Here is a 57,671-nt window from a genome sequence, read left to right as displayed (position 1 = left end):
GAGCGCGGAGCGGAGGCAGGGGCTTGGGCGCGCGGCTAGGCAGACGAGCGCGTGCGCGTCCGCATGCATCGCTCGGCCCAAGCCCAAGCAGTGGCCTCGTTGGCGGCGCTCGGCGCCAGCCCGAGCGTCACGAGCCGCTCGGCAGACTCGTGCAGGCCGTGACCCAGTGTCAGCATGCAGGTCGCCAGCAGTCGGGTCTCGCCGACGGAGAAGTCCGAGCGGTCGTCGGCTTGCCTCCAGTCACCGATTTCGTCCCGCAGCTGTTGAGGCATGCGCATGCGCAGCCTGCGGGGCACGGCCGGCATGAGACGGCGGACCATCAGCACAGCGTTCTCGTCGAAGTGCGCCAAGTCGAACATGCGGCAGCGGTCGATGGTCCGCATGAAGGTGCTCTGGCGGCCTCCTCGGTGCTGAAGCCCGAGTCGTCGAGCGGTCGAGTCGAGGTCCAAGTGGATCTCTTCTCCCGCTGAGATTTCGTCGAATTCCCGCGCCAGCAGTCTGAGCAGCCAAACGACGCTCGGGCCGAGCACAGCGATCCAGAATCGCTCCACGTATGCCGAGCGGGGATCGTGGCCGCGGCTGCCGACGGCGGGATCGTGCCAAGCACGGACCCGCAAGATGTGCAGCGGACCGGCCACGGCGCTCTGAGTCGCCGTGCAGTTCGGCGTCGGCGCTGTGTGCCCGGTCGGCTTCGGCTCAGCGTGGTGCAGCGCTCCGAGCGTCATCGGGGATGCAGGGGCCGCAGAGGTCTGGTCAGCTCGCACGGTGGTCTCCTTTGCTGTGTCGTCCCAAGAGATGGGTCCCTCGGGCTAGGTACCGGGCACGGAACGATCGACATGTGGCATGAAACTACATTGTACGGAGCTTTCTATATTGAAAATTATTGAAAAGTAACAATACGCCGCTCGAAGCGGAGGCGACCGGTGCGCTTGCGGCGCTGTCCGCCGGTGTCGCCGATCAGCCCATGGGTCAGACTGTGCGTCATGGGCGGTGAGACATGAGCTCACAGGTGCGCGCAGGCGCAGTGGCGGGCTGGGACGCAGACGATTCGCTGCGGACGGTTGCCGGGTGGATCGACGAGGCGAACGCCGTCACCGTGCTGACTGGCGCCGGAATCTCCACAGATTCAGGAATCCCGGACTTCCGCGGCCCCAACGGCGTGTGGACCAAGAACCCTGCCGCTGAGAAGCAGGCGACGCTCCAGAATTACCTCGCAGACCCCGAAGTGCGTGTGGCGGCCTGGCGTTCGCGCCTCGATCACCGGGTCCGGGGCGCGGTGCCCAACGCCGGGCATCGAGCTTTGGTGCAGCTCGAGCGCCGTCGCAAGCTGGTGTCCCTGCTGACCCAGAACGTGGACGGCCTCCACCACGACGCCGGGTCCGATCCCGACAAGATCGTGGAGGTACACGGCACCATGCGCGAAGCTGCCTGCTTGGAGTGCGACTACCGCACCGAGATGGGGGTGGTGCTCGACCGGGTACGCCTCGGCGAGGCGGACCCTCCGTGCCCCGAGTGCGGCGGGATTCTCAAGAGCGCGACGATCAGCTTTGGCCAGCAGCTGGTGGCGCGCGATCTCTTGCGCGCTCAAGCCGCGGCCGAGAACTGCGAGCTGATGCTGGCCGTGGGAACGACGCTGGCGGTGTACCCCATCGCAGCGGTGGTGCCGACTGCTCGCTCCGCAGGCGCCCGAGTCGTGATTGTCAACGCGGAGCCCACCGAGATGGACCATCTGGCGGACCAGGTTTTGCGCGGTTCGATCTCCGACATCCTTCCGTACATCTGCGGCCGCGGTCACGCCGGACCTGCGAAGCCGGGGTGACGCAGGAGGTGCAGCGCCGTGCAACCCGATCGCTCGCTGCATCACCAGCCGACACCTGACCGTCAATACCTGACCGATTTGGTAGGATTTCGGCACGCAGCGACGAATAGCGACGAACTCGGAGGCCCCGATGCCCTCGTTCCGCGAACTCTTGACAGCGACCAAGCGCGACATCATCGAGATCGATACGGCGACCGCAGCGGAGTGGATCTCCAGCCGGTCGCCGGCCGTGCTCGACGTGCGCGAGCCAGACGAGTACGAGCAGGGTGCGCTTGCCGGCGCCATCCACATTCCGCGTGGGCACCTCGAGGCGCAGATCGAGAACCGGCTGCCCGACCACGACGCGGAGATCGTCGTGTACTGCGCCGGCGGTGTCCGCTCGGCTTTCGCTGCGAAGACGCTCGGCGAGCTGGGATACACGAACGCCGTGTCCATGGACGGCGGCTTCGGCCGTTGGAAGGACGAGGGCCGTCCGTGGACAACGCCTGCCTCGCTCGGTGCCGAGCAGCGCAACAGGTACCAGCGACACCTGCTGTTGCCCGAGGTGGGCGAGGCTGGACAGCTCCGGCTGCTCGACGCCAAGGTGCTCCTGCTCGGAGCGGGAGGCCTCGGCTCGCCGGCTGCGCTCTATCTGGCTGCGGCAGGCGTCGGCACGCTGGGCATCATCGACATGGACGTGGTCGACGAGTCCAATCTGCAGCGCCAGATTCTCCACAACATGGACCGAATCGGGGACCGCAAGGTGGACTCGGCCAAGAAGACCCTGACCTCGCTCAATCCCGACGTCAACGTCGTCACCTACGACACCCGACTCGGCGCAGACAACGTGCTGGACATCCTCTCGGGCTGGGACGTCATCGTGGACGGCGCCGACAACTTCCCGAGCCGGTACCTGCTCAATGACGCCTCGGTGAAGCTGGGCATACCCGTCGTACACGGCTCGATTTACCGCTTCGAGGGCCAGGTCACCGTGTTCGACCCGACGCGGGGCCCGACCTATCGCGACTACCTGCCCGAACCCCCTCCGGCGGAGCTTGCTCCGTCGTGCGCAGAGGCCGGTGTGCTGGGCGTGCTGCCAGGAATCGTGGGTTCCATCCAGGCGCTCGAGACCATCAAGCTGATCCTCGGCGTCGGCGAATCGCTGTGCGGCCGCATCGTCGCCTTCGACTCGCTGGAGATGACGTTCCGCGAGTTTCGGCTGCGTCCTGACCCCGCCAACGAGGTCACCTTCGCCAATCGCGAGCGCATCACTGTCGGCGAACTGGACGGTCTCTGCAGCCCGACGCTGAGCGGCTGACGGGCTGAGCCGCAGGCAGGCGGCGGTGTCCGCCATGAGCCCAGCAGAGTCTGCGCCGGCAAAGCGCGGAGTGGGGTCCGTGCCGAGGCCGGGCCGTGACCACAGATGCAGTTGGGGGCACAGGTACGCTGCCTCGCCATGGCCCCGAAGCGCTTCGTCGTCATCGGCGGCGGACCGGCCGGCCACTCGGCGGCTACCTACGCAGCGCGCTACGGCGCCGAGGTAACGCTCATCGAGCGCGACATCGTGGGCGGCTCAGCCCATCTGCGCGACTGCGTGCCGTCCAAGTCCATGATCGCCACCGGCTCGGCGCTGAGCTTCGCCGGCCACCTCGATGACCTGGGCCTCGCCAACGTCTCCACGTCGGTGGACACACCGCAGCTCCGACAGCGCATCGGCGACATCGAGACCCGTCTGGCGGAGGTGGCCAAGCAGATGCTGGTCAGCCAAGGCGTGCGGATCTTGGCGGGCTCAGGCCGCCTGCTCGGACCCAGCGACGTCCGCGCCGAAACCGTAGACGGAACCGTGGACCTGTCGGCTGATGTCGTCGTGCTCGCGACCGGCAGCCGGCCGCGCATCCCTGAGTGGGCGCCCATCGACAAGGAGCGGGTGCTGACCACCCGCGACGCGTACCCGCCCGCAGAGCTGCCCGAGCATCTGGTCGTCGTGGGCTCAGGCGTGACCGGCGTGGAGTTCGTACATATGTTCACGTCGCTGGGTTCGCGGGTCACGCTGATCGTCAGCCGACAGCAGGTGCTGCCTCACAAGGATCCCGAAGCGGCAGCGGCGTTGGAGCAGACCTTCAGCGACCTCGGCGTGTCCATGCTCAAAGGTGCGCGTGCGGTGGGCATCGTGCGAGACGGCGATGCGGTCGATGTCACCTGCAGCGACGGACGCGTGGTGCGAGCGACACACGCGCTGCTGGCCATCGGCTCGGTGCCCAACAGCGACGGCCTGGGGCTGGAGAACACCGAGGTGTGCGTGGACAGCGGAGGCTACGTGGAGGTGGATCACAACCTGCGTTCGTCGGTGCCGAGCATCTACGCTGCCGGCGACCTGTCCGGCAAGCTGCCGCTCTCGTCGGTCGCTGCGATGCAGGGGCGCAAGCTGGTGGAGCACGCGATGGGTCTGCACGACTCGCGCCCGCACCGCCATCTCGACTACGACAAGGCCGCATCGGCCATCTTCACCGAGCCCGAGATCGCAGATGTGGGACTCGCCGAAGCCGAGGCGTTCGCCACGGGACGCAAGATTCGGGTGACGAAGGTGCCCTTCGGCGCCAATGCCAAGGCGCTGATCGAGGAGAATCCCCGCGGATTCGTCAAGATCGTGTCCGATCCGCTGACGGGCCAGGTGCTGGGCGGCTCGATTGTCGGACGCCATGCGTGCGAACTGATCTCCGTGGTGGCACTGGCCGTCAGCGCCAACCTGCGTGTGCAGGACATCGCCGAGAGCCTGTTCGTCTATCCGTCGTTGAGCGAGGCCATCTGCGAGGCAGCTGAGTGAGGCAGCGGGCGACGGTTCCGTCGCTGGCCATGGCATCTGGGGCCGTTCGATGAGCCGACGCAGCTGGCGCGCCCGCGCCGTGCTGTTCTCGCTGGCTGCGTTGACCCTGGTCGGGGCAGCGGCAACCGGAGTGTCGGCCTACGTGCTGGTGCAGCTCGGGCGAATCGAGCGCCATGAGCTGGCCGACGTGCTGACATCGGCTCCGCGTCAGCCGGTGACCGCGGCAGATGTCCTCGTCAGGCACTCAACCACCACGACGCAGCCTCCGCAGACTGCTGCTGAGGGACTGGCTGCGAGCGGCGAGACGGCGTCCGACGGCGCTGGACCCGCTGCGGGCAGCGACACGGCGCCTGCTGATCGAGCCTCGCCATCCGACGACGCGGTCTCGCCCGAAGGCACGCCGGTGCGGCCCAGCAGCCCGGCGGGAGAGAACTACCTGCTCGTCGGCACGGACAACACGCTGGGGCTCGAGCGTGACGATCCGCTGCGAGACGGCCATTCGGATCACACCCGCTTGGCGGACGTCATCATGGTGGTGCGCCTGCGGGACGACGGCACCGTCGCCATGATGTCCATTCCCCGGGATCTGGCTGTGGAGATTGCCGGCACCGGCGCCGTTGCCAAGATCAACAGCGCGTACAACCGCGACGACACGACCGCGGAACGCGCCGCCCGTCTCATCGAGACCGTCGAAGCGAGTCTCGACATCACGCTGCAGCACTTCGTCGAGGCAGACTTTCTGGCATTCATGCGGCTGGTGGACGCCGTCGGCGGTGTCACGATGTCGTTCGACCGACCGCACCGAGATCAGCCGAAGGCAGATGCCGCCGACGCGACGCAGAGCCGAAGCGGCTTCTACACCGAGGCGGGAACCCATCGATTCGACGGCAGGCAGGCGATGGCCTACGTCCGCAGTAGACACCTCCAAGTGCAGCTGCCGGACGGGACATGGCGTCGGTCCGGGACTTGGAACGATCTCGACCGCAACGACCGTCAGCGTGAGTTCATGCGCACCGCAGCAGCGCAGATCGCGCCGTCGTTGCTCGCCAATCCCATGAGGCTGCTGAGCGTGCTGAGCATTGCAGCCGATCATCTGTCCACCTCCGACACGCTCAGCGTCGTGAGCGACGGACGCCGTCTTGCGGACCAATTCGCCGGCATCGATGTGGCCGCCGCCGTCGAGGACTACGAGCTGAAGGTCGTCGACGTTCACGACCCGGTGAGGTGGTCGCTGGGGCTCGACCCGCGCCAGACCGAGCACAACCAGCGCGTGCTCGACGTGTTCCGGGGGATCGGCTGGGAAGACATCGTGGAGTCGCGTGTGCACGTGCTGGTGACGGGTGCAGCGCGCAACCAAGCCGCGGCCGAGCTGGCAGCGCTCGGATTCGACGCGCAAGCAGCTGGTCCGGCGCCGGAGGGCATCGCGGATCCCCCCGAAGGCGCCGTCATCTACTTGTCGCCGCACGGGCGTCTTGCCGCGGGACTGGTGGCCAGTCGTCTGCTGCCTGTGCCAGACTTCGCCGGCTATGCCGAGCTTGACGCCACCACGGTCATCCTGCATGTCGGCGACGAAGCGCCTCGCATCGATGTCGGTTACCGGACCGTGGACGTGCCCCCACCGGATCAGCTGGCCATGGACGAGCTGAACTCGGACCAGCCGGCCGCAGACCATCTGACCGTGGACGAGCAGACGCCATGAGCGACACACAGCCCAGCGGACGCATCTTGGTGGTCGGTGCCGGCTACGTCGGCCTCACTACCGCCGCGTGCTTGGCACATCTCGGCCACGACGTCATCTGCGCAGACATCGATCAGGCCAAAGTGGCCTCCCTCTCCGCCGGGGTCGTGCCGATTCGCGAAGCCGATCTCGACCGGCTCGTCGCCGAGGGCATCGCTCGCCGCCGTCTCAGATTCGTGACGTCCGCCGAAGCAGTCGCGGCTGCCTGCGAGTTCGTCTTCGTCTGCGTGCCCACGCCCTTGCGCGCCGACGGCGAAACCGAACTCGGCTACTTGTTTGCCGCACTCGAATCGGTGGCATCTCGCTTGCGGCCAGGTTCGGTCGTCGTGACCAAGTCGACGGTGCCGGTGGGCACTTCGCCGAAGATTGCCGCAGCGCTCGGCCGGACCGATGTAGCGCTGGCGTCGAATCCGGAGTTCTTGCGGGAAGGCTCGGCGGTGGCCGACTTCCTGGCGCCCGACCGGATCGTCATCGGCGCCGAGGATGGCGCGGCGACCCGCCGGGTCGCGGCACTGTACGCGAACGTGGAGGCGCCGATGATCCTGTGCGATCCCACGTCGGCGGAGACCGTCAAGTACGCGGCCAACGCATTCCTTGCCGCAAAGGTCTCGTTCGTCAACGCGCTCGCTGCGGTGTGCGAAGCCGTCGATGCCGATGTCGACACGGTGCTCGCGGGAGTAGGCACCGATCACCGGATCGGCACGGCGTACCTGCAACCGGGTCCCGGCTGGGGAGGTTCCTGTCTGCCGAAGGACACCCGAGCCCTCGTGTCGGTCGCCAACGACGCCGGCTACGTGTTCGACCTGCTCGAAGGAGTCATCGCGGTCAACGAGCAGCAGCTCGACCGCGTGGTCGCGAAGGTCGCCGGCATGGCTGCGGGGAGAAACAGCGATCTCGCCGCGGAGCGCGCGGACGGGCGGTCCTCGGATGTTGCTGATGCTCTTCATTCCGTGGGTCTCGATGGCGTCACGGTCGCCCTGCTGGGGCTCACCTTCAAGGCCGGGACCGACGACCTCCGCGGATCTCCTGCGCTGCGGATCGCTGAGCTGCTGAGGACCCGAGGTGCGCGCTTGGCGGCCTACGACCCGGCGATGCGCAGTCTCGAGGATCGTCCCGACATCGCCTCGCAGCTCCCGGCGGACATGGAACTGCGCAGCTCGGCGTATGGAGCTCTGCAGGGTGCCGATGTAGCAGTCGTGCTGACGGAGTGGCCTGAGTTTGCGGCCCTCGATTGGAAGCGTGCAGCATCGGAGATGGCGACGGCTCGCGTCGTGGATGCGCGCAATCTCCTCGATGCACGCCAGCTGCGCTCAGCAGGCTTCGTCTACGAGGGGCTCGGCCGACGCTGAGCGTCGGCGTGGTGGGCACAGTCGACGCTGAGCGTCGGTAGCTTGTCGGCCCGTATGGCGAGAACAGCCGCTGCCAAGAAGATCGCGAAAGCCGCAAGCGCCGGCGGAAGCGGCCGGAAGTTCCGGCCTCGACGCGACCTGCTGTTCCCGGCGGCGATGTTGCTCGTCGTGCTGGTGGGCGTCGCGCTGATTCTCGTGGCACGCGACGAGCGGGCCGACAACGCGCCGGCAGGTCCGCCACGCCTCGGCGATCACTGGCACTCGCTCTACGCGATCTACAACTGCGACGAATTCGTCCTCGACGTGTATCCCAACGACGTCGAGGATCAGTCCGGCATCCACACGCACGGCGACGGTCTCATCCACATTCATCCGTTCCATACCGGCGTCACGGGACAGTTCGCCACTGTCGGCGCGTTCATGGACGAGATCGAGGTCGAGATGACCGACGCGACCATCGAGCTGCCCGATGGGACGTTGCTCGACGAGTCCGGCGATGGCTGCGAATCGCCGGATCCCAGCAGCGACGACGCGGACGTAGCCGAGCCGGGCGCAGAATTGCGCATCCTGCGTTGGGAGACGCTGCAGGCGGAGAAAGCACTGACCTTCGCTGAGGACCTGCGAGGTGTGCGGTTCTTGGACGACGGTCAGATCTTCGTGTTCGCATTCGTCCACCCGAGCGTGGCCGATTCCGACATACCGCGGCCCGACGACGCGTTCTTGCGGCAGTACCTGAATCTGCCTTTGGAGGATCAACCGCTGGGCGACCCCGGAGTCGGTCCGATGCCGCTGCCCGATGCGGATGGCGCCGGCGAGTCGGACGATGGCGGCCTTTTGGAGACATCCGAGCCTGCTGAGTCCGAGGAATCCGATGAGTCCCCCGACCCGCCGGAATCCCCGGACCCAGCATCCGAATCCGACGAGGACAGTTCCGGCGAAGACGGTTCCGACGACGGAGGCAGCCCGCCGGCGACTACTCCGGCGACATCCTGAGGCCCAGCGACATCGATTCCGCGAGCATCGGAACCGCGCCATGAAGGCAATCCTGCTGCTTGGCGGCTACGGCACTCGGCTGCGTCCGCTGACCGACAGCACTCCCAAGCAGATGCTCCCTATCTGCGGCCGGCCCATGATCGAGTGGGTTTGCGAGCATTTGCACCGGCACGGAATCGACCACGTCGTGCTTGCGTTGGGCTACCGGTCCGAGGCATTCACCACGGCTTACCCTCGGGGGCGCATCGGACGGCTGTCCTACGACGTGGCGGTCGAGCCTGAGGCCCGCGGCACGGCAGGTGCGGTGCGGTTCGCCGCTGAGGCAGCCGGTGTGGCGGGCACGTTCCTGGTGCTCAACGGCGACGTGCTGACCGATCTCGACATCGGCGACCTCGTCGCGCAACACGAGCGTTCGGGTGCCGAGGCCACCATCGCGCTGCAACCGGTCGCCGACCCCACGCCGTACGGTCTGGTGACGACCGATCCGTCGGGCCGCGTGCTGTCCTTCTCGGAGAAACCGCAACCCGGTTCGGTCACCGCTTCGTCGGCGGAAGGCGGCCGACCGACGATCAGCGCGGGCACCTATGTGCTGACCTCGGCGACGCTGGATCGTGTCGTGCCGGATCGGCCCGTCTCGATTGAGCGGGAGATCTTCCCTCGCATCGTCGAGGATCGGGCGCTGGCAGCGCTGGTCGCCGATGTCTATTGGCTGGACACAGGCACACCGCGGCAGTACTTGGCGGCGAATCTGGACGTTCTGGAGGGTCGGCGTGCCAACGCCCAGGTGGTCGACGGCTTGGCTGCTGCGAGCGCGGACATCCATCCCGAGGCGCACGTGCGCACCTCGGTCATCGGCGAGGGGTGCGAGATCGGACCCGGAGTCGTGGTGCAGCGTTCCGTCCTCGGCCCGCGGTGCCGACTCGCGGCAGGTGTCACCGTGATCGACTCGTTGCTCGGCGCAGACGCGGTCGTGGGCCCCGAAGCAGTGCTCCGCGAGTACACGGTGGTCGGCCACGGTGAGCACATCGGCGCCGGCGCAGTGCTGCGCCAACAGCGCCGACCGCATCCGGAGCGCTAGCGGAACAGGTCCTCGGCGGGTTCCCTGACGATCTCCGTGCGCACCGAGGAGCGTCGCAGCCAGCTCTGGTCGATTCCGCGTGCAATGGCGACCGGCACGCCACGCGCTTTGCCGCAGACCAGATCGGCGGCGGCGGCGATCTCGTCGGCCACGCAGACCTCGGTGACCATCAGCTCGCGGCCCAGCGCATCCGCTGTGCCTTTCAGGTCCACTACCGCAGCGATGCCCGCGCAGCCGATAGCGACGTCGGTGACGCCGCGCCGCCACGGGCGTCCGAAGGTGTCGGAGATGATGACCCCGACGGTGAAGCCCGACAGCGCAGCGATGCGGGCTCGGATCCTGTATGCGGAGCGGTCGCTGTCATCGGGCAGCAGCGCGGCGTATCCCCGTTCGACGTTGGACAGATCGATTCCGGCGTTGGCGCAGACGAACCCATGCTTGGTCTCGCTGATGATGAGATCGCCGCGGCGGCGAAGAATGCGGCGTGACTCCCGCTCGACGAGCGGCTTGTGCGACAGGGGGTCGTCAGGGTCGATCAGCTCCAGGGCGCCTTCGGCCTTCGAGACAATCTTCTGCGTCACGACGAGCACGTCGCCCTCGCGCAGGCCCATGGGCGACGCCGCGCAGGCTTGCGCGATGACGGCGCCCAGATCCGCGCCTCGGGTGATCTCGCCGATGCCTTCGACGGGATGCAATTCGACGGTCACGTGCCGGTGCCTGTGCTGTTGGCTGCTGGGCGAGTGGTATCTGTGTCGCGGATGTCTGCATCGACCGCATGGAGCGTTGCGGTCGCCAGCGTTGCTGCGCGGTCCACGTCAGCCATGATGGTGTCGGTGACGACCGGGGACATGCCGGCTCGCGCAACTGCCGGGGCGAGTTCGGCGTCGGCATGATCGATCACCAACGTGGCAGCGCAGGAGGCGTAGAGCCGTGCGATGCCGACGACGCTGGGTTCGTGGCCCAAGTAGTGCATCATGTCGGCGGCCGGTCCCTTGACGGACTGGCCGCCCACGATGGGCGACACTGCTACTACGCGCTCGCGGCGACGAGCCAGGATCTCGCGGATTCCCGGCACGTCCACCACGGGGCCGATGGAGACGAATGGGTTGGAGGGCGCCAGCACCACGGCGTCGGCGCTCGTGAGCGCCTCGGCGACGCCAGGAGCAGGCCGGGCGGCTTCGATGCCGGCGAATCGCACAGATCGGATGGCAATGCCGTGCCGTCGGGCCACGAAGTACTCCTGAAAGTCGATCTCTGCTGCTTCGGCGGGCGCTGCCGGGGTGATGCGAGTTCGGATCGGGTCGTCGCTGACCGGCAGCAGCGTCAACTCGAGGCCGAAGCGACCCGCCAGCTCGCGTGTGATCTGCGACAGCGAGGCACCCTCGTTTCTGCGTTGGGTGCGGAAGAGGTGGAGCGCCACGTCGAGGTCGCCGAGCGCGAACCAGTCCTGGCCGCCGAGGCGACCGAGTTCGGTCCGTACGTGCCACGTTTCGCCCCTGCGACCCCACCCGGTCTCGGCGTTGACCTGTTCAGCCAGCGTGTAGGTGACCGTGTCGAGGTCGGGACTGATGCTGAGCCCATGCAAGACGAAGTCGTCGCCGACGTTGACGACAGCGGTGACATCGGCCTGTCGGCGCACGCGCAGCAGTCCGCGAAGAAAGCGTGCGGCGCCGACGCCTCCGGCCAGCACCGCCACCGTCTGCGATGTCGAGTTGCTGTTCGCCGAGGGGCTCATCTGATTGCGGGCGGGCACTTCGCTGCTGCCGAGTACGCCACCTGCCTGACGGCGCCGGTTGCGGTTGCGCCGGCGAGTCCGCCCGATCTCGACGACACGGTGGCTGTCGCTGCCTCCGAGGGAGTGGCGTAGCTGCTCGGACTCCATGCCTCGTAGCCGCTGCCGGTCGCCGCCACCTGCACCTCGTACAACACGACGTTGCGCAGCCCTGCAATCGTCGAAGGTGAGTTCACGTTGTCCACGGTGGTCCACTGCCCCCCGGCAGGCCGGTACCTGAGCCGATAGCCCGTCGGCGGCGCGCTGCCGACGGTGGCAGGCGCCTTCCAGCGCACCACCAGGCTGCCGTCGAGCGGTTGCACGGTCACCTCACGCGGCACACCGGCCGCATCGGTGCGGGGGTCGCATGTGCGCTTGACGCCCAGCAGCGCGTCGGCTGCTGTCGCGGCCGCGGCGTCGGAGACGGCCTGGCGCCCCCCGAAGATGGTGAGCCCGACGACGCCTGCATCGGGAACGGGACCGGCCAGCGTCCGGCGTGTCGCGTCCGGCAGGCTGGGTCCGGACAGCAGCAGCGGCGCACGTCGCAGTCCCAGCAATGGGCCGCCGACCAGTGCGTCGGGGAAGTTGCGGCCGTCCGCCAGGCCGAACTCGTCTGACTCGAAGCAACCCTCGGCGAGCGCCTCGGCGAGCACTGCAGCGGTCTCAAAGCGATCTTGTCCCCACAGGCGCTGGACCTTGATGCCGAGAGCGGACAGTTCCGTCTCGACTGCAGGGGTGACTGCGGCCGGCCCTCCCGCGATCAGCACCTGCTCGATGCGGTAGTCAGCGAGGAACTCCTTGAGCGCTGCGGGCAGTTGGTCGGGCCTGGTGAGCAGCACCGGATGCGGCCCGGCGAAGGCGAGCGGTGACAGCGCCAAGGCATCGGCGAACTGCTCGCCCGTCGCCACCAGCACAGTGCGACGGCCGTCGCTGCAGTAGTCGCTTACCTTGGCGGCCTCGATCTGGCGCGCGATGTTCACCACCGTCCCGTAGCGGTCGGCGCCGTCGATGCGCTCTGGCTCGCCGACGATCAGTCCAGCCAGCGTGGCCTCCACCCCGCTGGACACGGCCTTGGTGCCGCCGGCGATGATGATGTCGGTGACCGGGTGGCGCTTGATGAAGTCGCGGGTGGCGTCGGGCAGCACGTCGGGCGAAGACAGCAGGATCGGCGCATTGCGCACGCGGGACAGCGGGGTGGCTGCCAGCGCATCGGCAAATGCGGTGCCCGAGGCCACGATGACCGTTTCGATCGGTCCGGCCGAGGCGGCGTATCGCTCGGCTGTGGCCGCTGCGGTTTTGTAGCGGTCTGCACCCCACAGACGATTCGAATCGACGCGAGATGCAGCGCCGGAGGTGCTCGAGGTCGCGACGACTGCGGTGCTGACAATTGCTGTGCCGGCCAGCAACGCTGCCGCTGCCGCGGCGAGCGGGCGAACCCGGCCGTGATGCGGGCACCGTGCCATCCGCGGCACGGTACCCGAAGGCGCCGCTTCACAGTCTCGACGATGCCCCGTACCCTGACTCGTTGCCTCTCAGCCTCCTCTGCCATCTGCGAACCGGAGCCGCGTCGTGCCGACGGCATTCATCACCGGAATCACCGGTCAGGACGGTCAGTATCTTGCCGAGCACTTGCACGGCGAGGGATATCGGGTCGTCGGGCTGATCACTGGCCAGCACAATCCGCGCTCGGAGACCGTGGCCGCCGACCTGCCGTACGTCGAGCTGGTGCCGGGCGATCTCGCCGACATGGCGTCGCTCATTGCGGCACTCGAGTACACCCAGCCCGACGAGGTGTACAACCTCGGGGCCATCAGCTTCGTGGCGCTGTCGTTCAAGCAGCCCGAGCTGACCGCCAACATCACGGGACTGGGCGTGCTCCGGTTGCTCGAAGCGATCCGGCTGGTGGGGGGCGTCGACAACCCAATTCGCTTCTACCAGGCCTCTTCGAGCGAGATGTTCGGCAAGGTTCGTGAGACACCGCAGCATGAGCTGACCCCGCTGCACCCGCGCAGCCCCTACGGCTCGGCCAAGGTGTTCGGACATCACACCACGGTGAACTACCGCGAGAGCTACGGGCTCTACGCCTGCAGCGGCATCCTGTTCAATCACGAGTCACCCCGGCGGGGCATGGAATTCGTGACACGCAAGGTCACCAATGCCGTCGCGCGCATCGTCCTCGGCCTGCAGGAGGAAGTGTCGCTCGGAAACCTCGACGCCAAGCGCGACTGGGGCTTCGCAGGGGATTACGTGCGCGCCATGCATCTGATGCTGCGTCAGCCCGAACCCGACGATTACGTGATCGCCACTGGCACGACCCACGCGGTGCGCGATTTCGTGCGGCTCGCCTTCGCTGCTGCGGGCATCGACGATTGGGAACGCCACGTTCGGATCGATGCGAGGTTCCTTCGGCCGGCCGAAGTGGACCTGCTGGTCGGCGACGCGTCCAAGGCCGCACGTGTGCTCGGGTGGACGCCTCAGATGTCGTTCGAAGAACTGGTGAAGTCGATGGTCGCGAGCGACATCGAGATCGAACGACGCAAGCTGAAATGACGGGTCCGGCGCAGGTGCTTGGGCCTCTCGTCGGCGTGCAAGGCCGTCGCCGGCGAGTTCGGCGCGCCGTTGTGGCTTGGCGGCGAGTTGCCGGCGCCGCTGCAGCCTGCCTGACAGCAGTGGGCACTCTGGCGCTGGCAGCGTCGCCCGTTGCGGCTCAACAGTCCCCACTGGCCCCCGATGTGATCACGGTGCAAGGCCGCGGCTTCGGCCACGGCAATGGGCTCAGCCAGTGGGGCGCGTTGGGCTACGCCGTGGATCACCGATGGACCAGCGAGCGCATCGTTCAGCACTACTACGGCAACACCTCGCAGTCCAGCGTGGACGACCCCGATGTGTGGGTGCATCTGACGCGCAACGACCGCAGCGATCTGCTGGTGACCTCCGCGTCAGCGTTCAGCGTGTCGGGACATCGCTTCGACGGCGGAGCGGTGGTGCGGATCGGCATCAGCTCCGGCGCCTTCTGGCTGCGCTCGAACAGCGGCTGCGGGAGGCGCGGCGACCTGGTGGACGACGCGCTGTCTGCTGCGAGCCGTCGTGGCGACCGATACGTCGAAGCTGTTCCGTCCCACAGCGACCACGCCGTGGACGACCGGTCGCAGATGTTGGTGATGATCTACTGCGACGGGCGCGACACCGCAGTGGAATCCATGCGGATCGCCTATCGAGGTGCGCTCGGCGTGGTGAATCAGAACGGTCCCTACGCGTTCAATCGTGTCCCGCTGGAGCAGTATCTGCGCGGCGTCGTGCCTCGTGAGAGCATTCCTGAGTGGGGCGCTCGGGGGGACGGTCGTGGCATTGCCGCGCTCGAGGCGCAGGCCATCGCTGCGCGCTCGTACGTGCTGTCGCTGGCAGCGGCGCGTGAGCGCATCGGGCGCTTCACCGACACCTGCGACTACTGGAACTGTCAGGTGTACGGCGGCGCGGCGCGCGACGGGCAGCCGCTCGATCACGGCACCCGGTACATCCACACCAACACCGCGATCAGAAACACCGCAGGTCACATCCGCGTGCATGACGACGGCTCGATCGCCTTTGCGGAGTACCACTCCTCCAGCGGCGGGTGGACGGCCGGCCTCGACGAGGGCGCCCGGTTCCCCGGGGTCCAGGACTTGGGCGACTCGACAGAAGGAAATCCGAACCACGCCTGGCAGTCGCGCATCAGCAGGTCGGACATCGAAGCGGCCTTTGCGAGCATCGGCAGCCTCGTGTGCATCCAGGTCACCCACCGCAATGGCAACGGCGCGTGGGGCGGGCGGACCCGCGGCTTGCGCATCGTGGGGACCGACGGCGTAGAGAACTTCGACGGGTACTCCGGCGTGGAGGACGGCCGGTGGAATCGCTGGGCCCGCGATCCGTTCCGCAAGCAGTTCTCCTTGCGTTCCGACTGGTATCGCTTTCCTCAGTTTCCCGACGGCCAGTCCTGCGAGCGTCCGCCCTCGGACAGGCCGGCTTCGACGTCCGCGACGAAGCGGCCCGGCCTGTGGCTGCTGAAGTCCGACGGCACCGTGAGCGCGTACGGATCCGCGCAGCATCATGGCAACGGAACCCTGCCGTCGTCTGGGCGTTTCACGGCGATGGCCGCGCACCCGGGCGGCGACGGCTACTGGCTCGCGACCTCCCGCGGAGACGTCCAGTCCTTCGGCGCCGCCCGTGCGCACGGCGACGCGATCGACACAGGACTCGCCGACACTGTCGCAGCGATGGCCGCGCACCCGGGCGGCGACGGCTACTGGCTGGCAACTGGTGACGGCAGCGTGTTCTCGTTCGGCGCAGCCGCGCACTGGGGGGCGATCGCGCATCTCGGTCTGGAGAGCGAGGTGGTTGACATCGAGTCCTCGCCGACCGGTGCCGGCTATTGGCTGGCGCTCGACGACGGCCGCGTGCTGGCGTTCGGCGACGCGCGGGATCTCGGCTGCGGGCCGCTGCTGCGCGCCGGCGCCTCGGGGATCGGTCTCGCAGCTGTGCCGACCGGCGGCGGTTACTGGATCGCTGGCGCCGACACCGCCGTGCATGCGGTCGGCTCGTCGGATCACCTTGGCGATCGTCGTGATCGCCAGAATCGGCTGCGCACGGTCGGCGTCGCTTCCACGGCCAGCGGCGGCGGCTATTGGCTGGTGTGGAGCGACGGCACCAGCTTCAGCTACGGCGACGCACCGGACTACCGCACGTCCGCAGCAGGAGACGGCGTCGTCGCTGTCGCCGCGGTGCGGTAGGCACCTGTGCCGGCTGTGTCGGCCGAGAGCCGGCGGTGAGCTCGCCTATGCCCGAGGAGCGGTCGCCGGCAGGTGCGACCGAGGCATCGGCCGAGGCTGCGGCGCCGGCGGTTGCTGTCATCGTGGTGGCGAGTTCGCCGTCGTCCGACACGGAATTCGCACTGCAGGCGCTGTCTGCCCAGGAGTACCCGCGTCTCGCCGTGCTGGTGTTGTGCGACGCGCAGGGCGAGCAGGGCCGGCGGGTCATGCGGCAGCTGCCCGATGCCGAAGTCGCTGATCCGGTGTCGTCTCGGGCGAGCCGCGACCGTGAGGCACAGCGTCGGCACATGGGGGCAATCTTCAACCGGGGTGCGTCGCTGGTCCAAGGAGCGGACTATCTCCTCTTCTTGACCGACCGCATCGCCTTAGCGCCCGACGCGATCGGTCTCCTCGTCGGCGAAGCCGAGAACGCGAGTGACGGCGTGATCGGCGTCGCCGGCCCCAAGCTGCGCGATGCCGACGACGGCCTGACGCTGCGCGATCTCGGCGGCAGCGTGGATCGCCTCGCAGTGCGCATTCCCGTCGTCGGTCGCGACGAGCTGGACCAGGGCCAGCACGACGAAGCCAGAGATCGCTTCGTGGCGCCGACCGAGGCGATGCTGGTACGCCGCGAGCTGTTCGAAAGCACCGGCGGCTTCGATCCCGAGCTCGAAGGCGACGGCGCCGCCGTCGACCTGTGCTGGCGGATACAGCTGCGGGGAGCGCGGGTCCGAGTGGTGCCGGCGGCCATCGGAGCCATGCGAAGCGACACGGCGAAGGCGGGGCACGAGCCGTCCGCTCGCCGGCACGAGCATCGAGCGCGGTTGCGCACCATGGCGAAGTGCTACGGATGGGTGTACCTGTTGCCGGCTGTGGTGCTCGGCGCCGTGCTCGCCGGGGGCGAGGTGCTGTTCGCGGCCCTGCGCGGGCGGTTTGCCCAAGCCGCTGACGTGTGCAGGGCATGGGCGTGGAATGCACGGCACATCGCCGGCACCGTGGCGTTGCGAAGCGCTGCCAAGCGCTACCGGCGCGTGCGCGATGCCGATCTGCGGCGACTGCAGCAGGGCGGTTCGGTGCGCGTCGCCGACTGGCTCCGCTACCGCCTGAGTCCCGAGAGCGGGCGGGCCGCGCGCACCAGGATCGACGAGAGCATTCTGGGCAACTGGCGCCGAAATGCGCACCGATCGGTGTGGGCGGTGTGGCTGGGCGTCGTGGGGTTGATCGCATTCGGCTCGCGTCACCTGCTGACGGGCGGCATAGCGGCGTACGGGCAGTTCGCGTACTTCCCTGACGTCGCCACGATGGTCAGCTCGTACTTGGACGGCTGGCGCGACGGCGGCGTCGGCGCAGCGGGGATCGGCCCCGCTGCAATGGGTCTGCTGGGCCTCGGCGGCACTGTGCTGCTCGGCGCCAGCGGACTGCTGCGGAGCCTCGCGGTCTGGGGTTTGGTGCTCGCCGCACTGTGGGGCATGTGGCGCCTGTGCGCATCGGTGCGGCACCGCAACGGCCGCTTGGTAGCTCTGGTGCTGTACGCCGCATGTCCGCTGCCGTACAACGCGTTGGCGCACGGCCGCTGGGACGTGCTGCTCGCCTACGGGACGGCGCCGGCGATCGTGCTGCTCGTGAGCGGGCTGGTGGGCACGTCGCCGGCGCTGCCTGCGGGTGACCTAGGCCGACGCGGCACGGCGGCCAGGGTGGCAACGCTTGGCTTGCTCCTCGCCGCAGTGGCAGCCTTCGAGCCCTTCGTCGTCGTGCCGGCGCTGGCAGGCGCAGTGATGCTCGCCATGGTCGAACTGATGCGGCGAGCGTCAAGCGGCGAGTCGCTCGGCGCGCCGATCGCCGGACTGGGGCGGGTGATGGTGGCGGCGGTGCTGGCGGGCATCGCACATCTGCCGTGGCTGCTCGAATTCGCTTCATGGCGGACGTACGTCGATGTCTCGCTCGGCGGCAGCGTTCCGTGGACGCCGTCCTCGCTGGCAGAGCTCCTGGCGTTTCGGACCGGTCCGCTCGGCGAGCTGCCGATGAGCTGGGGGCTGCTGGTCGTGGCCGCTGTGCCGCTGCTGGTCGGCAGTGGCGGCCGGCTTCGGCAGGCGGTGCGCGGCTGGCTGGTCGGGCTCGTCGGCATTGCGACTGCGTGGCTCGTCGTGACCGGATGGACCGATGACCTGCTGGGCAGCGCGGGCTTGGGCCCTTCGCTGGCTGCGGTGTCCTTGGTCTTCGGCGCTGTCGGCCTGTGCTGGGCTGCTGCCTCCGCCCCTGGCGCGCTCGCGCAGACCGACGGCGACGTGTCGCCGCGGCTGCGCGGCATCATGGTCCTGGTGAGCGCCGTCGCCGTGGGCGCCATGGTGTTGCCGACGGCATGGGCGGCAATTGACGGCGACTGGTCGGCACCGCGCTTCGACCACCGAGTTCCGCTGAGACTCGTCGATGACCGCGATGTCGGACCCGACTACCGGGTGCTCTGGATCGGCGCGCCAGAGGTCCTGCCGCTGCGCGGCACCGACCTCGGCGTCGAGGGACTCGCTGCAGGGACGTCGGTGCGCGGGTACCCCGACATCCGACACTCCTGGGCGATACCTGCCGCGCCCGGCGATGAGCGCTTGGCGGAGGCCATTCGGGCTGGGCTGGCAGGCGACACGCTGCGACTGGGACGGCTGCTGGGGGCGTTCGGGATCCGGTTCGTGGTGGTGGTGGAGCGGTCGGGGCCGTCCTACGCCGAGGGCTGGGAGCGTCCGGTGTCGCCGGCAGTCTCGGAGGCACTCGCTTCCCAGCTCGATCTGCTGCCGCTGGCGGCGGATCCGTCGGTGCAGGTGTTCCGCAACGAGGCGTGGTGGTCCTCGCGGTCGCAATTCGAGCGGCCGATTCCGGACGATTTCGCTCTCAACCCCGTAGATCTCGTCGTGCTCGACATGTCCGACGACGGTTTCGGCGTGCTCACCGACTACCGGTCGGCGACGAGCCAGCTCGGACCGGTGGACGCGGCTGTCGTGCTGGTTGCCGAGTCCTACGATCCCGGCTGGCGCCTCGACGTCGAGGAGGCGGTCGTTGAGCCGACCCCCGCGTTGGGCTGGGCGATGCGCTTCGATCCGCCCCGAGCAGGCCTTGCCGAACTGAGCTTCGAGCGTTCAGCCGCGGTGACGAGCCGCATCGCAGCCCAAGTGCTGATCTGGCTGGCATTGGCCTGGGTGGCGATCGGTCAGCCCACGCCGTTCGCGGATCGTTTGTCCGGTCGACTCGGGGCGACACGCGCATCGGCGAGGCGTGAGGTTGCCGACTGCGAGGCGGGCCAGTGAACGGCCTGGCACCGTGAAGCGCTTCGCTCGCTGGATGGCTCGGCTGCTGATTCCGCTGGGGTTGGCGGCGGCGCTTGGAGTCGACGCAGCAGTCGACCGCACACAGGCTGCGGTAGCCGCAGCGGCGCCGCCGATGCCGGCGCGCGAGATCGTGCCGCCGCCTGATGCGCTGACGTCCACGTGGTTCTGCCCCTTGGTCGGCCTGCGGCCGATTGCCGAGAGTCTTGGCGACATCACCACCATGGTGCTGCTCACGAACATGACCGATGAGCCGTCGCAGGCGTCGGTCGAGTTCCGAGGACGCACGCTAGGCAACGTGGTCGCGAATATCGAGATTGCGCCGCGCCGCACCATGGCGGTGCGCACTGCGGATTACGTGAGCGACGAGGTGGTGGGAGCACTGGTGGAGTCCTCAGCGGGCGGGCTCGCCGTCACGCGGCGTTTCGTCTCGTCGCTGGGCGTGGACGAAACTCGCTGCTCCAGCCTGCTGGCCGCAGATTGGCACATGCCGACCGGCGACACTCAAGTGGACGCACTGACCGCAGTGGCTGTCATGAATCCGTTGCCACGCGACGCGATCGTCGACATCACGTTCGTCTCCGAGGCAGAGTCCGGGCCCGTCGTGGCACCAGAGCTCACCGGAGTTGTCGTGCCGAAGTCGAGCACCGCGGTCATCGACTTGGGCGAGCATGCACGTCGCCGTGACATCGTTGCCACCTCGGTGCGGGCACGCACCGGACGCATCGCTGTGGACGCCGTCGCGGCCTACGACGGCAGCTTCGGCAGGCGGGGCTTCGCTGTGGAGCTGGCATCGGCAGCCGTCGGCGGGCGCTGGCTCGTGCCTGCGGCCGGCTTCGACGATCACACCACGCTGAGCGTGCGAGTCTTCAACCCCTCCGACGACATCGCCGCCGTGACCGTCTCGGTCGACGCCGCCGGGTCGTCTGACGGCAGCCTGTTGTATGCCTTCGGTCCGCAGAAGTCGCTCGCTGTCGGCCCTCGTGCCGTGGAGGAGCTGGCAGTAGAGGCACCCAGCGAACAGCCGCCCGACAACGTGCTTGTTGCAGACCCCGGTGTCCCGTTGGGGCTGTCCATCGTGTCGCAGAACGGGGTGCCGCTGGTGGTGTGGGCCGAAGCACTGGTCGGTGATTCGACGAGCCCGCGCACCGGCATCCGGATCGAGGAGGACGCGGCCTCGGCTGCCGGCGAAGAAGCGGCGCCAGAGGCAGCAGCGCAAGCAGGGACTGAAGAACAGACTGCAGACCGAGAGGCAGCACAAAACGAAGCAGCACAGGACGAGGCTGCAGCAGGCGACGGCGTCGATCCGCCAGACGGCCGAAGCGCTGCGCACGTGCGTTCGCCGGTGCTGGCGTCGCAGTCGGGCTTGTCTGTCGTGCCCGGCATCGCACAGACGAGCGATCGATGGCTGGTCGTCGTGGCGCGACAGCCCCGCAGCGAGGTGTTCCTCACCGTCATGGCCGATCCGCTTGCGTCCGCAGCAGGCGGCACCCAGAGCGAAAATCGTGGCGCGTCCTCGGCCGCCGCGGATCGCCGCGTGGTGGTTCAGGACTTGAGCGGTCGAGCGCTCGCAGTGATCGAAGTGCCGCAATCGGGCGTGGTCACGCACAGCTTGGCGAGCGGCACGGCTCGACTCCTCGTGTCCGACGCACCGTTCGCGGCGCTGGTGTGGCAAGCACGAATCGACGGTGCAGGCCTGAGCGTGGCGCTCCCGACGCCGTGGTAGGCCGGGCGCTCCGAGGCGCGCGATTGGCTCGCAGAGCGACGGGCTGACCGGGTGAGCAGCTGATGGAACGCCTCGCGGTCGCCGCGGGACTGGTCGTGGCTGCCATTGCGGTCGCCTCGCTGGTACAGCGCCGCCGTGGTGCCCCGGCGATGACCGTGCCGCGGTCCGAACTGCCCACGGCGGTCGATCTTGCAGCGGTGGGCGTGAGACACGGTCCGGCGGTGGTGGTCTTCACCGAGGAGACCTGCCGAACCTGCGCCGGCGCACTCGCCGTGGTCCGAGGCACCGCCGCTGGAGTGCCCGTCGTCGAGGTGCCTTTCGGCGCCCAGCGCGAGACACACCGCGACCACGGCATCGACACCGTGCCCACGACCGTCGTCACCGATGCAAACGGCGGCGTGGTCGACGGCTGGGTCGGCGCGGTCGACCCAGCCGGCCTCGCAGCGGCGCTGGCCGAGGCCTGACAGCTACTCGGCCACGAGTGCCGTGATCTGCTCGCCCGTGATGGTCTCGTGCTCGAGCAATGCGGCAGCGATGCGATCCAACGCCGCGCGGTGCTCGACGAGCGCGCTGCGTGCCCGATCCTGCTGGGTTCGCAGTATCCGCTCGACTTCCTCGTCGATCACCCGGGCAGTCTCGTCGGAGTACTCGCGCCCGGAAACGAGGTCTTCGCCCAAGAAGACCTGCGAGTGCGATCCCCACGCCATCGGCCCCACCCGGTCGCTCATGCCCCACTCCGATACCATCTTGCGAGCCAGTTCGGTGCCTTGCACGAGATCGTTCGCCGCCCCGGTGGAGGTCACGCCGAACACGGTTTCCTCCGCCATTCGGCCGCCGAACAGCACCGCCAGCCGATCCTCGATGTACTCCTGGCTGTACGCGTGACGCTCCTCGGGCAGCTGCATCGTGACGCCGAGTGCCTGGCCCGTCGGCAGGATCGTCACCTTGTGTACCGGGTCGGCGTGAGGGAACAGTGTGGCGATCAGCGCGTGCCCGCCCTCGTGGTAGGCGGTGACCTCACGTTCTCGTTCTGTCAGCGCTACCGACTCGCGGCGCTGACCCATGAGCACGCGGTCTCTCGCCGCTTCGAAGTCCGCTTGCGCGATGGACTCCGAGTCGCGTCGAACGGCGTGGAGTGCCGCTTCGTTGACCAAATTGGCCAAGTCGGCGCCGCTCATGCCCGGTGTGCCCTTCGCCAAGGTCTCCAATGCCACGTCTTCGTCGGTCTTCTTGTCCTTGGAATGCACCTGCAAGATGGCCAGCCGCTCGGAGAATTCCGGCAGCGGCACGACGACCTGGCGGTCGAACCGTCCGGGCCGCAGCAGCGCCGGATCCAAGATGTCGGGCCGATTGGTGGCCGCCATCATGACGATGCCGCCGCTCTCCTCGAACCCGTCCATCTCGGCCAGCATCTGGTTGAGGGTCTGCTCGCGTTCGTCGTGTCCGCCGCCGAGCCCCGCGCCTCGCTTGCGGCCGATCGAGTCGATCTCGTCGACGAAGATGATCGCCCGCCCCAGCTTGCGAGCAGACTGAAAGAGGTCGCGCACGCGGCTGGCGCCGACGCCGACGAACATCTCCATGAAGTCCGAGCCGGTGACCGACAAGAACGGCACGCCCGCCTCGCCGGCCACTGCTCTGGCGATCAGCGTCTTGCCGGTGCCCGGCGGCCCTACCAGCAGCACGCCCTTGGGGACCTTGGCGCCGATCGCCGCGAAGCGCTCGGGTGTCTTGAGGAAATCGACGATCTCGGTGATCTCCTGCTTGACACCGTCGTACCCCGCAATGTCGTCGAATTTGGTAGCGGGTCGCTCGGTGGTGTAGGTCTTGGCTTTGCTGCGGCCGATCGACATGATGCCCGACATCTGTCCCTGGGCTCGCCGCTGCATCCACCAGAACAGCAGGAAGATCAAGCCGAACGGCAGCAAGAACGGCAGCAGGCTGATGAGCAAGTTCGGCCGGTCGGTGTGGAACTCGATCGACACGCCGCGTTCTCGCAGCAGGGCCAGGTCGGGCTCGGGCAGCTCGACAGGTCCCTCTGAGGAGAACTTGGTGCCGTTGGCGTACTCGCCGGCGATCGCGCCCGTGCCGTTGGTGACCGTGACGCTGTCGACGTTGCCGGCAGACACTTCGGCGATGAGTGCGCTGTAGTCGATCGGTTCGCCGTTGCCGCCGCGCAGGAGTCCGGGCAAGAACATCACCGACAACAGCACCAAGGCGAGCAGCCAAATCGACCAGCGGGGCCAGCGATCGCGGTGTCGTCGCCCTCCGCGTTCTGCGGCACGGTCGGCCGCAGGCGGCTGCCCGCTGCGCTGGGCGCCGCCGTCGGAGCTGTCTTCGGCAATGGCATCGGGTGGCTCGCTGGCGCGCGGCCTGCGTGCGCGTGTGTGACGCTCGCCCGAGGGCACCTCAGATGCCATGAGTTCATGCTACGGCGGAGGTGTCGCTGCCCGGAGTCGGTAGTCGGCCCGATGCACGCTCGGGTGGCGTGAGCTGCGACCTTGGCCATTAGTCTGCGCCGGTGGACGACGGGCGCACGAGCACTTCCCGCAAGGCACCGGCTCTGCGCAAGTGGATCGAAGCAGCGGTCGTGGTAGCGAGCAGCTTGGCGGTCGTGGCGTGGCTCGACCCTGGCGGCATCGTCTCCGCCTCCATCCCCACCGGCGGGGACATGGGCGCTCATGTCTGGGGTCCTGCGTACCTGCGGGACGAGCTGCTGTCTGCGGGCTCGCTGCGAGGCTGGACCCAGGAGTGGTACGCGGGCATGCCGGCCATGCACTTCTACATGGTGGTGCCGTACCTGATGATCGTCGTGGCCGACGTGGTGCTGCCCTACGGCGTGGCCTTCAAGCTGGTGGCGATCAGCGGCTTGGTGACGATGCCGGCGGCGGCGTGGCTGATGTGCCGTCTGGCGGGCTGGGCACGTCCGCTGCGGATGCTGGCGCCGGCGGCAGCGCTGCTGTTCGTCTTCGACGTCAACTTCACGATCTACGGCGGCAACGCAGCCTCGACGCTGGCAGGGGAGTTCGCCTATTCGGTAGCGCTTTCGGCAGCGCTCGTGTACCTGGGCATGTTCTGGCGTTCGCTGGAACGGGGGACCGGTCGAGCGCGGACCAGCCTGCTGCTGGCATTCGTTGCGCTGTGCCATCCGATCCCGCTGGCCTTCGCCGTAGCGGCCAGCGTGATGATCGTCGCCGTGCGTGGGCTGCACGACCTGCCCGCACGCATCGGCCGGGTGCCGACACTGGCCGCCTCGGCCGCGGCGATTGCGCTCTGGGCGGCGATCTGGAACATCACTGAGCATCCGGTCGCGCGTCTGGCCGTGCCGACCGCGGCTGTGGTGGCGTTGCTGGCGACGCAGTGGCGCCGATCGGCGCATGCGCTGGTGATCGGCCTCGTCGGCGGCGCTGTATCGGCGTTCTGGACGCTGCCGTTCGTGGCTCGTCGGGCCTACCTCAACGACATGGGCTGGGAGCGGACCAGCACCATACGGGAACATCTGTTCTTTCCAGATGAGCTTGGCGGCGGCGACGGCACCTATCACAGCATCACCTGGGTGTTGTTGCTGGCAGGCGTCGGTGCCGTGGTCGGGCTGGCGCGCTGGCACCGTCCGGCGCTCACCTGGACTGCGGTGGCCTTAGCGATGGGGATGGGCTTCGTCCACTGGCCTCAGCACCGGCTGTGGAACGCGCGCATCCTGCCCTTCTGGTACTTGGCGCTGTACCTGCTGGCGGCGATCGGCGTGTGGCTCTTGATCGACGCGCTGACCCGAAGCGGACCCGGCCGCGGCGACGCCTCCGCCGACACAGGTGCGGCGGCTGCACGCTGGGTGCGCACGCTGAGTCCCGTCATCGCGCTGCTGGCGGTCCTCGGCTTGTTGGCGATGCGCTTCGGCAATGCTCCGTTCGGCACCTTCGATGACGCCGGCGACTACCGCTGGGGGCCTTTTGCCCTGTCTCCGCAGGACCGCAACTTCGTGTCCGGCTGGGCACGCTGGAACTTCCGCGGCTACGAGAGTCTCGGGTCCTATCCCGAGTACCACGACTTCGTCGCCACCATGAGCGATGTCGGCGACACCCACGGCTGCGGGCGCCTGCTGTGGGAGTACGACCGCGACATCGTGGGCGCGTACGGCACGCCGATGGCACCGATGCTGCTGCCGCACTGGACCGACGGCTGCATCGCATCGATGGAAGGTCTCTACTTCGAGTCGTCCCCCACGGTGGCGTTCCACTTCCTCATGCAGTCGGAGCTGTCAGCGGCGCCGTCGCGTCCGATGCGCGACCTTCCCTACGTCGATTTCGACATCGACTTGGGAGTCACGCATCTGCAGATGTCGGGCGTGCGCTACTACGCTTCGGTCAGCGACGAAGCGACCACCGCAGCTCACGCATCGGCCGACCTGAGCCACCTCGCCTCGAGCGGGCCATGGTCGATCTTCCTCGTCGCTGACAGTGAGGTGGTATCGCCGCTGGCGTTCGAGCCGGCTGTGGCGCATGAAGCGCCCCAAGCCGGCCGGGCGTGGACCGATCCGGCCGCAATATGGTGGAACGACCCGCAGGCGTGGGATGTGCCGATCGCAGCCGATGGGCCGCCGCACTGGGCCCGGGTGTCGCTGCTGCCGCCGCTGGACCCTGACGGTCCGCCCTCCGAATCGTTGCCGCGGTTCAGTCCGGCGTTGCGACAGGCACTGCCGTCGGTCCGCGTCGACAACATCGACATGGGGCGCGATTGGTTGTCGTTCTCGGTGGATCAGACCGGCGTTCCGGTGCTGGTGAAGATGTCCTACTTCCCGAACTGGTCGGCGCACGGCGCGGACGGGCCCTATCGAGTGACGCCCAATTGGATGGTGGTGATACCCACCGACGAGCGCGTCGAGCTCACCTACGGGAACACGGCGGTCGAGTACTTGGCGTGGGCCACGACGCTGCTGGGCGCGGTCGCGCTGGTCTTCATGGCCGTGCGCCCGCCGGGGCAGTTCAGACGTCGGCGAGCAATCCGACCGCCCACCAGAGCCGTAGCCGCTGCGGCAGCTTCCCAAGACCGGCTCGGCGGCGATGGGGACCACGACGACGATGCCGCGCCGCGACCCGCGGTGTCTGTTGTGCTGCCCGCCTACCAAGCCGAACACCTCGTCGGAGAGGCCGTCACGCAAGTCACTGTCGCGTTAGCCGGCAGCAAGGCCCTCCAGGGTGGACGGGTCGAGATCGTGGTGGTCGATGACGGCTCTGCCGACGGCACGGCGCGAGCAGCTCGCAGCGCCGGCGCCGACGTCGTGGTGTCGTTGGAGGAGAATCGGGGCAAGGGTGCCGCTGTCCGCGCGGGAATGCTCGCAGCGAGCGGCCGCTTGCGCTTGTTCACCGATGTCGACTTGGCATATCCGCCCGGCCAGCTCACGTCGCTCATCGAAGCCCTCGACGCCGGCTTCGACGTCGCGCTGGGCAATCGGCGTCACCCCCAGGCAGACACGATCAATCCCGCCCCTCCTGCCAGGGCATTCGCGAGCCGAATGTTCAACGTCTTCACCCGTTTGGTGCTCCTGCGTCGCTACCGAGACACACAGTGCGGCTTCAAGGGCTTCACCGCTGAGGCTGCCCAGGAAGTCTTCGGTCGTTCGGTGATCGACGGGTTCGCCTTCGACGTGGAAGTGCTGTACCTGGTGGAGCATCTCGAACTGCAGGCTGTCGAGGTGCCCGTCGTCGTCGACCATTCGACGGACACCACCGTCCGCATCGCTGCGCAGTCGCTCAGCGTGCTGGCGGACATCTGGCGCATCCGCCACCGCGCCGCCGCCGGCGCCTACGACACGCCGAGCAGCGAGGCTGCCGAAGCCGTGCCGGCGCCATGACCGGACGCCGAACGCGGATGACCAGCTGCCTTCCCCTCGTGCTGCCGCTCCCGTCCATTCGGTGCCCGGTGGTGCGGCGAGCGGGATCGCGGCAGCGAGATGCCGCTGGGGCGCTGGGAGGCAAACAGACCGGCTTCGTCAAGCAGCACGCGGTCCGCGTAGTCGTCAAACCACAGCGCTTCGGGGTTGCGCCCCACGATGGTCACTTTGCCCCGGTCGCGCGCGTCTGCTGGACTGCGCAGAAGCTTGAAGATGACCACGCCGTTTTCGCTGCCCCGCAGGCCGGCAATGGGCGCATCCGTCACTGCGGAGACCTCGATCTTTCCCTTGTAATGAACGACGGCAAGACGAGCGTGTGACTCGACGCCGGACAAGCCGCGCTGCGAATCGTTGACCAGTTGCCATGCGGTTTCGATCGGCACATTGAACGCCCTGTAGGCAACGATGTTGCGCCCACCGAAGAAGTAATGGTTCTCGACGCCAACGCTCTTCAACGTGCGCTGCAGTATTCTCAACGCGTCGGCGTCATCGTTCACTCCCGCGATGATCGGAGTCTGATTCTCGACGCTGAGCCAGCCGCGCTGTACGAGTGAATCGACTGCTCGCCGAGTGTTCGATCGCCACCGAAGCAGTCCGCCACTGCTGATCTGGTAGTGTCCGTCGGCATCCATGAGCAAGAACTCATCGGGGTGATTGAAATGCACCATGAATCGCAGCGCAACGTCAGGGTAGACCTCATGGAAGCAGTCGATCATGTCGAAGAAAGCCGTGTCAAATCGATCCGGGAAGAATGCCAGCTCCTTCGTGCCGATCCGAATGATCTCGGTGCCGGCTTCCGCCAGCGCAGTGAACCACCCGGCCAGCTTGGAGTTTGGCAGCGCCAGAGGATCGCCGCCTGAGAGCAAGACCTCGCGCAGTTTGGGCCGGCCTGTGTCCGGGTGCCTGCCGCCATTTGCTGTCACGGCGGCATTGTGTTGTCGCAAGTACTCGGTTGTCAGGTCAATGCGGGCAAGACCTTTCTTCTTTACCGTGCCGTCAGAACGAGCAATTTCCTTGCGGCCGATCAGCTCTTCGCGGTAGCAGAACCGGCAGTGAGCAGAGCAGGTAGAGATGACATACAGCAGTGCCATCTCGTACTTGTGGAGCAAACCTTCTGTGGGACTGTAGTCCAGCTGATTCGCAGGGTCAGGATCGCCTTCTAGATCAACGGTCTCATCAGGTGATGCCTTCACTATTCGCTGCAATGCCGCGCTCGACTTGGCCATCTCGAAGTAGTGACGTGTCAGCTTGACCGGCATTCTGGCTTCGATGTCGCGCTCGGTCGCGCGCAGCTCTTCCAGCTCACGCAGTTCTTCGCTCGAGTAGAAATTCGCGAGGTCCGCTGGGGCGCTGCCTTGCATGAATGGCTTGAGACCGTTGACGATTTGGCGGTCGTACCTCGGATTCTCGACCTCATCAAGGACACTCAGCTCGCGTTTGGAAGGCTGATATTTGCTGTTCGTCATCGAATCTCTCGCTTGTCTCTTTGGCCGTGCTGCATCTCGCCCGCTGCTCCCACCATAGGGAAATGACGGCACAGCTCGCAACTTCGATCGCAACTTCGACGGCCGGCATCGCCGCGCACCGCTGCGCGGAATGACGGTGAAATCGCGCGCCGCGGCGGCCGTCGGAATCAGCACGGCATCGCTGCGAGCGAGCCCGGAACGGCGTTCTGCGCACGAAGCCCGAGGCATCGCCGAGGTCATACCACGCTGGCCGCTTAGGCTCAGAGGGCGTCATGGCTGAGCGCGTCGATCCCGTGCCTGCCGACGTCTTGGCGTGCATCGTCAAGGCGTACGACATACGTGGCAGATGTCCGGATGAGCTGAATCCCGCTGCGGCGCGGGGCATCGGCTACGCCTTCGCAGTGTGGGCGGGGACCGCTCAGCTCGTCATGGCCCGGGACATGCGCCAGAGCGGTGTCGGGTTGGCCGAGGCCTTCGCGGCCGGCGTCCAAGCCGCAGGAACCGACGTCATCGACATCGGGCTGGCGTCTACCGACCTGCTGTACTTCGCGTCCGGTCAGCTCCAGGTGCCCGGGGCGATGCTCACGGCGTCGCACAACCCGGCGGCCTACAACGGCATCAAGCTCTGCGGGCCGGGTGCCGCGCCGGTGGGTGTCGGCAGCGGACTCGACGAGATCGCGAAACGGGCTGCGCAGGGAGACTCGTCGCCGCGGGGCGGCGGCCGCCGCAGCGCGCGGGATCTGCTGGATGCCTTCGCAGCCCACGTCCGCTCCTTTGTGGACGTGTCGGCTCTTGCGCCCTTGCGTGTGGTGGCGGACACAGCGAACGGCATGGGCGGGTTGGTGGTGCCTGCGGTGTTCGGCCCGCTGCCGTTCGAGTGGGAGCTGCTGTACGGCGAGCTTGACGGCACGTTCCCCAACCATCCAGCCGACCCGATCCAGCTCGAGAACCTGGCCGACGCGCGCCAACGCGTGGTGCGCACGGGTGCAGACGTGGGGCTCGCATTCGACGGGGACGCGGACCGGGTGTTCCTCATCGACGAACGAGGAGAGGCGGTCAGCGGCTCGCTGCTCACGTCGCTGGTGGCGCAGGCCATGCTGGCACGCCACGGTCCGGGTCCGGTCCTGTACAACGCGATCTGCTCCCGCGCAGTGCCCGAGGCGATTGCCGAAGCCGGAGGCCAACCGCTTCGCACCCGGGTGGGTCACAGCTTCATCAAGGCCGAGATGGCCCGCACCGGGGCGGTCTTCGGCGGCGAGCACAGCGGCCACTACTACTTCGCCGACAACTACCGAGCAGACTCCGGGCTCATCGCTGCGCTGATCGCGCTGGAGCGGCTGAGCGCGGCGCAGGTGCCGCTGTCTGAACTGCTCGCCCCGCTCGACCGGTACGCCTCCTCTGGCGAGATCAACACCCGCGTCGCTGACGCTGCGGCGGTGCTGCGGCGCGTCAGCGAGCACTTCGCGAACTGTCCCCAGGATCGCCTCGACGGACTGACGGTTGACGGAGGCGACTGGTGGTTCAACCTGCGGCCGTCGAACACCGAGCCGTTGCTACGGCTCAATCTCGAAGCGCCCACTGCCGAGGCCGTGGCCGAGCACACCGATGACATCGTTGCGTTGCTGGCGTGATCGGCTGGCATCATCGGGTGGCATGTTCGCTGAGAGGCTTCGCAGACTCCGCCACGCCACAGCCCGCAGGCGTGGCGGAAGGGATGGTGGGTCGCAGGCCGGCGCGACCGGGGCCTCGGCAGAGGTGACGCAGGCACAGGAGCAGCAGGTGGCAGTTGCACGCGTCGGCCTGGACCCGGTCTTGGCCGCAGTGCTGGCGTGCCCTCAGGACAAAGGCCCGCTGTACTTCGTGCCCGAGGACGACCTGCTGTACAACCCGCGTCTGCGAAGGACCTATGCCGTCGAGAACGGCATCCCCGTGCTGCTGATTGACGAAGCGGCCGATGTGGACCCGGCGGCGGCCGAAGCGTTCGACGAGCGCATCGAACGCGGCGATCTCCGTCCGACGTGCCAGCCGTGACTGTGACACGCAGCACGGACAGCCTGGGCATGGCAGCAGCCGTCCAAGCCTTGCCGACCCAGCTCGAAGTTGGGCTTGGCGCGGCCGCGCACGCGTACGGTCGTGGGCGCTGCGAGGGGGTGCCGATCTCCAGTGTGGTGATGATGGGCATGGGCGGCTCCGGCATTGCCGGCGATATCGTCTCGGCGCTCGCAGCGCCCGTGATGCAGGTGCCGGTGACGGTTGTCAAGGGCTACGAGTGTCCAGCGTTCGTCGGACCTTCGACACTGGCGATAGCCCTGTCATTCAGCGGCAACACCGAAGAGACGCTCGAGGCTTCCACCGCAGCCCATGTTGCGGGCGCTTCGATGATCGCGGTGACCTCGGGCGGACGGCTCGCCGAACTGGCTCGCGAGTGGGAGGCGCCGCTCTATGCGGTGGACCGTGCCATCCCGATGCCGCGTGCGGCCGTTGGTGCCCTGTCGGTCGCGCCCCTGATGGCGCTGGAGGGAGCGGGCCTGCTGCACGGGGTTGCGGGCTGGGTGCGCTCGGCGGTGACGCAGCTGCGGGCCCGTCAGGCTCACGCACCAGTGTCCGATGCCGCCGGTGCGCTCGACGACATCGTGAACGCCATCGGCCAAGGTGCGCTGCTGCCCGTCTTCTACGGCGGGGGTGCCGTGGGGGCAGTGGCGGCGGGACGAGCGAAAGCGCAGGTCAACGAGAACGCGAAGATCCCCGCGTACGCCGGCACGATGCCCGAGCTGTGCCACAACGAGTTGGCCGGCTGGGACCAGCTGGGCGCCGACGACGAGGGCTCGCCGATGGCGGTCGTCGCACTGCGGCACGACTACGAGCATCCGCAGCTGCGTCGTCGCTACGACTTCACACGGACGGTGCTCGGCGGTGGTCGCATCGCGGTGCCCTACGCCGAACTGCGAGCCGCCGGCGACAGCCCCATGGCGCAGCTGTTCGATCTCATCTGCCAAGTCGACACGCTGAGCCTGCGCATTGCAGCAGCAGCCCAGCGCGACCCCGGACCCATCCCGCTGCTCACCGAGCTCAAGACGTACCTTGCCTCCATCGCTGGCTAACGGAAGCTGCCAGCAGCAGAACGACCGCCCAGGTAGGCGCATAGGTCCAGCAGGAGGGTCGATGCTCGATCTCGCTGACCAGCTCGACTGGGTCGTCTACGGCGACAACGCAGACGTACTGCCCAAGCTGCCCGACGCGTCGTTTCCGCTCATCTACATCGATCCGCCGTTCAACACCGGCCGCGCGCAGCGCCGAACGCCTATCTCGGTGGTCCGCGATGAAACAGGTGACCGCACTGGATTCGGCGGTAATCGCTATGCATCACAACCGCAACGTGCTTCGTCGTTTGCCGACAGTTTCGACGACTACATGAACTTCGTCGGCGAACGAGTCGCGCATGCACATCGACTGCTCACACCGCAGGGAACGATGTATTTCCACATCGACTATCGCGAAGCGCACTACTGCAAGGTCTTGCTCGATGGGATTTTCGGCCGAGACTGCTTCTTGAATGAAATCATCTGGGCGTATGACTACGGCGGCCGATCCAAGCGTCGATGGGCTGCCAAGCATGACACGATACTGGTGTACACCCGCGATCCTCACAATTGGTATTTCGACCAAGACGCTGTCGAGCGCATCCCGTACATGGCACCAGGCTTGGTCACACCAGAGAAAGCGGCTAGGGGCAAGCTGCCTACCGATGTGTGGTGGCACACCATCGTTCCTACCCGCAGCGCCGAACGCACTGGCTACGCCACACAAAAGCCCGAGGGTATCCTGCGGCGAGTGCTGTGTGCATCGTCGCGCCCAGGCGACCGAGTGCTCGACTTCTTCGCCGGCTCAGGTACGACCGGCGCAGTGGCTCAGCAACTGGACCGTCGCTTCGTGCTGATCGACAACAACTCTGAGGCAATACGTGTCATGCAGCAACGCCTCGCCGCAGCCGACACTCGCTGGGTGGATTCGCGCGGTCGGCTGTGTGTGCATCGGGCTGATGGAGGTGCGTGAGTGACGCAGGACTTTGACGTAGCTGATCTGAGCTTGGCGGAGGCGGGACGGCGCCAGATCGAGTTGGCCGAAGCCGAGATGCCTGGGCTCATGGCCTTGCGCGCCCAGCACATCGATGCACAGCCGTTGGCCGGAGCGCGCATCACCGGTTCGCTGCACATGACCGTGCAGACGGCGGTGCTCGTCGAGACGCTGACCGATCTGGGCGCGCGGGTGCGCTGGGCGTCCTGCAATATCTTCTCGACCCAGGACGAGGCTGCTGCTGCTGTGGTCGTCGGCCGCGACGGTTCGGCGGACCGGCCCCGAGGCGTGCCGGTGTTCGCCTGGAAGGGCGAGACGCTTGCGGAGTACTGGCGTTGCAACGCTCGGGCACTCCGCTGGCCCGGGGGACTGGGCCCCACGCTGATCGTGGACGACGGCGGGGACGCCACGCTGATGGTCCACCTCGGCGCCCGCTACGAAGCGTCGGGCTCGGTGCCGCAGCTGCCGGCCGACGGCCCGGGTGCGGCGTCGCCCGACGAGCTGGCGATGCACGAACTGCTCGCCGAGCTGCAGCGCACGGAACACGGCTGTTGGACCGCGATTGCGTCGGGTCTTCGCGGCATCTCCGAGGAGACCACCACCGGCGTGAGCCGGCTTCGCGAGATGCATGCGCGCGGCGAGCTTGCCGTCCCCGCCTACAGCGTCAACGACTCGGTCACGAAGTCCAAATTCGACAATCTGTACGGCTGCCGGCACTCGCTGATCGACGGCATCAACCGTGCGACCGACGTGATGCTCGGCGGGAAAGTGGCGTTCGTGGCCGGCTACGGCGACGTGGGCAAGGGTTGTGCCCAGGCACTGCGCGGCCAAGGCTGCCGGGTCATCGTCTCCGAGATCGACCCCATCAACGCCTTGCAGGCGGCCATGGAGGGGTTTGAGGTGAACCGGCTCGAGAACGTGCTCGCCATCGCCGACATCTACGTGACCGCAACAGGCAACCGCGACGTCATCTCAGCCGAGCACATGGCGGCCATGAAGCACCAGGCGGTCGTTGCCAACATCGGGCACTTCGACAACGAGATCGACATGGCCGGCTTGGCTGCGATGTCCGACGTCCAACGCCGCTCGATCAAGCCGCAGGTGGACGAGTTCGTGTTCCCCGACGGGCACTCGGTGATCGTGCTCGCCGAAGGTCGCTTGGTGAATCTGGGCTGTGCCACTGGGCATCCGAGCTTCGTGATGTCGATGAGCTTCACCAACCAGGTGCTCGCCCAGCTCGAACTGCACCGCCGCGCTGAGGAGCTTCCGGCGGGCGTTCACGTGCTTCCCAAGCGACTCGACGAGCAGGTAGCCCGCCTGCATCTCGACCATCTCGGCGCGAGGCTCACCCGCCTCACCCCACGACAGGCCTCGTACCTCGGTCTCGACGTCGAAGGTCCGTACAAGGCCGACAGCTACCGCTACTGAACGCGCGTACTGAACACGCCTGCGGACCACACGCCGACGCGCGTGGTCGCCTCCGCTCGGGCATACCCACTGGCACCGACCCCGGCACCCGGCCGCGCCTCGGCCGACAAGGCGCCAAATCGTCTTGGTGGCGAGCACCGGCCCATCTACGGTCGCTTCGGTGCTCTTCGAGGTTCGCTGTCCTGGTTGCAACGCGCTGGGCTGGTGCCCCTGTCCACGGTGCATCGACGAACTCGCCGATCCGGCGCCGGCGACGGTGAGCGGAGCGGCGTCGGTGACGCTGTTGTTCGCGCATGCCGACACGGGACGTGAGTTCATTCATGCGCTCAAGTACCGGGGCGAGCGAGCCATCGCAGGCTGGTTGGGCAACTCGCTGGCGCTGGGGCACCTCGCGGCGCGGCGCTGCAGCACCGCCTCGGGTCTCATGGGTGCAGTTGCGGTCGACGCGGTCACCTGGGCACCCACGACGGCTGCGCACCGCCGCGCCCGTGGCTTCGACCAAGCCGAGACGCTGGCGAGGGCAACCGCCAAGGCCCTGCGTGTGCGCCCCTTGCGGCTGCTGACGCGTGTCGGCGGGAGGGCTCAATCGGGTGCCAGCCGAACCGCGCGCCTGTCGACTCCACGCTTCGGGGCCAGCGCCCGTGCCGACGGCCGCACGGTCCTCCTCGTCGACGATGTGCTCACCACCGGCGCCACGCTGCACGCGGCAACCAGCGCGTTGCTGGAAGCAGGCGCAGCTGCGGTGCATGTCGCGGCGTGCGCTCGACGTGGCCACAGTGGCCACTCGCCAGATGCCTAACATGGCGTTCCCTGCCGTGTGAGTTCCCTATCGTGCGGGCGCGCATACCGACAGCCGCATACCAGCAGCACAGCCGCTGCTTCGCACCTGCCCAGAAAGCCGAGGCCATGCAGATCACCATCACGGGTCGCAAGGTTCATGTGCCCGACGACGTGCGCGCCGCTGTGGAGCGCAAGATCGGGGCGCTGGATCGGTTTGTCAGCGGTCTTGAACGCGCGGAGGTCGTGTTTCGCGGAGAGAAGAACCCGCGCATCGCTGAACGTGACCAAGTCGAGGTGACGCTGCTCGGTCACGGCCATCATGTGCGCGCCTCGGTTTCGGGCATCGACCAGCATCAGGCCGTCGACCTCGCCGTCGGCAAACTCGGCAAGCAGCTGCGCAAGCTCAAGACCCGCGTGGTGCGGCGGCACCGCCCCAACGCGCATCGAGACGAGGGGCGTCATCTGCTCTCACGCCTCGACAACGACCTCGTCGACGGCGCTGCGGTAGCCGAGGCGGAGGCGGGGCCCGACGATCCCGAGTGGGTTCCCCGCATCGTGCGTCGAAAGTCGTTCGACCTCGAGCTGATGGAGCCGAGCGAAGCAGTCACGCGCATGCAGCTGCTCGATCATGAGTTCTTCCTCTTCGTCAACTCGGACAGCAGCAAGCCCAGCGTCGTGTACCTGCGCTCCGACGGCGACGCCGGCCTCATCGAGATCGGCACCTAAGCGGTGCCGCGAGGCGTCGGAGCAGGTTAGAGCGCAGAAAATCCTCGGCTCTGGGGTCGCGGTGCAGCGGTAGCCTGCCCACGTGGCCCTGTTTCAGCGTGTGCTCCGTGCCGGCGAAGGCAAGAAGCTGCGCTTGCTCACCGAACTCGTGCCCGAGATCAACCATGTCGAGCCCGAGGTGGAGCGCCTCACCGACGACGAGCTGCGGGCTCGCACCGGCGAGTTCCGGGCGGAGCTCGAACGGGGGGCTGACCTCAACGACCTGCTCGTCGATGCCTTCGCAGTCACCCGCGAGGCGGCCCGCCGTGTCATCGGCCAGCGCCACTACGACGTGCAGCTCATCGGCGGGGCAGCGCTGCACTTCGGCTGGGTGGCCGAGATGCGCACCGGTGAAGGCAAGACGCTCGTCTCGACCCTGCCCGTCTACCTCAACGCGCTGGGCGGAGCAGGCGTCCATGTCGTCACGGTCAACGACTACTTGGCAGCCCGCGACGCGGAATGGATGGGTCGCATCTACCGGTTCCTGGGTCTCGAGGTGGGACTCGTGGTGCCCGGCCCCTACGAAGCGCAGCACAAGCGCCGCCAGTACGGCGCGGACATCACCTACGGCACCAACAACGAGTTCGGATTCGACTACCTGCGAGACAACATGGCGCCGTCTCGCGGAGATCAAGTCCAGCGGGGCCACAGCTACTGCATCGTGGACGAGGTCGACTCGATTCTGATCGACGAGGCCCGCACGCCGCTCATCATCAGCGGCCGGGTCGCAGATGCCGCCAAGCTCTACCAGCAGTTCGCCCGCATCGCTGCGACCATGACCCGCGACGTCGATTACGAAGTCGAGGAAGACAAGCGCAACGTGGCCGTGCTCGAGCCGGGCATCTCCAAGGTCGAGCGAGCGCTCCATGTGGACAACCTGTACGACCAGGTCTCGGCCAATCTCGTCCATCAGATGAATGCCGCGCTGAGAGCCAAGGAGCTGTTCCGGCGGGACCGCGACTACGTCGTGTCTCACGGCGAAGTCAAGATCGTCGACGAGTTCACCGGCCGCATCCTCGAGGGACGGCGCTGGAGCGAGGGCCTGCATCAAGCGGTGGAAGCCAAGGAGGGGGTGGCGATCAAGGAGGAGAACCAGACGCTCGCCACCATCACGCTCCAGAACTACTTCCGCCTCTACGACAAGCTCGCCGGCATGACCGGCACCGCCACCACCGAAGCAGCGGAGTTCAACAGCACCTACGGGCTGGATGTGGTCCCGGTGCCGACGCACCTGCCGGTCGCTCGCGACGACCAAGGCGACCTCATCTACAAGACCGAGGAAGCCAAGCTGTCCGCTGCGGTGGACGACATCGCCGAGCGCATCGCTGCCGGTCAGCCCACGCTGGTCGGCACGGTCAGCGTCGAGAACTCCGAGAAATTGTCGTCGGCGCTTGCACGCCGGGGCATCGATCACCACGTGCTCAATGCCAAAGAGCACGGGCGTGAAGCCGAGATCATCGCCCAGGCCGGCCGGCTGGGGTCGGTGACGGTGGCGACCAACATGGCGGGACGAGGCGTCGACATCCTGCTGGGGGGCAACCCCGAGGGTTTGGCGCGCCGAGACCTGCTTCGCGAGAAGCTGGATCCGGACGACCCGGCCAACGCGGAAGAACTGGCGGCCCTGATTCGGCGGTACGAGCCCGAGTGTCGTGCCGAAGGCGACGAAGTGCGCCGCCTCGGCGGGCTGTACGTGCTGGGAACCGAGCGCCACGAGTCGCGGCGCATCGACAATCAGCTGCGAGGCCGTTCGGGCCGGCAGGGCGATCCGGGCGAGAGCCGCTTCTACCTGTCGCTGGAGGACGACCTGATGCGCCTGTTCGCCACCGGAGCGGTGAACTGGGTGATGGGCCGTGCCCTGCCCGATGACGTGCCGCTCGAGGCGAAGATGGTGACCAAGGCCATCGAACGGGCGCAGAACACCGTCGAGCAGAAGAACGCCGAGGTTCGCAAGAACGTCCTCAAGTACGACGAGGTGATGAACGAGCAGCGCAAAGTGATCTACGCCCGCCGCGAGCAGATCCTCAGCGGCGACGATCTGCGCGCCGAGTCATTGGGCTACGTGCGTGATGCTGCCGAAGCCGCCGTCGACGATCATTGCGCCGTCGACCTGCCCGAGGACTGGGACGTCGAAGGCTTGCTTGCCACCATCGGCACCTACTGGCCGTCGGAGCTCACCGCCTCGGAGCTGTCGGGCGAGGGCCGGCGTGACTGGTCGGTCAGCGATGTCGTCGAGGCGGTGTGTGCCGACGGCGAGCAGCGTTACGAGGCGCGCGAGGCCGACATCGGTCCCGAGGCGATGCGGGAAGTGGAGCGCCAGGTGATGCTCCGCCTCATCGACCAGCGCTGGCGCGAGCATCTTGCCGACATGGACCATCTGCGCGAAGGCATCCATCTGCGGGGGATCGGCCAGAAGGACCCGGTGGCGGAATGGCAGCGAGAGGGCTTCGACATGTTCGGGGCGATGCTCCAGCGGGTCTACCGCGATTTCGTGAGCTACGTGATGCACGTGCAGGTCGTGCCCGCAGAAGCTGCCCGCGATGCCTCCTCGCCGCCGGCCGGACCTTCGCCGGACGGGTCCTCGCCTGGCGAAGCTGCAGATCGCAGAGCTCAGACCCAGGCGTCCGATGTGCGGTACTCCGCGCCCGATCTCGCGCCGGCTGTGGTCGGTGCGTCCAACGGCGCAACTGCGGCTGCGGGGTCATCGTCGGCTCGAGGCCCCAGCGGCGCGTCGCAGGCCCGTTCGAGGGTCGCGGCCTCGGCCGGCACTGTGGTCAAGTCGGCTGCGGAGAAGCTGGGACGCAACGATCCCTGCCATTGCGGATCGGGTCGCAAGTTCAAGCACTGCTGCGGCCGCTGAGGCGTCGCGGTGAGCCGATCCTTGAGTGATCTCTCCGATGCGTTGGACGCGTTGGATCGCAGGGTGCGCGAGGCACATCAGTATCTCGGGGTCGAAGAGGCGCGCGCGACGGCGAACAGTCTCGAGGCCGAGGCTTCCGAGCCTTCGCTGTGGGACGAGCCCGACCGTGCGCGAACGGTGACCACGCGGCTGTCGCATGTGCGTGACGACATCGGGCGCTGGGAGCGAGCACGAGCCGAAGTCGACGATGCCAAGGCGATGGCAGAACTGGCTGCCGAGGCGGACGACGCGGAACTGCTCGGCGAACTCGACGACATCGTCACCGCCGCCGACGGCTTGCTCACCGACATCGAGCTGCTGGCGCTGTTCGGCGGCGAGCACGACGAGAACGACGCCGTCTGCGAGATCAACTCGGGTGCCGGCGGGACCGACGCCTGCGACTGGGCCGAGATGCTGCTGCGCATGTACCAGCGATGGGCGGAGCGCAACGACTTCGCTGTCGAGCTGACCGAAGCCACCGACGGCGGCGAAGCGGGCATCAGCTCAGCGACATTTCTCGTCAAGGGACGGCACGCCTTCGGCTTCCTTGCTGCGGAACGCGGCGTGCATCGATTGGTGCGCATCTCGCCGTTCGACTCCCAGTCGCGTCGCCATACCGCATTCGCGTCGCTGTCGGTGGTGCCGTTCTTCGACCACGTGTCCGACGAAGTGCCCATCGACGAGGGCGATCTGCGCATCGACACCTACCGTTCGTCGGGCGCCGGCGGCCAGCACGTCAATGTCACCGATTCGGCGGTGCGCATCACCCACCTGCCTACGGGCATCGTCGTCGCTTGTCAGAACGAGCGAAGTCAGCACCAGAACAAGGACCGAGCCATGCAGATGCTGGCGTCCAAGCTCGCCGACCGGCAGCGACAAGAGCGTGAGGCCGAGGTGGCGGCGCTCGCCGGAGAGCAGCGCGACGTGGCATGGGGAAGCCAGATCCGCTCCTACGTCCTGCATCCCTACCAGCAGGTCAAGGATCTGCGGACCGGCATGGAGGTCGGCAACGTCGATGCAGTGCTCGACGGCGACCTGAGCGGACTGATGGAGGCGTACCTGCGATGGCATCGCCGCCGGCAGGCGGCGAACAGTCCGGCGTGACGGTGTTGCGGCGCGACGCTGGCCTACCGTGGTACGCGAGCCGGCAGGTCGGGCCGGCGACCCGCCGGTGCCACGAGTTGTCCCACGAATGCCGGTGCGAAGAATTCATGCGCCGAGAACTGCTCCGAGACCCGCTTCACGAACCAGGGCGCGCATGATTCGCTTTGACGATGTCACCAAGATCTACTCTGGAGAGACGCGGGCAGTCGACGGCGTGACGCTCAACATCGACAAAGGCGAGTTCGTCTTCCTGGTGGGTCCGTCGGGCTCGGGCAAGTCCACCATGCTGCGGCTCATGACCTGCGAGGAGAAGGTCACCGCCGGCAGCGTCCATGTGGCCGGCAAGGATCTCTCCACGCTGAACAGCTGGCGCGTGCCGTACCTGCGCAGGAACATCGGCTCGGTGTTCCAGGACTTCAAGCTGCTGCCGAACAAGACCGTCCATCAAAACGTCGCCTTCGCGCTGGAAGTCATCGGCCGCCCCGAGAGCGTCATCCGCACTCAGGTGCCGGCGATCTTGGAGCTGGTCGGCCTGGCGGACAAGCATCGGCGCTTCCCCGACGAGCTCTCGGGCGGTGAGCAGCAACGTGTGAGCATCGCCCGGGCGTTCGTCAACCGGCCGCTCATCCTGCTGGCCGACGAGCCCACCGGCAACCTCGACCCCGACACCTCTCAAGAGCTCACTTCTTTGCTGGACCGGATCAACCGCATGGGCACGACCGTGGTGATGGCCACTCATGATCGGACGATCGTGGACAGCATGAGGCGGCGGGTGGTTGCGCTGCGCGACGGCATGCTGGTACGTGACGAGCAACGCGGCGCCTACGGGAGCGAGCCCGAGGAGTCATCGTCCGCGGTGCCTACGCCGGGCCCGGATCAGCCCGTCGACGGGGCGGGTCAGTGAGCCGCATCCTCTACTTCGCACGCGAGACCTCCACGAACATCCGGCGCAATCTCACGCTGACCTTCGCGGCGATTCTCACCGTGGCGGTCGGCGTGATGCTGGTCGGCATGGGGCTCATGGCGGGCTATGCCAGCGGGAACGCGCTCGATCGCTGGGAGGGTGGCGTCCAGTTCGAGGTGTTCTTGACTCCTCAGATCAAGCCCAGCCAGCTCGATGCGCTGGGCATCGAGCTGCTGAGCCACCCGGACATCGACCGGATCGAATTCTTCAGTGCAGAGGAGGCCTACGCGCTGGTATCGCAGCAGATGGCCGACCAGCCCGAGCTGCTCACCGAGGTCTCCCCAGACGCGCTACCGGCCTCGTACCGCGTGGTGCCGCGGTCAGTCGAATCGGAGCTGATCGAGTCGCTGGCAGCGCAGTTCCGCCAGCGGCCCGGCGTGTTGTCGGTCCAGACAGGCAGGGAAGAGGTAGACGCCATCCGGACGTGGTTCACGTCGTTCCAAGGCATCGTGCTGCTGCTCTCCGTAGTGCTGTCGGGCACCAGCGTCATGCTCATCTTCAATTCGATTCGGGTGGCGATGTTCGCCCGCCGGCGCGAAATCGAGGTCATGAAGCTGGTCGGTGCCACCAACAGCTTCATCCGGTTTCCGTTCATGCTCGAAGGCATGCTGCACGGCCTTGTCGGCGGCATCATCGGGGCGATAGCCGCCGGAGCACTGCGAGGCCACGTCGAAGGGCTGTTCTCCCGCTCGGAGATTCTGGCGTTCTTCCGGTCGTTCGTCGTCACTTCCGGTCAGTTCACGACGGTGGCGTTCGTCACCGTGATCGCCGGAGTGCTGGTCGGCATGATCGGCTCAGCATTCGCCGCCAGCCGTTTCCTCGACGTCTAGGTTTCCTCGACGTCCAGCTGATCACGCAGCTGCTTGACTGATGCCGACGCACGGGAGGCCCAATGCCGGAGTTCGAGACGATCCTGTACGACGTGGACGACCGCATTGCGACGATCACGCTCAACCGGCCGGAACGGCTGAACGCCTTCAACGGCCAGATGCTGCGCGACGTTCTGGACGCCATCGACTTGGTGGATGCCGATGACGGCGTCCGGGCGGTGATCTTCACCGGCGCGGGCCGCGGCTACTGCGCCGGCGCAGACCTCAGCGCAGGCGCGACGACGTTCGACTTCGACAACCAGTCTGATGAGCGCAGGGCCGCTCGGGCAGCCGAGCGTCGCGCCAACGGCGATCTGGCGTGGATGCGCGACGGCGGTGGCTTGCTGACCCTGCGCCTGTACGAGTGCAACAAGCCGCTGATCGCGGCGATCAACGGTCCCGCGGTCGGCGTCGGGGTGACGATGACGTTGCCGATGGACATTCGGCTGGCCTCCACCAAGGCCCGTATCGGGTTCGTGTTCTCCCGGCGCGGCGTGGTGCCGGAGGCCTGCTCTTCGTACTTCCTGCCACGTGTCGTCGGCGTGTCGCGGGCACTCGAGTGGTGCTTCAGCGGCCGAGTGTTCGATGCCGCGGAAGCCCTCGAGGGCGGCTTGGTGCGCAGCCTGCACGAGCCGGAGGACCTGATGGCGGCGGCTCGGGAACTCGCGGGGGAGATCGCGCAGAACACCTCGGCGGTCTCGGTGACGCTGATTCGTCACATGCTGTGGCGGATGCTGGCGGCCGATCATCCCATGGAGGCTCACAAGATCGACTCCCGAGGCATCGTCCATCTCGGGCGCGGTGCGGATGCCCATGAGGGCGTGGCCTCGTTTCTCCAGAAGCGGCCGCCGGAGTTCACGCTGCGTCCGACGCAGGACCTGCCGGAGTACTTCCCGTGGTGGGACGAGCCCGAATTCAGCTAGTTGGGTGCTGCTAGCTGGCTGGGCTCAGCCGGCTGCGGGTCGTCGCCCCAGCCCGACAGCAGCATGCCCGCGATGCAGGCGACGACGACGAGGCCGAAGACGGGACCGAGGCTGCCGAACCGGTCAGCGACAGCGCCACCGACCGGCGGCCCTGCTGCGAGGCCGAGACCGAACACAATCGTGGCCACCCCGTACGCGGCACCGAAATCGGGGCCTGCCAGAACGTCGCTGACCCGAGCCGCGATCGAGGCGATGATGCCGGTGAATGCCGTGCCGAACACCAGCGCAGCTGCCCACGCGAGCGGCGGGCCGCCAACGGCGAGCGGCGGAGAGGCGGTCATGGCGACGGTGGCCGTCGCCGACACGGCGAATCCGACCGTGACGGTTCGACGTCGCCCGAGCCGGTCCGCCAGTCGGCCGAAGATCGGACCGCCGACGATGCAGCCGATGCCGATCGACGAGAACGCCACGGCTGCACTCCTAGCGTCGAAGACGTCGCCATGGCTCTCCAGATGGCTGACGATGAACGTGAGCAGCGTGGTGACGACGAATGCGTGCAGCGTGTAGGCCGCGATCAGCCGCGCTGCTTGGGGCACCTTGGCCAGTGATGTACGGGCGCCTGCGAATCCCACGCGACCGGGCGTGCGCGACCGATCGGGTGGACGCTGCCTGCTGTGCAGTGCAAGCACCACGGCGATCATCACCGCCGCACCGATGACCAGCTCGATTCGGTACACGCTGCGCGGATGGCTGAGATCGGCCGCCGCTAGCGTTCCGACGCTCAGGTCGTTGGGTCCCGATCCGCTCAAGACGGCGTCGATGGCAGCTGCAGCGACCATGCCGCAGCCGACGCCGCCGGTCAACCAGCCGGCCGCAGCACCTCGGCGATCGGCTGCCACGATCTCAGCAGCGATGCCGGGCGTGCCGACCCATACGCCTGCTGCGCAAAAGCCCGTCAATGCGAGCGCTGCGGCCACCACAGCGAGGTTCGGACTCCACGCCAGCAAGGCCAAGCCGATCACGTTCCCGGCGAGACCGATGCGCACGGCACCGCTCAAACCGGTGCGTCCCACCGTCAGCGCAACCACCAGCGAGCCCGTGACGTACATCAGCAGATTCAGCGATCCGAGGGCGCCGGCGACGGTATTGGACAGGCGCAAGCCGTCTCGCAGCTCCGCGAACAAGAGCGAATAGGTGAAGCGCCCGAATGACTGCGACACCGCCGCTGCTGCCGCCAGAGCCAACAGCGTGCCGAGGAGGCGGAAGCGACCGGAAGTCGCGATGTGGGACGCCGGTGTCCCGTTCGACTCGCGCATGCCTGCAACGTACGGCAACTCGCCGAGACTCGTCAGCTCGGCCGACTCGGCCATGCCGACGCAGGACTCCGGCACCGGGCAGGATGAGATCGTGCTCGAGATGAGCGAGGCCGCATTCTCCGAACTGGTGGAACAGGCGCTTGAGGACATTCCCGATGCTCTGCGATCGCTGATGGACAACATTGCGATCTTCGTGGAGGACAGCGGGGATGATCCAGACCTGCTCGGCGTCTACGAGGGCATTCCGCTGACTGAGCGTCACGACTACGGCGGTCTCGTGATGCCGGACCGCATCGTGATCTACCGGCTGCCGATTCTGGAGATGTGCGAGACGTCCGAGGAAGTCATCGAGGAGGTGCTCGTGACCGTGGTACACGAGATTGCTCACCACTTCGGCATCGACGACGACCGATTGCATGAACTCGGCTGGGACTGACACCGACTGACGCCGACTGATACCGACCACTGACATCGACTGACACGGACTGACACGGACTGACGCCGAGCGCCTGCCGATGCGCGGTGTATGCACGACCTATGCACGCTGCATCGCTGACGCACCCCTAGCGTCCCCATGGCGTATGCACGAAGCGCGGGTGCTGCGCTCCGGCAGCGCCGCTCATGAGGCGTGCGAGCGCACCCACTCGGTGATGAGATCGGCAGCCTCGGCCCGCGTTCGCGCAGGCTCAGCCAAGTAGTGGTCGCCAGCCAGCGTGTGCGTCTCGACGCCACCGCCGCCGGGCCGGCTGCGGAGCGCCTCCACGATCTTGGCAGTGTCCGAGGGAAATATGCCCGTGTCGGCATCGGCGTCCACCACGATCGCCGGCAGCGTGATGTTGCGCGCCTGATCGGTGCTGCACTGCGACGAGCGCAGGCTCCACATGGACAGCCAGGTACGCAGTGAGCTGACGGTGCCGACCCCGAAGATCCCATAGTTGGCACGGCGCGGATCGCCTAGGTAGCAGCCGGGGACAGTGCGCCGGCTGGGATCGATGGCATCGTCGAGCATGCGAAGGTCGGCCCACAGCCGAGGCACGACGAACAGCCGCTCGCGGTGTCCCGCCGCCGCCAGCCGGTCCAGCTCGTCGCAGCACCAGTCGGTGATGCGCTCGTTGCGCGCACGCTGGGCGTCCCGGTACACCGCGATGAACGCGTCGTCGAACGGCGGTTGGCGGTCCGGCGCGAACGGGTCCAGTGCCTGGTCCACGCTGAGCGGATCGCTCTCGTCGGTGACCGACGGGTCCATCCAGTTCGTCAGCACTTCCGCGCGGCCGGTGTGGGCCACGATCGACACGTACAAGTCGCCCCCGGCCAGCTGCTCGACCGCCGGGCTGAGACTGCTCCGGCTGTACTCCGGCGTCAGGCCGGGCGAAGTGACCTGCGACTGGTACGTGGCCATGAGCGAGCCGCCGCCGCTGTTGCCGAGCAGCACCACGCAGTCCACACCTCGGCTGCGCAGCCATCGCACCCCGGCGTCGATGTCGACGAGCGCCAGGTCAGCCAGGAAGTACGGCTCGGCGCCACGGAAGCGGGTGTTCCAGCCGAGAAATCCCAAGTCCCGTTCGGCGAAGTACGAGGCCAAGTAATGCTCGGAGAAGTCGATGTTGTAGTGGGTTGCGATCAGCGCTGTGCGCGGTTCGCTGCCGGCGGGCCGCCAGTAGACGCCTTGACAAGGATGGCTGCCCACGCCGGCTCGTGAGGTCCCGGCACTCGTCAGCGCCACGAACTCTCGGGTGATCCTCATGGCACAGCTCGGCGGGTCGGTTCAAGCGGGGGCTTGTGCCGGCACCGCGGCGCGCATCACCTCCAACGCGCCGGCAGGGTCGGGCTGGATGCCGGTTGTGTCAACGCACAGCTCCACCATGATGCCGTTGGGGTCCAAGTAGTAGTGGGAGCTGCACCAGCCGTGGTCGAGTTCCATCAGCGGCTTGGTGCCCGTTGCAGCCATTCGCTCGCGAACGTCGGCCTGTTGCTGTGGCGTGGCTCGGACCGCTACATGGTTCACCCAGACTGGCAGTCCGACTGAGCTGCTGACGTCGGTGCTGTAGTCGGCTTGCTCGCCCATGTTGCGCACGAAGAAGAACGCGATGCACTCGCCGTCGCCGATGTCGTAGAACACATGCTTGAGATGGCCGGCAGGTGCGCCGTCCGCAGCCGGACGCGACGTCTGCTCGGCGTGGATCAGCGGGAAGCCCATCAACTCCTCGTAGAAGCGGTGCGTGGCTTCGAGGTCCTTCGTTGCGAATGCCACGTGATGCAGTCCCACGGTGTCCCCCCGCCCGATGTGTCGCAGCAGACTCTGCAACAGTCTGGCCGATATTGGTCTGGCCGCCCGATCTGGCCGCCCGGTCAAGCCGCCCTGTCTAGCGGCGGGCGCCGCCGTTGCGCGCCGCCGCGCTGGCGTCTGCGCGCAGCGTTCGCAGCAGGTCTGCCGGATCGTCGGCGGTGACCAGCGCCTCGCCGATCAGCGCTGCGTCATAGCCGGCCTCCGCGACGGCTCGCATCGGGGTGCCGCCGGGAACGCCGATCCCCGATGCCGCGACGAGCAGCACGCGGTCGTCGATCTGTGCGAAGCACTTGCTGACGCGTACGGCCTTGTCGTAGTCCACGGTGAACTTGGCGGACTCGGGGTTGTCGCGCTGGTTGATCGCAATCAGATAGGCGCCCAGCTCGACTGCTGCGGCGAGTTCGGCTTCGTCGCGTACTTCGGTGAGCACGTCCACGCCGAGCGACAGCGCTAGCTCCTGCATCGGCGGCAGAAGTGAGTGGTCGATGTCGGCGAGTATCACGAGCATCGCATCGGCGCCCATGGCGTGGCTGTCGCGCACGTCGTGGAGGGTGCGCAGAAAGTCCTTGCGCAGCACCGGCAGGCCGGTCGCAGCCTTGGCGGCCCGCAGGTCGTCGGGGCTGCCGCCGAAGCGCTCGGCCTCGGTCAGCACCGACAAACAAGCGGCCCCGCCCGCCTGGTACTGCACTGCGACGCTGGCGGCGTCTGCGTCTGCGTTCAGCGCTCCGCGTGACGGCGAGCGCCGCTTGAGCTCGGCGATGACCGCCAAGTCACCGCCCCTCGCCCGCCTGCCGTCGCCCGGGCGCCCGCCGCCTCGCAGTGCCGCGGCGAATCGGTGTCCACGCGGCACAGCACCCACAGCATCGCCGGCCACGGCTTCATCAGCGGCAGTGTCGTCGGCAGAGTCGGCAGTCATCGACCGGTGTTCACTCCCCGTGCGGTTGGATTCGGCTGAACTGGCTGGCGACTCTACGCCGATGACTCCACGCCACTGGCCGTTGGTGGGGCCCGCTGGCGCAGCGCGGCATCATTGGCTGCAAACGAGCGACACAGGAGCATTGCGCACGATGAGCCGTCCCACATCCCACGGCGGCGGCCAGGCAGGGCCGCCGATCGCCGGCGACCCTTCTTCGTTTCCGACCGATGCCGAGCTCTCGCGCACACTGGTGGCGGCCACCAGGATCGCCACGCTCTCCACGCTCACGGCTGCGGGCTATCCCTACGGCAGCGTCGTGTCGTACGCGTACGACGACGCCGGCGACCCCGTCGTGCTGATCTCGGAGATGGCTGAGCACACGGTGAACGCCCGGGGCGACGACCGCGCCAGCATGCTGATCGTGGACGGCGCAGGCGAAGGCGACCCGCTGGGCCGGGCCCGCCTCACGCTGGTCGGCCGTCTCGGCGTGCTCGACGATCCCGGCGAGCTGCGCGACCGCTACCTGGAAGCGCACCCCTACGCCGCCTACTACGCGGACTTCACTGACTTCTCGTTCTGGCGCCTCCGAACGGAGCAGTGCCGCTATGTCGGCGGATTCGGCCACATGAGTTGGGTGAGTGCTGACGCCTACCGGGATGCCGGCGTCGACCCACTGTGGGAAGCCGCCGCCGGCATCGTCGAGCACATGAATGGCGACCACGCTGACGCGAACCTGGCGTATGCGCAGGTCCACGCCGGTCTGCCAGATGCCAGCGAGGCAACGATGCTGGGCCTCGACCGATACGGCGTCACGCTGCGCGCCACCACGCCAGCCGGGCCGCGCATGGCCCGCGTGCCGTTTGCGACACCGCTCGCGGATGCGCAGACTGCTCGCCCGGCGCTCATTGAGCTGCTGTCGCTAGCCCGTGCGCAGCGAGACTTCGATTGAGCCAACATGAGGCCGCACATCTGCCCGGTGCTCGTGACGCAGAGACTCATCACCAGCGCAGCGAGCGCTACTGTGGGCCGCGTGAATGCACAGCCCGAGACGGCCACCGTGGCCGAGTTCAAGGAAATCTTGGCCGACCCAGCGGGACGCATCGAAGTCCACGACTTCCTCAGCGATGTAACGCTGAGCACCGTCGAGGCCCTCGACAACACCGACTGCGAGGGCTACGACGAGTGCCTGCGGGCCTATGAGCAGGTGTCCGCCGACCTGAACGGGCTGCTGGTAGTGGGCTCGTACTTCGCCAACTGCGCCGACCACGACAAGGCCTTGGCACATGCGGTCCGCCTGTTGGCCAATCGCATTCCGTTCGCGAGCCCCCCGGGGGGCCCTGCCATCAATCTGCAGCACCACGTCACGCTGTTGGCGATCTACGCCATCGCCTTCGGTGCCGCCGCTGCAGATCGGCTGGACCCCCTCGCGAGGATCATCGGAACCGTGAGAGCCGAAGAGGACGGCCAACTCGGGCGAGTCACCTACTTGGTCAACTGCGATCGACTCAAGAAGCCGGCCGAAGCCCCCATACAGGCCTCGCTTCGACTGTGGATGACGCTGCGTTCGATGACCGACGAGTTCATTCCCAGAACCAGCGAAGATACGCTGTTCGATGCCGTGCTCGACGAGATCGAGTACCTGCTCGGCGTGACGCACGGCCGCAACACCGCCGAGGGAACCGGCCCGGTGGGCTACGGGGCAATCCAGGTGCTCGCCACCCGCCTGGCGCCCGATCGCCTCGTGCGACGCAATCTGGACCTGCTCATCGCGCACGAGGCCTTCCAGAGCCCGCACGAGTTCTACATCTGTCGCGAGCGCTACAACAAGGCCTACGCAGCCCAAGCCCGCGCATGAAAGCCCGGGCCCGACAGCCCAAGCACGGTCGGCCCGTCAGCCGAAGCGTGAATGCCGCGTGAGTGCTGTGGTCAGCCAGAGCCGCCCCTGCAGAGCCACGGAGGCGGTGTCAAGAGCGCGCATCTGAGGTGGTGGAGGTGGCGGGAATCGAACCCGCGTCCTTCAACGTTTCGGTGAGTCTTCTCCGAGCGCAGTCGCTATCAGCTTGTCGGGCGACGCAGGGCAGCGACACCCAGGCAATCACCGTAGCCGGCTGTGCGAGTCCTCAGCGCCCCGTCGGCACGGGCGATGGGCAAGTCCTGCAGATGAGGGCGCCGGAACCCGCAGGACTGGGGCTCTCGGGCCAACTCGCCGCCTGGGATCAGGCGGCGAGCACCATGTCGTCTTGTTCGACGTTGGCGTTTGTGTTTGTTTCCGGCTCTTTTTCGTGGATCCGGAGACCACGGCTCGCTTCTCTCACGTCAACCGTCAAAGTCGAAACCGATCACCCCCTAAGTGGACTACGGCAAAAGTGGACCTTGGCCAAAATGACCCTGGCAAACTTGGGCAGGCATCCGCGCACCCTGCGGAGTTCCGAACGCTCATCTTAGCGAGCGCCTGGCACAACAGCTTGGCGCGAGTGCGTGCGTCTGCGGTTTGCCGTGTCGGCCTGAGCCGCCGCGTTGGCACCCGCACCGCTCGCCTAGGGTCCGCCCCCGTTGATGCAGGTGGTTGATGCAGGTTGATGCGCACGTTCGCTGCGCGGCGGACGACACTGCCCGCTTGCCGACGGTCCGCCGGCCAGGAGCGGGTCGGCCTGGGCGCGGTGCGTAGCGTTGGACCATGGCCAACGGCGCAGGCGGCGGCACGCTGCGGATACGCGATGCGCATGTCGCCTTCGACGGCACCGCAGCCTTGGACGGAGTGGATCTCGAAGTCGGCGACGGCGAGATGTTGGTGCTGCTCGGACCGTCGGGCTGCGGCAAGACCACACTGCTGCGAGCTGCCTCGGGGCTGCAGCCCCTGGACGCCGGCCGAGTCGAGCTGGACGGCCGCGACCTGACCGGTCAGCGACCCGATCAGCGCGGCATCGGCTTGATGTTCCAGGACGAGGTGCTGTTCCCGCACTACGACGTCGCGGGCAACGTGGCCTTCGGGCTCCGCATGGCCAAGGTGCCGACGGCGCAACGGCAGCGGCGAGTCGCCGAGATGCTCGAACTGGTCGGGTTGGCAGGCTTCGAGGGGCGCGACGTGGCCACGCTGTCGGGTGGCGAGGCGCAGCGGGTCTCGCTGGCTCGGGCACTCGCCCCCGAGCCGAGGGTGCTGCTGCTCGACGAGCCGTTCGGTTCGCTGGACCGACTGCTTCGAGAACGGCTCATCAACGAGCTGCGTCCGGTGCTGGACCAAGTCGGCGTGACAGCGGTGCATGTGACCCACGACCACCACGAGGCGTTTGCCCTGGCTGACCGCATCGCGGTGATGGCGTCGGGGCGGCTGCTGCGCATCGGCACGCCCGAGCAGGTATGGACCGATCCGCGCACGGCGCAGGTGGCAAGGTTTCTCGGGCACACCAATGTGCTCGACCGGGCTGTGTTTGACAAGGCTGTGTTTGACAAGACTGTGTTCGACCTGGCCGTGTTCGACCGGGCTGCGTTCGACCTAGCTGTGTCCCAGGTCGACGCGCCGTCGATGCCCGCCACGGCTGCGAGGCACGAGCAGCGATTCGTGCTGCGCTCGGACCGCATCGAGGTGGAGACCGCGGCGCGCGTCGATGACGGCGGCGTCAGCAGCATCCGCGAGGGTGCCGCGGCTCAGTTCGGGGCCACGGTCAGCCGTCGGCGCTTTCGCGGCGATCGCTACGAGCTACGGCTTGAGGCCGACCTCGGCGGCGTGAGGACCACGCTGGATGCGCTCACTCCGCACGCTCCTGCTCTCGGCGCCAGCGTCATCGCGCGCTTTGGGGCCAGTGCGGTGATCCCCCTCGCTGACTGACGCGCTGCCGGAGTTGCGGGTCGCGGGGTCGCGAGCCTCAGAGTCGCGGGTTTCAGGGTTGCGGGATTAAGGGTTGCGGGTTTCAGGGTTGCGGGATTCTGAGTTGCGAGTCTCTGTGTCGCGGGTTTCAAGGTTGCGGGTTGTGGGCCGGCGCAGGTCTCGCTCGCGGCCGTGCCCGGACGGTTCCCAGTACGTATGACCCGCTGCTTCGTCGGGCCGATATTGCTGAGAAACCCAGCCGCGCGGGTCGTCATGGGGATAGCGGTAGCCCGCACCGTGGCCGAGCGATGCCGCGCCCGGGTAGTGGGCGTCGCGCAGGTGGACGGGTACCTCCCCGGCGCCGGCCGAGCGGGCATCGTGCATTGCTCGGTCGAGTGCGACCGTGACCCGGTTCGATTTCGGCGCCGTGGCGAGACGCACCACCGCGTGGGCCAGGTTGAGCTGTGCCTCGGGCAGGCCCACGTACTCGACGGCTCGGGCGGCAGCCTCGGCCACCAGCAGGGCCGAGCTGTCGGCCATGCCGATGTCCTCCGAGGCCAAGATGACCATGCGGCGGGCGATGAACCTTGGGTCCTCGCCGGCGTCGAGCATGCGGGCGAGCCAGTACAGCCCGGCGTCGGGATCGGAGCCTCGCAGCGACTTGATGAATGCGCTGATGATGTCGTAGTGGGCGTCGGCGCCATAGCGCACCGCCTTGGCATCCACGGCGTGCTCCGCGTCGACGAGTGTGACGTGAGTGCGTTCCGCCTGTGCGGCCGGCGCGCCTCGGGTGCTGCTCGTCGATGCGGCTGTCGGACCGTGAGCCGACCCGCCTGTCTCGCCGAGTCCGCTGGCCTCGCGCGCCGCAGCGGCCTGTCGGCGCCCAGCGAGCGCTACCGCCACTTCGGTGCTGGTCAGCGCGTGGCGACCGTCGCCGCCGCTGCGAGCTGCCAGATGGTCGATGGCCTCAGCGTCGGCCGTGGCCTGCTCGGCGGCGAGCGCACGGCCGATCAGCGTTCGCAGCGCATCGTCGTCGAGCGGCACCAGTCGGAACAGTGTCGAGCGCGACAGCAGCGGCGGGTTGACCTCAAAGTGGGGGTTCTCGGTGGTGGCCCCGATCAGCACTACCAAGCCGTCCTCGACCGCTGGCAGCAGCGCATCCTGCTGGGCCTTGTTGAAGCGGTGTACCTCGTCGAGAAACAAGATGGTCCCTCGGTTGTGCTCGCCGATGCGCCGGCGAGCCTCCGCTAGGATCTCCCTGACGTCTTTGACGGTTGCGCTCACCGCGGACAGCTCGCAGAACTCCTTGGCCGTGCTGGCCGCGACGACCCGTGCGAGCGTGGTTTTGCCGGTGCCGGGCGGCCCCCACAAGATCACCGACGACAGGCGATCTGCTTCGATCAGCTCGCGCAGCGGACGACCTAGGGCAAGCAGATGGTCTTGCCCGACGATCTCGTCGAGCGTGCGCGGCCGCATCCTCGCTGCCAGCGGTGCCTGCGCGGTCAGGCGTTCGGTGCCTGCCGCTTCGAACAGGCCCTCGCGCTGGCCTCTGCTCGCGTCTCTGGCCGCGCTGTTGCTCACGCCTTGACGGTACGCGCTCTGGTACGCGCGCTTCGGCTTGTGCCTGCTGCGCTTCGGCCGGTGTTTGCTGCGTCAGTTCTGTCAGGCCAGTTCTGTCCGGCCAGTTCTGCCAAGTCAGCCTTGCTCAGTCAGCCTTGCTAAGTCACTCATGTCACCTCAGCCGGTACAGAACAGCCCGGCCGCAACAGCAAGTCAGCAAGGCAGTGAGGCAGCAAGACGGTGGCGCAGCAAGGTAGCCAGGCAGTGAGGCAGCATGGCAGCAAGGCACCAAGACGGTGAGGCCGCAAGCGGGTTCACAGCTTGGGGTGATCTGCCTCGTAGGCACGGATGCGCTTGGCGAAGCTCAGGTCGTGACCGGCGGGATCGAAGATCGCGAACATCCGCTCGCCCCACGGTGCATCCAGCGGTTCGGCCTGCGGCCGCAAGCCTGCACCGAGCGCCCGTCGGTAGAGCGCATCCACGTCTCCGACATGGAAGATCACCCGACCCCAGCCGGTCTCGACCCCCGCCGGGTCAGTAACGGCGATCAGATTGACGAAGCACCCGCCGCTGCGCAGGGTGCTGAACGAGGCATCTGTGCCGCCGTAGCTCAACTGGAAGCCCAGCGCCTCGTAGAACTGGACCGACGCCGCCATGACGGTGGTGCGCAGGGTAATCGCATTGATCGACTCGATGCCGCTCACTACGCCATTGTCGCGGCCGGCGGGTCATGCGCGCACCGAGCCTGATCCTGCCGGTTCCTGCCCCGGGGGAGAGGGCAGGAGCCTTCTATCGGACCTTGGCGTATTGCACCGAGCCTGATCGTGTCGGTTCCTGCTCGGGGGTAGCCGCCAGGCCTCGCTTGACGGCGTCGTCATGCCGGTTCCTGCCCCCGGGGGAGAGGAGGGCAGCATCGGCAGTGACGCGTGCGGCTGGCGGGACCTGCGCGCCGCGGGCAGCGCATCCAGCAGTGACGCGTGCGGCCAGCGGGTTCTGCATGCGCCTGCTTGGCATGGGACCGCCCGCACACAAGGACTCGTGAGCACGCGGCCTCCTTAGCATGTGGCAATAGCATGAGGCGATGAGCACTTTCGCTCACGTGGATCTGCTGCCGACCGGCCCCGCAGATGTGACCTATCGGCACATCTCCTCCGATCACGTCTCTACCGTCACCGCCGCGGGTCGGCGATTCTTGCAAGTCGGGCCCGAGGCGCTTCGGCTGCTCACTGCAGAAGCCATGCGCGACATCGCACACTTGTTCCGCACCGATCACTTGGCGTCGCTGGCGGCCATTCTCGACGACCCCGAAGCGTCGCCCAACGACCGCTTCGTGGCCCTTGAGCTGCTCAAGAACGCCAACATCGCTGCGGGCGGCGTCCTGCCGAGCTGCCAGGACACCGGCACGGCGATCATCTGGGGCCACAAGGGGGAACGGGTGCTCACGGGCACCGCCGAACATCCCGACTTCGATGACGCCGAGGCGATTTCCCAGGGCGTCGCAGACACCTATCTGACTTCGAATCTGCGCTACTCGCAACTCGCGCCGCTCGACATGTTCTCTGAGCGCAACACGGGCAACAACCTGCCGGCGCAGATCGAGATCTACGCTTCGCCCGGCGACGAGTACGAGTTGGTCTTCATGGCCAAGGGAGGCGGCTCGGCCAACAAGAGTTTCCTGTTCCAGGAGACCAAGGCGCTGCTCAATCCAGAGAGTCTGACCCGCTTCCTGGACGTTCAGCTGCGCACGCTGGGGACCGCTGCGTGCCCGCCGTACCACCTCGCAGTGGTCATCGGCGGGACCTCGGCAGAATTCGCTGTCAAGGTCGCCAAGTACGCGTCCGCCAAGTACCTCGACACGCTGCCTACCGCCGGCAGCGCGGCCGGTCACGGCTTCAGGGATCTCGAGTGGGAGGGACGCATCCTGGAGCTGACCCGCCAGTTCGGCATCGGTGCCCAATTCGGCGGCAAGTACTTCTGTCACGACGTACGGGTGGTGCGCCTGCCGCGACACGGTGCCAGCTGCCCGGTGGCGATCGCTGTCTCCTGCTCGGCCGACCGCCAAGCTCTCGGACGCATCACCGCAGACGGGGTGTTCTTGGAACAGCTGGAGACCGACCCGGCTCGGTTCCTGCCCGAAGCCGATCCGCTGGAATTGTCAGGCGGAGTCGTTGCCATCGACTTGGACCAGCCGATGGATGCGATCCGCAGTCAGCTGGCTCGTTACCCGGTGAAGACTCGGCTGTCGCTGAGCGGCACGCTGGTGGTAGCACGCGACATCGCGCATGCCAAGCTGAAAGAACGGCTCGACGCCGGCGACGGCCTCCCCGGCTACCTGCGTGAGCGGCCGGTGTACTACGCAGGCCCGGCGAAGACGCCGGCGGGCTACGCGTCCGGTTCGTTCGGCCCGACCACGGCGGGCCGCATGGATTCCTACGTGGAGCAGTTCCAGGCTGCGGGTGCCAGCCTCGTGATGCTGGCCAAGGGCAACCGTTCGCGCCAAGTGACCGATGCCTGCGCGCGCTACGGCGGCTTCTACCTGGGCTCCATCGGCGGACCGGCGGCGCGGCTGGCCAAGGACTCGATCCGCAGGGTCGAGGTGCTGGAGTACCCCGAACTGGGCATGGAAGCGGTGTGGCAGATCGAGGTGGAAGACTTTCCCGCGTTCATCGTCATCGACGACAAGGGGAACGACTTCTTCAGCGAGGTCACCACGCCGGTGCAGATTCGCTGAGGTGCGCGGACGGGCTCGGCGGGGCTCGTCGTGGCGGCTTGCGTCTGCGCGCAGCGCGCTGGATCGATCACGCCGTCAATCACGCCAGAACAGCGCCACGTCGATGGGGTTGACGTCGCCGACCGTGAACCAGATCGAAGCCGCAATGCCAGCAGCGGCGAGCAGCACCATCGTCACGATGGTCGAGCGGGGCAGCTTGCCGTCGACGTCGCTCGGGAGACGCCCGCGGACCTTTTGCAGCAGCCGGTCGGCCCACGCCACATCGCGAGCCAAGATGGCGAGGCCCGTTGCCACCACCAGCGTGCCGGGTCCGGGCAGCGGCATCAAGATGAGCCCGAGGACGACCACGCACATGCCAAAGGTCGTTCTTGCCAGCCGGCGCATCGCACCGCGCTGCGCCTCTTGACGGGTTGGCTCGCGTTCGCCGGTCTCCAGTTCGGCGTCGATGGCCGCTTGGCGGAACCGCTCGCTGTGGGTCTGTTCGCGCTCATCGGACTCGGGTTCGGGTTTGAGTTCAGGCTCGGCTTCGGCTTCGGCTTCGGGATGGGTGTTGGCCTCGGGGAGCTGTGGACTACGGGTCTGCCCGTGCTCGTCCGCTTCGGGCCGGGCGTCGATGGCGGCGGCAGCGAACGGTTGGGCTTCGGCAGGCGCGGCAGGCTCGGCTGGTTCGGCAAGCTTGGCAGGCTTGGTTGGCTTGATCGGCTCGTGAGGATCAGCTGTCATCGACCCGCTCGTTCGTCGTTCGCCGCAGCACGCTTCAGCGCGCAACCGCACGCCACCGCGTAGAGGTGGCGCAGATGTGGAAGCTGCAACAGTGTGGCCGAAGTGTGGCCCGGCTCGTGCGTCGCGCAGCGCCGCTGAGCACGCAGAGCACGCTGGGCACGCTGGGCACTCGGAGCACCGCAGGTCACCCACCGGGCACAGAACCCGCGGCTGCGGCGCTGGGCGCTCGGAGCACGCTGAGCACTCAGCGCGCGCTGGCGGCGATAGGTCGCCCCGAGCCAGCTGTTGGCTCTACTGTGAACCTCACGTGCGTACGCCACGTGTGCATATCACCGCACGACGGGAGTTCTGACGATGCCGACCGTGGCCAAGTCCGCCCCCATCGCCTGGACCGTGGGTGACGCGCGGCTCACCCGCATAGCCGAGCTCGAGGTGCATTGGCCGTTCGGCATCCTGCTGCCGGGCGCCGAAGACGTGATTGACGACTACAACTGGCTGCGGCCCGATTTCGTCACCGACGACGGACGCATGCGGCTGTCGATGCACTCGGTGGTCATCGAATCCGGCGGGCTGCGCATGATCGTCGACACCTGCGTCGGCAACGACAAGTCCCGCCCGGGCGCGCCGCCGTTCGAACGGCTTTCCACGCCGTTCCTGGCCGATCTCGCCGAAGCCAGCTTCGCTCCTGAGACCATCGATGTCGTCGTATGCACCCATCTGCACGTGGACCATGTCGGCTGGAACACCCGACTCTCGGATGGCGAATGGGTGCCGACGTTCCCCAACGCCCGTTATCTGTTCGTGCAGACCGAATACGACTACTGGCGCGCCGAGCCGCAGCACTACGGGCCGGTGTTCGAGGACTCAGTGCAGCCGGTCATGGACGCGGGGCTCGCTGAGCTCGTCAGCGCCGACCACCGCATCAACGACGAGGTGTGGCTTGAATCGACGCCCGGCCACACGCCGGGACACGTCAGCGTCGTGGTCTCCTCGGCGGGGGAGCGGGCGGTCATCACCGGCGACATGATCCATCACCCGGTGCAGTTCGCCCGTCCCGACTTGGCCTCCAGCGCCGACTACGCAGCCGACGGCACCTCCACCGCGACGCGTCTGGAAGCATTTGGTCGCTGGTCCGACGGCCGACTCGTGATCGGCACCCACTTCGCCGGTCGCACCGCTGGCCGCATCATCCCCGCCGACGCCCTCAACACCTGGCGCTTCGACCCATAGCGGTTCCTGAGGCCGCGTTGTCTCGGAACGAGACTGGCTCGGTACGGGACGGCCCAAATGTCCAACAGTCCTACTTGGCGCTTCGACCCATAGCCGACTCGCTCGATGCCAGGCACATTCAGTCGTGGTCGTTCGGGAGCCTTATTTCGGCGATAGCCTAGCTTCGATGCCGAACGGACCTTACGACCATAGCCACTATACGGCCAGCCGGCCGCCCGACGATCTCGCGATGACAATCACCGATGCGCTCAGGGTGAAGGAATCGTTGCACCGCCGTGCCCCAATCCATAGCGAGTGGGCTGCTCGCGCGTTGGTGCTGATCCAGCTCGCCAACACCGCCTACGAACCGTCGGACTACGACCGCAGCTGAAGTCTCACCCACAGAAGCTCCGCCGCTGACAGTAATGCTCTGCCCGCGTGCCGATGCACCTCGCCGCGCTGCGGTTTCTTGACTCTGGAGCCCGTGCCCGCCGCTCCAGCGCCCACGCAGGACAGCCGCGCCATGGATGCCGCCGCCGAGATTGACGAACTTGATGGGTCGTTCGGCCTGACGATCCACGCACGGTCGGTTCACCGGC

At 67.5% G+C, this 57,671-nt stretch carries 45 protein-coding genes and 1 other RNA gene; 32 read left to right on the top strand and 14 right to left on the bottom strand.

The genetic code is table 11. The features are described 5' to 3' along the window. Window positions 1-35: 35 nt before the first annotated feature. Window positions 36-764 (bottom strand): hypothetical protein, encoded by a 729-nt coding sequence (locus ACOGI4_RS00230; protein WP_419841952.1) that lies wholly within the window; start codon window positions 762-764, stop codon window positions 36-38. 233 nt (window positions 765-997) lie between these two features. Here ACOGI4_RS00230 and ACOGI4_RS00225 point away from each other — a divergent pair, with 233 nt between their 5' ends. From ACOGI4_RS00225 to ACOGI4_RS00195, 7 genes are all read left to right on the top strand, one after another. Next, a complete protein-coding gene (locus ACOGI4_RS00225) occupies window positions 998-1,819 on the top strand; it encodes an SIR2 family NAD-dependent protein deacylase (protein ID WP_419841951.1) in 822 nt (273 codons plus the stop codon). A 130-nt stretch (window positions 1,820-1,949) separates the two neighbouring features. Continuing rightward, on the top strand, window positions 1,950-3,116 hold the full coding sequence (gene moeB, locus ACOGI4_RS00220) for a molybdopterin-synthase adenylyltransferase MoeB (protein ID WP_419841950.1): 1,167 nt from the start codon (window positions 1,950-1,952) through the stop codon (window positions 3,114-3,116). A 138-nt stretch (window positions 3,117-3,254) separates the two neighbouring features. Then, the gene (locus tag ACOGI4_RS00215) at window positions 3,255-4,622 is read left to right on the top strand and encodes an FAD-dependent oxidoreductase (RefSeq protein ID WP_419841949.1); all 1,368 of its coding nucleotides are present in this window, start codon (window positions 3,255-3,257) and stop codon (window positions 4,620-4,622) included. A gap of 49 nt (window positions 4,623-4,671) precedes the next feature. Further along, window positions 4,672-6,321 carry an LCP family protein gene (locus tag ACOGI4_RS00210; RefSeq protein WP_419841948.1) on the top strand — a complete coding sequence of 550 codons (1,650 nt, stop codon included), beginning with the start codon at window positions 4,672-4,674 and terminating at the stop codon, window positions 6,319-6,321. Beyond that, window positions 6,318-7,709 (top strand): UDP-glucose dehydrogenase family protein, encoded by a 1,392-nt coding sequence (locus ACOGI4_RS00205; protein ID WP_419841947.1) that lies wholly within the window; start codon window positions 6,318-6,320, stop codon window positions 7,707-7,709. Before ACOGI4_RS00210 ends, ACOGI4_RS00205 begins: the two co-directional genes overlap by 4 nt. A gap of 54 nt (window positions 7,710-7,763) precedes the next feature. Beyond that, window positions 7,764-8,702, top strand: coding sequence for a hypothetical protein (locus tag ACOGI4_RS00200; protein ID WP_419841946.1), 939 nt, complete (start codon window positions 7,764-7,766; stop codon window positions 8,700-8,702). A 40-nt stretch (window positions 8,703-8,742) separates the two neighbouring features. Then, the gene (locus tag ACOGI4_RS00195; protein ID WP_419841945.1) at window positions 8,743-9,780 is read left to right on the top strand and encodes a sugar phosphate nucleotidyltransferase; all 1,038 of its coding nucleotides are present in this window, start codon (window positions 8,743-8,745) and stop codon (window positions 9,778-9,780) included. On the opposite strand, the gene cofE is transcribed toward ACOGI4_RS00195, so the two are convergent. Genes cofE through ACOGI4_RS00180 form a run of 3 tightly spaced genes read right to left on the bottom strand, consistent with a single transcriptional unit; the run spans window position 9,777 to window position 13,014 of the window. After that, window positions 9,777-10,487, bottom strand: coding sequence for a coenzyme F420-0:L-glutamate ligase (gene cofE, locus ACOGI4_RS00190; protein WP_419841944.1), 711 nt, complete (start codon window positions 10,485-10,487; stop codon window positions 9,777-9,779). The genes ACOGI4_RS00195 and cofE overlap by 4 nt on opposite strands. Further along, window positions 10,484-11,515 (bottom strand): 2-phospho-L-lactate transferase, encoded by a 1,032-nt coding sequence (gene cofD, locus ACOGI4_RS00185; RefSeq protein WP_419841943.1) that lies wholly within the window; start codon window positions 11,513-11,515, stop codon window positions 10,484-10,486. The genes cofE and cofD overlap by 4 nt, the downstream gene beginning before the upstream one ends. Then, a complete protein-coding gene (locus tag ACOGI4_RS00180) occupies window positions 11,512-13,014 on the bottom strand; it encodes a cell wall-binding repeat-containing protein (protein WP_419841942.1) in 1,503 nt (500 codons plus the stop codon). Before ACOGI4_RS00180 ends, cofD begins: the two co-directional genes overlap by 4 nt. 106 nt (window positions 13,015-13,120) lie before the next feature. Between ACOGI4_RS00180 and ACOGI4_RS00175 the strand changes: the two genes are divergently transcribed. The 5 genes from ACOGI4_RS00175 (at window position 13,121) to ACOGI4_RS00155 (ending at window position 21,836) form a co-directional block, all read left to right on the top strand. Beyond that, window positions 13,121-14,101: a GDP-mannose 4,6-dehydratase gene (locus ACOGI4_RS00175; RefSeq protein WP_419841941.1), complete on the top strand. Its 981-nt coding sequence runs from the start codon at window positions 13,121-13,123 to the stop codon at window positions 14,099-14,101. A gap of 191 nt (window positions 14,102-14,292) precedes the next feature. Beyond that, window positions 14,293-16,317, top strand: a complete 2,025-nt coding sequence (locus ACOGI4_RS00170; RefSeq protein ID WP_419841940.1) for a SpoIID/LytB domain-containing protein — start codon at window positions 14,293-14,295, stop codon at window positions 16,315-16,317. A 47-nt stretch (window positions 16,318-16,364) separates the two neighbouring features. Continuing rightward, window positions 16,365-19,628 (top strand): glycosyltransferase family 2 protein, encoded by a 3,264-nt coding sequence (locus tag ACOGI4_RS00165; protein WP_419841939.1) that lies wholly within the window; start codon window positions 16,365-16,367, stop codon window positions 19,626-19,628. Window positions 19,629-19,641: 13 nt separating this feature from the next. Next, the gene (locus tag ACOGI4_RS00160; RefSeq protein WP_419841938.1) at window positions 19,642-21,372 is read left to right on the top strand and encodes a hypothetical protein; all 1,731 of its coding nucleotides are present in this window, start codon (window positions 19,642-19,644) and stop codon (window positions 21,370-21,372) included. Between the two features lie 62 nt (window positions 21,373-21,434). Beyond that, the gene (locus tag ACOGI4_RS00155; RefSeq protein WP_419841937.1) at window positions 21,435-21,836 is read left to right on the top strand and encodes a thioredoxin family protein; all 402 of its coding nucleotides are present in this window, start codon (window positions 21,435-21,437) and stop codon (window positions 21,834-21,836) included. Window positions 21,837-21,839: 3 nt separating this feature from the next. On the opposite strand, the gene ftsH is transcribed toward ACOGI4_RS00155, so the two are convergent. Continuing rightward, a complete protein-coding gene (gene ftsH / locus ACOGI4_RS00150; protein WP_419841936.1) occupies window positions 21,840-23,789 on the bottom strand; it encodes an ATP-dependent zinc metalloprotease FtsH in 1,950 nt (649 codons plus the stop codon). 101 nt (window positions 23,790-23,890) lie between these two features. Between ftsH and ACOGI4_RS00145 the strand changes: the two genes are divergently transcribed. Continuing rightward, complete coding sequence (locus ACOGI4_RS00145; protein ID WP_419841935.1) at window positions 23,891-27,217, top strand: glycosyltransferase; 3,327 nt, start codon at window positions 23,891-23,893, stop codon at window positions 27,215-27,217. Here the strand turns inward: ACOGI4_RS00145 and ACOGI4_RS00140 are convergent. Continuing rightward, window positions 27,169-28,896 carry a KamA family radical SAM protein gene (locus tag ACOGI4_RS00140; protein ID WP_419841934.1) on the bottom strand — a complete coding sequence of 576 codons (1,728 nt, stop codon included), beginning with the start codon at window positions 28,894-28,896 and terminating at the stop codon, window positions 27,169-27,171. The genes ACOGI4_RS00145 and ACOGI4_RS00140 overlap by 49 nt on opposite strands. 98 nt (window positions 28,897-28,994) lie before the next feature. Here ACOGI4_RS00140 and manB point away from each other — a divergent pair, with 98 nt between their 5' ends. The 12 genes from manB to ACOGI4_RS00080 all read left to right on the top strand — a co-directional run bounded on the left by manB (window position 28,995) and on the right by ACOGI4_RS00080 (window position 42,525). Then, complete coding sequence (gene manB, locus ACOGI4_RS00135; protein ID WP_419841933.1) at window positions 28,995-30,353, top strand: phosphomannomutase/phosphoglucomutase; 1,359 nt, start codon at window positions 28,995-28,997, stop codon at window positions 30,351-30,353. A gap of 148 nt (window positions 30,354-30,501) precedes the next feature. Beyond that, the gene (locus ACOGI4_RS00130; RefSeq protein WP_419841932.1) at window positions 30,502-30,753 is read left to right on the top strand and encodes a Trm112 family protein; all 252 of its coding nucleotides are present in this window, start codon (window positions 30,502-30,504) and stop codon (window positions 30,751-30,753) included. Continuing rightward, window positions 30,750-31,823, top strand: coding sequence for an SIS domain-containing protein (locus ACOGI4_RS00125; protein WP_419841931.1), 1,074 nt, complete (start codon window positions 30,750-30,752; stop codon window positions 31,821-31,823). The genes ACOGI4_RS00130 and ACOGI4_RS00125 overlap by 4 nt, the downstream gene beginning before the upstream one ends. A gap of 61 nt (window positions 31,824-31,884) precedes the next feature. Beyond that, on the top strand, window positions 31,885-32,775 hold the full coding sequence (locus ACOGI4_RS00120) for a DNA-methyltransferase (protein ID WP_419841930.1): 891 nt from the start codon (window positions 31,885-31,887) through the stop codon (window positions 32,773-32,775). Further along, window positions 32,776-34,224 (top strand): adenosylhomocysteinase, encoded by a 1,449-nt coding sequence (ahcY, locus tag ACOGI4_RS00115; protein ID WP_419841929.1) that lies wholly within the window; start codon window positions 32,776-32,778, stop codon window positions 34,222-34,224. A 160-nt stretch (window positions 34,225-34,384) separates the two neighbouring features. Further along, window positions 34,385-35,023, top strand: coding sequence for a ComF family protein (locus ACOGI4_RS00110; protein WP_419841928.1), 639 nt, complete (start codon window positions 34,385-34,387; stop codon window positions 35,021-35,023). Between the two features lie 107 nt (window positions 35,024-35,130). Then, window positions 35,131-35,730, top strand: a complete 600-nt coding sequence (gene hpf, locus ACOGI4_RS00105; protein ID WP_419841927.1) for a ribosome hibernation-promoting factor, HPF/YfiA family — start codon at window positions 35,131-35,133, stop codon at window positions 35,728-35,730. 82 nt (window positions 35,731-35,812) lie between these two features. Further along, entirely contained in the window at window positions 35,813-38,626 is a 2,814-nt protein-coding gene (secA, locus tag ACOGI4_RS00100) for a preprotein translocase subunit SecA (protein WP_419841926.1), read from the top strand. Window positions 38,627-38,647: 21 nt separating this feature from the next. Continuing rightward, window positions 38,648-39,769, top strand: a complete 1,122-nt coding sequence (gene prfB, locus ACOGI4_RS00095; protein WP_419841925.1) for a peptide chain release factor 2 — start codon at window positions 38,648-38,650, stop codon at window positions 39,767-39,769. 154 nt (window positions 39,770-39,923) lie between these two features. Then, on the top strand, window positions 39,924-40,673 hold the full coding sequence (gene ftsE, locus ACOGI4_RS00090) for a cell division ATP-binding protein FtsE (protein ID WP_419841924.1): 750 nt from the start codon (window positions 39,924-39,926) through the stop codon (window positions 40,671-40,673). After that, window positions 40,670-41,563 carry a cell division protein FtsX gene (locus tag ACOGI4_RS00085; RefSeq protein WP_419841923.1) on the top strand — a complete coding sequence of 298 codons (894 nt, stop codon included), beginning with the start codon at window positions 40,670-40,672 and terminating at the stop codon, window positions 41,561-41,563. Before ftsE ends, ACOGI4_RS00085 begins: the two co-directional genes overlap by 4 nt. Window positions 41,564-41,625: 62 nt before the next feature. Beyond that, window positions 41,626-42,525 (top strand): crotonase/enoyl-CoA hydratase family protein, encoded by a 900-nt coding sequence (locus tag ACOGI4_RS00080; protein ID WP_419841922.1) that lies wholly within the window; start codon window positions 41,626-41,628, stop codon window positions 42,523-42,525. On the opposite strand, the gene ACOGI4_RS00075 is transcribed toward ACOGI4_RS00080, so the two are convergent. Continuing rightward, entirely contained in the window at window positions 42,522-43,841 is a 1,320-nt protein-coding gene (locus ACOGI4_RS00075; protein WP_419841921.1) for an MFS transporter, read from the bottom strand. The two genes, ACOGI4_RS00080 and ACOGI4_RS00075, sit on opposite strands and share 4 nt — an antisense overlap. Before the next feature lie 91 nt (window positions 43,842-43,932). Between ACOGI4_RS00075 and ACOGI4_RS00070 the strand changes: the two genes are divergently transcribed. Next, complete coding sequence (locus ACOGI4_RS00070) at window positions 43,933-44,277, top strand: metallopeptidase family protein (RefSeq protein ID WP_419843051.1); 345 nt, start codon at window positions 43,933-43,935, stop codon at window positions 44,275-44,277. Window positions 44,278-44,460: 183 nt separating this feature from the next. On the opposite strand, the gene ACOGI4_RS00065 is transcribed toward ACOGI4_RS00070, so the two are convergent. The 3 genes from ACOGI4_RS00065 to ACOGI4_RS00055 all read right to left on the bottom strand — a co-directional run bounded on the left by ACOGI4_RS00065 (window position 44,461) and on the right by ACOGI4_RS00055 (window position 47,044). Continuing rightward, window positions 44,461-45,585 (bottom strand): alpha/beta hydrolase family protein, encoded by a 1,125-nt coding sequence (locus tag ACOGI4_RS00065; RefSeq protein ID WP_419841920.1) that lies wholly within the window; start codon window positions 45,583-45,585, stop codon window positions 44,461-44,463. Window positions 45,586-45,606: 21 nt separating this feature from the next. After that, entirely contained in the window at window positions 45,607-46,092 is a 486-nt protein-coding gene (locus ACOGI4_RS00060; protein WP_419841919.1) for a VOC family protein, read from the bottom strand. 112 nt (window positions 46,093-46,204) lie between these two features. Next, a complete protein-coding gene (locus tag ACOGI4_RS00055; protein ID WP_419841918.1) occupies window positions 46,205-47,044 on the bottom strand; it encodes an indole-3-glycerol-phosphate synthase in 840 nt (279 codons plus the stop codon). Window positions 47,045-47,195: 151 nt separating this feature from the next. Between ACOGI4_RS00055 and ACOGI4_RS00050 the strand changes: the two genes are divergently transcribed. Further along, window positions 47,196-47,993 carry a HugZ family protein gene (locus tag ACOGI4_RS00050; RefSeq protein ID WP_419841917.1) on the top strand — a complete coding sequence of 266 codons (798 nt, stop codon included), beginning with the start codon at window positions 47,196-47,198 and terminating at the stop codon, window positions 47,991-47,993. Between the two features lie 81 nt (window positions 47,994-48,074). Next, the gene (locus ACOGI4_RS00045; RefSeq protein WP_419841916.1) at window positions 48,075-48,899 is read left to right on the top strand and encodes a hypothetical protein; all 825 of its coding nucleotides are present in this window, start codon (window positions 48,075-48,077) and stop codon (window positions 48,897-48,899) included. 129 nt (window positions 48,900-49,028) lie between these two features. Here ACOGI4_RS00045 and ssrA read toward each other — a convergent pair. Next, window positions 49,029-49,391, bottom strand: a transfer-messenger RNA (tmRNA) gene (ssrA, locus tag ACOGI4_RS00040). Between the two features lie 330 nt (window positions 49,392-49,721). Here ssrA and ACOGI4_RS00035 point away from each other — a divergent pair. Further along, a complete protein-coding gene (locus tag ACOGI4_RS00035) occupies window positions 49,722-50,870 on the top strand; it encodes an ABC transporter ATP-binding protein (protein WP_419841915.1) in 1,149 nt (382 codons plus the stop codon). A gap of 66 nt (window positions 50,871-50,936) precedes the next feature. Here ACOGI4_RS00035 and ACOGI4_RS00030 read toward each other — a convergent pair whose 3' ends face one another. Together ACOGI4_RS00030 and ACOGI4_RS00025 are read right to left on the bottom strand one after the other, a co-directional pair. Beyond that, window positions 50,937-52,325, bottom strand: a complete 1,389-nt coding sequence (locus ACOGI4_RS00030; RefSeq protein WP_419843144.1) for a replication-associated recombination protein A — start codon at window positions 52,323-52,325, stop codon at window positions 50,937-50,939. Between the two features lie 398 nt (window positions 52,326-52,723). Beyond that, window positions 52,724-53,113, bottom strand: coding sequence for a VOC family protein (locus tag ACOGI4_RS00025; protein WP_419841914.1), 390 nt, complete (start codon window positions 53,111-53,113; stop codon window positions 52,724-52,726). A 377-nt stretch (window positions 53,114-53,490) separates the two neighbouring features. On the opposite strand from ACOGI4_RS00025, the gene ACOGI4_RS00020 reads away from it, so the two are divergent. After that, complete coding sequence (locus tag ACOGI4_RS00020; RefSeq protein ID WP_419841913.1) at window positions 53,491-55,140, top strand: fumarate hydratase; 1,650 nt, start codon at window positions 53,491-53,493, stop codon at window positions 55,138-55,140. A gap of 75 nt (window positions 55,141-55,215) precedes the next feature. Here ACOGI4_RS00020 and ACOGI4_RS00015 read toward each other — a convergent pair whose 3' ends face one another. Further along, window positions 55,216-55,863, bottom strand: coding sequence for a PGPGW domain-containing protein (locus tag ACOGI4_RS00015; protein ID WP_419841912.1), 648 nt, complete (start codon window positions 55,861-55,863; stop codon window positions 55,216-55,218). Between the two features lie 354 nt (window positions 55,864-56,217). Between ACOGI4_RS00015 and ACOGI4_RS00010 the strand changes: the two genes are divergently transcribed. Together ACOGI4_RS00010 and ACOGI4_RS00005 are read left to right on the top strand one after the other, a co-directional pair. Next, complete coding sequence (locus ACOGI4_RS00010; RefSeq protein WP_419841911.1) at window positions 56,218-57,093, top strand: MBL fold metallo-hydrolase; 876 nt, start codon at window positions 56,218-56,220, stop codon at window positions 57,091-57,093. Window positions 57,094-57,259: 166 nt separating this feature from the next. After that, the gene (locus ACOGI4_RS00005) at window positions 57,260-57,463 is read left to right on the top strand and encodes a hypothetical protein (protein WP_419841910.1); all 204 of its coding nucleotides are present in this window, start codon (window positions 57,260-57,262) and stop codon (window positions 57,461-57,463) included. The last annotated feature ends 208 nt before the right edge of the window (window positions 57,464-57,671 follow it).

Source organism: Candidatus Poriferisodalis sp. (assembly GCF_965205175.1).
Classification (GTDB): Bacteria; Actinomycetota; Acidimicrobiia; order Acidimicrobiales; family Poriferisodalaceae; genus Poriferisodalis.
This window is presented reverse-complemented; position numbering and strand designations above follow the sequence as displayed.

What these genes read in the sequence shown, in the direction of transcription:
- ACOGI4_RS00065 (WP_419841920.1), bottom strand. Translation starts at nt 45,585, where the DNA reads ATGAGGATCACCCGAGAGTTCGTGGCGCTGACGAGTGCCGGGACCTCA.
- moeB (WP_419841950.1), top strand. Translation starts at nt 1,950, where the DNA reads ATGCCCTCGTTCCGCGAACTCTTGACAGCGACCAAGCGCGACATCATC.
- ACOGI4_RS00165 (WP_419841939.1), top strand. Translation starts at nt 16,365, where the DNA reads ATGCCCGAGGAGCGGTCGCCGGCAGGTGCGACCGAGGCATCGGCCGAG.
- ACOGI4_RS00015 (WP_419841912.1), bottom strand. Translation starts at nt 55,863, where the DNA reads ATGACAGCTGATCCTCACGAGCCGATCAAGCCAACCAAGCCTGCCAAG.
- ACOGI4_RS00055 (WP_419841918.1), bottom strand. Translation starts at nt 47,044, where the DNA reads ATGACTGCCGACTCTGCCGACGACACTGCCGCTGATGAAGCCGTGGCC.
- ftsE (WP_419841924.1), top strand. Translation starts at nt 39,924, where the DNA reads ATGATTCGCTTTGACGATGTCACCAAGATCTACTCTGGAGAGACGCGG.
- ACOGI4_RS00080 (WP_419841922.1), top strand. Translation starts at nt 41,626, where the DNA reads ATGCCGGAGTTCGAGACGATCCTGTACGACGTGGACGACCGCATTGCG.
- ACOGI4_RS00155 (WP_419841937.1), top strand. Translation starts at nt 21,435, where the DNA reads ATGGAACGCCTCGCGGTCGCCGCGGGACTGGTCGTGGCTGCCATTGCG.
- ACOGI4_RS00210 (WP_419841948.1), top strand. Translation starts at nt 4,672, where the DNA reads ATGAGCCGACGCAGCTGGCGCGCCCGCGCCGTGCTGTTCTCGCTGGCT.
- cofD (WP_419841943.1), bottom strand. Translation starts at nt 11,515, where the DNA reads ATGAGCCCCTCGGCGAACAGCAACTCGACATCGCAGACGGTGGCGGTG.
- ACOGI4_RS00195 (WP_419841945.1), top strand. Translation starts at nt 8,743, where the DNA reads ATGAAGGCAATCCTGCTGCTTGGCGGCTACGGCACTCGGCTGCGTCCG.
- ACOGI4_RS00180 (WP_419841942.1), bottom strand. Translation starts at nt 13,014, where the DNA reads ATGGCACGGTGCCCGCATCACGGCCGGGTTCGCCCGCTCGCCGCGGCA.
- manB (WP_419841933.1), top strand. Translation starts at nt 28,995, where the DNA reads ATGGCTGAGCGCGTCGATCCCGTGCCTGCCGACGTCTTGGCGTGCATC.
- ACOGI4_RS00225 (WP_419841951.1), top strand. Translation starts at nt 998, where the DNA reads ATGAGCTCACAGGTGCGCGCAGGCGCAGTGGCGGGCTGGGACGCAGAC.
- ACOGI4_RS00010 (WP_419841911.1), top strand. Translation starts at nt 56,218, where the DNA reads ATGCCGACCGTGGCCAAGTCCGCCCCCATCGCCTGGACCGTGGGTGAC.
- ACOGI4_RS00020 (WP_419841913.1), top strand. Translation starts at nt 53,491, where the DNA reads ATGAGCACTTTCGCTCACGTGGATCTGCTGCCGACCGGCCCCGCAGAT.
- ACOGI4_RS00030 (WP_419843144.1), bottom strand. Translation starts at nt 52,325, where the DNA reads ATGCGGCCGCGCACGCTCGACGAGATCGTCGGGCAAGACCATCTGCTT.
- ACOGI4_RS00200 (WP_419841946.1), top strand. Translation starts at nt 7,764, where the DNA reads ATGGCGAGAACAGCCGCTGCCAAGAAGATCGCGAAAGCCGCAAGCGCC.
- ftsH (WP_419841936.1), bottom strand. Translation starts at nt 23,789, where the DNA reads ATGGCATCTGAGGTGCCCTCGGGCGAGCGTCACACACGCGCACGCAGG.
- ACOGI4_RS00205 (WP_419841947.1), top strand. Translation starts at nt 6,318, where the DNA reads ATGAGCGACACACAGCCCAGCGGACGCATCTTGGTGGTCGGTGCCGGC.
- ACOGI4_RS00005 (WP_419841910.1), top strand. Translation starts at nt 57,260, where the DNA reads ATGCCGAACGGACCTTACGACCATAGCCACTATACGGCCAGCCGGCCG.
- ACOGI4_RS00215 (WP_419841949.1), top strand. Translation starts at nt 3,255, where the DNA reads ATGGCCCCGAAGCGCTTCGTCGTCATCGGCGGCGGACCGGCCGGCCAC.
- ACOGI4_RS00050 (WP_419841917.1), top strand. Translation starts at nt 47,196, where the DNA reads ATGAGCCGTCCCACATCCCACGGCGGCGGCCAGGCAGGGCCGCCGATC.
- ACOGI4_RS00120 (WP_419841930.1), top strand. Translation starts at nt 31,885, where the DNA reads ATGCTCGATCTCGCTGACCAGCTCGACTGGGTCGTCTACGGCGACAAC.
- ACOGI4_RS00035 (WP_419841915.1), top strand. Translation starts at nt 49,722, where the DNA reads ATGGCCAACGGCGCAGGCGGCGGCACGCTGCGGATACGCGATGCGCAT.
- ACOGI4_RS00075 (WP_419841921.1), bottom strand. Translation starts at nt 43,841, where the DNA reads ATGCGCGAGTCGAACGGGACACCGGCGTCCCACATCGCGACTTCCGGT.
- hpf (WP_419841927.1), top strand. Translation starts at nt 35,131, where the DNA reads ATGCAGATCACCATCACGGGTCGCAAGGTTCATGTGCCCGACGACGTG.